The organism is Aquipuribacter sp. SD81 (assembly GCF_037153975.1).
Taxonomy (GTDB): domain Bacteria; phylum Actinomycetota; class Actinomycetes; order Actinomycetales; family JBBAYJ01; genus Aquipuribacter.
Window position 1 is genome coordinate 57,672 of record NZ_JBBAYJ010000014.1, and the last position, 48,336, is coordinate 106,007.

The 48,336-nt window shown below is 75.0% G+C and carries 49 protein-coding genes (1 of these 49 cut by a window edge); 26 read left to right on the top strand and 23 right to left on the bottom strand.

The annotated features are described in order from the left end of the window. Nucleotides 1-233, top strand: partial view of a GAF domain-containing protein gene (locus tag WAA21_RS10160; protein ID WP_336922678.1) — the final stretch only. Its footprint begins 964 nt before the window's first position; the window shows 233 of its 1,197 coding nt (coding positions 965-1,197); its start codon lies beyond the left edge, outside the window; it ends in the stop codon at nt 231-233. A gap of 9 nt (nt 234-242) precedes the next feature. Here the strand turns inward: WAA21_RS10160 and WAA21_RS10165 are convergent, their stop codons facing one another. Next, nucleotides 243-1,151 carry a DnaB-like helicase C-terminal domain-containing protein gene (locus WAA21_RS10165; RefSeq protein ID WP_336922679.1) on the bottom strand — a complete coding sequence of 303 codons (909 nt, stop codon included), beginning with the start codon at nt 1,149-1,151 and terminating at the stop codon, nt 243-245. A 213-nt stretch (nt 1,152-1,364) separates the two neighbouring features. On the opposite strand from WAA21_RS10165, the gene WAA21_RS10170 reads away from it, so the two are divergent. From WAA21_RS10170 to WAA21_RS10190, 5 genes are all read left to right on the top strand, one after another. Beyond that, a complete protein-coding gene (locus tag WAA21_RS10170; protein WP_336922680.1) occupies nt 1,365-2,915 on the top strand; it encodes a sensor histidine kinase in 1,551 nt (516 codons plus the stop codon). After that, nucleotides 2,915-3,646 carry a response regulator transcription factor gene (locus WAA21_RS10175; protein WP_336922681.1) on the top strand — a complete coding sequence of 244 codons (732 nt, stop codon included), beginning with the start codon at nt 2,915-2,917 and terminating at the stop codon, nt 3,644-3,646. Before WAA21_RS10170 ends, WAA21_RS10175 begins: the two co-directional genes overlap by 1 nt. Before the next feature lie 148 nt (nt 3,647-3,794). Then, nucleotides 3,795-3,986 (top strand): Flp family type IVb pilin, encoded by a 192-nt coding sequence (locus WAA21_RS10180; protein ID WP_336922682.1) that lies wholly within the window; start codon nt 3,795-3,797, stop codon nt 3,984-3,986. Between the two features lie 29 nt (nt 3,987-4,015). Continuing rightward, nucleotides 4,016-4,204, top strand: a complete 189-nt coding sequence (locus tag WAA21_RS10185) for a Flp family type IVb pilin (RefSeq protein WP_336922683.1) — start codon at nt 4,016-4,018, stop codon at nt 4,202-4,204. 18 nt (nt 4,205-4,222) lie between these two features. After that, entirely contained in the window at nt 4,223-5,488 is a 1,266-nt protein-coding gene (locus WAA21_RS10190) for a glycosyltransferase family 87 protein (RefSeq protein ID WP_336922728.1), read from the top strand. Here WAA21_RS10190 and WAA21_RS10195 read toward each other — a convergent pair. From WAA21_RS10195 to WAA21_RS10210, 4 genes are all read right to left on the bottom strand, one after another. After that, a complete protein-coding gene (locus WAA21_RS10195; RefSeq protein ID WP_336922684.1) occupies nt 5,437-6,591 on the bottom strand; it encodes a glycosyltransferase family 4 protein in 1,155 nt (384 codons plus the stop codon). The genes WAA21_RS10190 and WAA21_RS10195 overlap by 52 nt on opposite strands. A 20-nt stretch (nt 6,592-6,611) precedes the next feature. Beyond that, nucleotides 6,612-8,096 carry a hypothetical protein gene (locus WAA21_RS10200; RefSeq protein WP_336922685.1) on the bottom strand — a complete coding sequence of 495 codons (1,485 nt, stop codon included), beginning with the start codon at nt 8,094-8,096 and terminating at the stop codon, nt 6,612-6,614. Nucleotides 8,097-8,133: 37 nt separating this feature from the next. Further along, a complete protein-coding gene (locus tag WAA21_RS10205) occupies nt 8,134-9,597 on the bottom strand; it encodes a hypothetical protein (RefSeq protein WP_336922686.1) in 1,464 nt (487 codons plus the stop codon). Nucleotides 9,598-9,675: 78 nt separating this feature from the next. Then, nucleotides 9,676-9,930, bottom strand: a complete 255-nt coding sequence (locus tag WAA21_RS10210; protein ID WP_336922687.1) for a hypothetical protein — start codon at nt 9,928-9,930, stop codon at nt 9,676-9,678. A 112-nt stretch (nt 9,931-10,042) separates the two neighbouring features. On the opposite strand from WAA21_RS10210, the gene WAA21_RS10215 reads away from it, so the two are divergent. The 4 genes from WAA21_RS10215 to WAA21_RS10230 all read left to right on the top strand — a co-directional run bounded on the left by WAA21_RS10215 (nt 10,043) and on the right by WAA21_RS10230 (nt 13,795). After that, nucleotides 10,043-11,797 (top strand): DEDD exonuclease domain-containing protein, encoded by a 1,755-nt coding sequence (locus WAA21_RS10215; RefSeq protein ID WP_336922688.1) that lies wholly within the window; start codon nt 10,043-10,045, stop codon nt 11,795-11,797. 141 nt (nt 11,798-11,938) lie between these two features. Further along, nucleotides 11,939-13,081, top strand: coding sequence for a hypothetical protein (locus tag WAA21_RS10220; RefSeq protein WP_336922689.1), 1,143 nt, complete (start codon nt 11,939-11,941; stop codon nt 13,079-13,081). Nucleotides 13,082-13,145: 64 nt separating this feature from the next. Further along, the gene (locus WAA21_RS10225; RefSeq protein ID WP_336922690.1) at nt 13,146-13,409 is read left to right on the top strand and encodes a hypothetical protein; all 264 of its coding nucleotides are present in this window, start codon (nt 13,146-13,148) and stop codon (nt 13,407-13,409) included. Then, nucleotides 13,406-13,795 carry a type II toxin-antitoxin system VapC family toxin gene (locus WAA21_RS10230; RefSeq protein WP_336922692.1) on the top strand — a complete coding sequence of 130 codons (390 nt, stop codon included), beginning with the start codon at nt 13,406-13,408 and terminating at the stop codon, nt 13,793-13,795. Before WAA21_RS10225 ends, WAA21_RS10230 begins: the two co-directional genes overlap by 4 nt. A gap of 63 nt (nt 13,796-13,858) precedes the next feature. On the opposite strand, the gene trpD is transcribed toward WAA21_RS10230, so the two are convergent. Together trpD and WAA21_RS10240 are read right to left on the bottom strand one after the other, a co-directional pair. Then, nucleotides 13,859-14,905, bottom strand: a complete 1,047-nt coding sequence (trpD, locus tag WAA21_RS10235; RefSeq protein WP_336922693.1) for an anthranilate phosphoribosyltransferase — start codon at nt 14,903-14,905, stop codon at nt 13,859-13,861. Then, a complete protein-coding gene (locus WAA21_RS10240) occupies nt 14,902-15,384 on the bottom strand; it encodes a hypothetical protein (RefSeq protein WP_336922694.1) in 483 nt (160 codons plus the stop codon). The genes trpD and WAA21_RS10240 overlap by 4 nt, the downstream gene beginning before the upstream one ends. Before the next feature lie 117 nt (nt 15,385-15,501). On the opposite strand from WAA21_RS10240, the gene ctaE reads away from it, so the two are divergent. From ctaE to WAA21_RS10270, 6 genes are all read left to right on the top strand, one after another. Beyond that, nucleotides 15,502-16,134 (top strand): aa3-type cytochrome oxidase subunit III, encoded by a 633-nt coding sequence (gene ctaE, locus WAA21_RS10245; RefSeq protein WP_336922695.1) that lies wholly within the window; start codon nt 15,502-15,504, stop codon nt 16,132-16,134. A 13-nt stretch (nt 16,135-16,147) separates the two neighbouring features. Further along, on the top strand, nt 16,148-16,957 hold the full coding sequence (gene qcrC / locus WAA21_RS10250) for a cytochrome bc1 complex diheme cytochrome c subunit (protein WP_336922696.1): 810 nt from the start codon (nt 16,148-16,150) through the stop codon (nt 16,955-16,957). 8 nt (nt 16,958-16,965) lie between these two features. Beyond that, nucleotides 16,966-18,054, top strand: coding sequence for a cytochrome bc1 complex Rieske iron-sulfur subunit (gene qcrA / locus WAA21_RS10255; protein ID WP_336922697.1), 1,089 nt, complete (start codon nt 16,966-16,968; stop codon nt 18,052-18,054). Further along, nucleotides 18,054-19,763: a cytochrome bc1 complex cytochrome b subunit gene (gene qcrB / locus WAA21_RS10260; protein WP_336922698.1), complete on the top strand. Its 1,710-nt coding sequence runs from the start codon at nt 18,054-18,056 to the stop codon at nt 19,761-19,763. Before qcrA ends, qcrB begins: the two co-directional genes overlap by 1 nt. Before the next feature lie 132 nt (nt 19,764-19,895). Further along, nucleotides 19,896-20,570, top strand: coding sequence for a GNAT family N-acetyltransferase (locus WAA21_RS10265; protein WP_336922699.1), 675 nt, complete (start codon nt 19,896-19,898; stop codon nt 20,568-20,570). Beyond that, nucleotides 20,567-21,763, top strand: coding sequence for a heparan-alpha-glucosaminide N-acetyltransferase domain-containing protein (locus WAA21_RS10270; RefSeq protein WP_336922700.1), 1,197 nt, complete (start codon nt 20,567-20,569; stop codon nt 21,761-21,763). The genes WAA21_RS10265 and WAA21_RS10270 overlap by 4 nt, the downstream gene beginning before the upstream one ends. 94 nt (nt 21,764-21,857) lie before the next feature. Here WAA21_RS10270 and WAA21_RS10275 read toward each other — a convergent pair whose 3' ends face one another. The 10 genes from WAA21_RS10275 to WAA21_RS10320 all read right to left on the bottom strand — a co-directional run bounded on the left by WAA21_RS10275 (nt 21,858) and on the right by WAA21_RS10320 (nt 31,967). Next, on the bottom strand, nt 21,858-22,307 hold the full coding sequence (locus tag WAA21_RS10275; protein ID WP_336922701.1) for a hypothetical protein: 450 nt from the start codon (nt 22,305-22,307) through the stop codon (nt 21,858-21,860). 16 nt (nt 22,308-22,323) lie between these two features. Next, on the bottom strand, nt 22,324-23,088 hold the full coding sequence (dapB, locus tag WAA21_RS10280; protein ID WP_336922702.1) for a 4-hydroxy-tetrahydrodipicolinate reductase: 765 nt from the start codon (nt 23,086-23,088) through the stop codon (nt 22,324-22,326). Continuing rightward, a complete protein-coding gene (locus WAA21_RS10285; RefSeq protein WP_336922703.1) occupies nt 23,085-24,419 on the bottom strand; it encodes a M16 family metallopeptidase in 1,335 nt (444 codons plus the stop codon). The genes dapB and WAA21_RS10285 overlap by 4 nt, the downstream gene beginning before the upstream one ends. Before the next feature lies 1 nt (nt 24,420). Next, the gene (locus WAA21_RS10290) at nt 24,421-26,667 is read right to left on the bottom strand and encodes a polyribonucleotide nucleotidyltransferase (protein WP_336922704.1); all 2,247 of its coding nucleotides are present in this window, start codon (nt 26,665-26,667) and stop codon (nt 24,421-24,423) included. A 318-nt stretch (nt 26,668-26,985) separates the two neighbouring features. After that, nucleotides 26,986-27,255: a 30S ribosomal protein S15 gene (gene rpsO, locus WAA21_RS10295; RefSeq protein ID WP_336922705.1), complete on the bottom strand. Its 270-nt coding sequence runs from the start codon at nt 27,253-27,255 to the stop codon at nt 26,986-26,988. Nucleotides 27,256-27,662: 407 nt separating this feature from the next. Then, nucleotides 27,663-28,403, bottom strand: coding sequence for a glycosyltransferase (locus WAA21_RS10300; RefSeq protein WP_336922706.1), 741 nt, complete (start codon nt 28,401-28,403; stop codon nt 27,663-27,665). Continuing rightward, nucleotides 28,400-29,002 carry a class I SAM-dependent DNA methyltransferase gene (locus WAA21_RS10305; RefSeq protein ID WP_336922707.1) on the bottom strand — a complete coding sequence of 201 codons (603 nt, stop codon included), beginning with the start codon at nt 29,000-29,002 and terminating at the stop codon, nt 28,400-28,402. The genes WAA21_RS10300 and WAA21_RS10305 overlap by 4 nt, the downstream gene beginning before the upstream one ends. Further along, nucleotides 28,999-29,775, bottom strand: a complete 777-nt coding sequence (locus tag WAA21_RS10310; protein ID WP_336922708.1) for a PIG-L deacetylase family protein — start codon at nt 29,773-29,775, stop codon at nt 28,999-29,001. The genes WAA21_RS10305 and WAA21_RS10310 overlap by 4 nt, the downstream gene beginning before the upstream one ends. Next, the gene (locus WAA21_RS10315; RefSeq protein ID WP_336922709.1) at nt 29,772-30,836 is read right to left on the bottom strand and encodes an acyl-CoA dehydrogenase; all 1,065 of its coding nucleotides are present in this window, start codon (nt 30,834-30,836) and stop codon (nt 29,772-29,774) included. Before WAA21_RS10315 ends, WAA21_RS10310 begins: the two co-directional genes overlap by 4 nt. A 126-nt stretch (nt 30,837-30,962) precedes the next feature. Then, nucleotides 30,963-31,967 carry a bifunctional riboflavin kinase/FAD synthetase gene (locus WAA21_RS10320; protein ID WP_336922710.1) on the bottom strand — a complete coding sequence of 335 codons (1,005 nt, stop codon included), beginning with the start codon at nt 31,965-31,967 and terminating at the stop codon, nt 30,963-30,965. Nucleotides 31,968-32,024: 57 nt separating this feature from the next. On the opposite strand from WAA21_RS10320, the gene WAA21_RS10325 reads away from it, so the two are divergent. Then, nucleotides 32,025-32,471 (top strand): SRPBCC family protein, encoded by a 447-nt coding sequence (locus WAA21_RS10325; RefSeq protein ID WP_336922711.1) that lies wholly within the window; start codon nt 32,025-32,027, stop codon nt 32,469-32,471. A gap of 55 nt (nt 32,472-32,526) precedes the next feature. Here WAA21_RS10325 and WAA21_RS10330 read toward each other — a convergent pair whose 3' ends face one another. Next, a complete protein-coding gene (locus WAA21_RS10330; RefSeq protein ID WP_336922712.1) occupies nt 32,527-33,105 on the bottom strand; it encodes a CGNR zinc finger domain-containing protein in 579 nt (192 codons plus the stop codon). A gap of 70 nt (nt 33,106-33,175) precedes the next feature. Between WAA21_RS10330 and WAA21_RS10335 the strand changes: the two genes are divergently transcribed. From WAA21_RS10335 to WAA21_RS10375, 9 genes are all read left to right on the top strand, one after another. Continuing rightward, nucleotides 33,176-34,177, top strand: coding sequence for a DMT family transporter (locus WAA21_RS10335; protein ID WP_336922713.1), 1,002 nt, complete (start codon nt 33,176-33,178; stop codon nt 34,175-34,177). Between the two features lie 4 nt (nt 34,178-34,181). After that, nucleotides 34,182-35,618 (top strand): ArnT family glycosyltransferase, encoded by a 1,437-nt coding sequence (locus tag WAA21_RS10340; protein WP_336922714.1) that lies wholly within the window; start codon nt 34,182-34,184, stop codon nt 35,616-35,618. Between the two features lie 21 nt (nt 35,619-35,639). Then, nucleotides 35,640-36,512: a DUF3097 family protein gene (locus WAA21_RS10345; RefSeq protein ID WP_336922715.1), complete on the top strand. Its 873-nt coding sequence runs from the start codon at nt 35,640-35,642 to the stop codon at nt 36,510-36,512. Nucleotides 36,513-36,572: 60 nt separating this feature from the next. Continuing rightward, a complete protein-coding gene (locus WAA21_RS10350) occupies nt 36,573-37,091 on the top strand; it encodes an EXLDI protein (RefSeq protein ID WP_336922716.1) in 519 nt (172 codons plus the stop codon). A 146-nt stretch (nt 37,092-37,237) separates the two neighbouring features. Beyond that, a complete protein-coding gene (locus WAA21_RS10355; RefSeq protein WP_336922717.1) occupies nt 37,238-37,987 on the top strand; it encodes an ABC transporter ATP-binding protein in 750 nt (249 codons plus the stop codon). A gap of 11 nt (nt 37,988-37,998) precedes the next feature. Further along, a complete protein-coding gene (locus tag WAA21_RS10360) occupies nt 37,999-38,757 on the top strand; it encodes an ABC transporter permease (RefSeq protein ID WP_336922718.1) in 759 nt (252 codons plus the stop codon). 20 nt (nt 38,758-38,777) lie between these two features. After that, complete coding sequence (locus WAA21_RS10365) at nt 38,778-39,461, top strand: DUF2461 domain-containing protein (RefSeq protein ID WP_336922719.1); 684 nt, start codon at nt 38,778-38,780, stop codon at nt 39,459-39,461. Nucleotides 39,462-39,545: 84 nt separating this feature from the next. Beyond that, a complete protein-coding gene (locus WAA21_RS10370; RefSeq protein ID WP_336922720.1) occupies nt 39,546-40,316 on the top strand; it encodes an AzlC family ABC transporter permease in 771 nt (256 codons plus the stop codon). Further along, the gene (locus WAA21_RS10375) at nt 40,313-40,615 is read left to right on the top strand and encodes an AzlD domain-containing protein (RefSeq protein ID WP_336922721.1); all 303 of its coding nucleotides are present in this window, start codon (nt 40,313-40,315) and stop codon (nt 40,613-40,615) included. The genes WAA21_RS10370 and WAA21_RS10375 overlap by 4 nt, the downstream gene beginning before the upstream one ends. A gap of 355 nt (nt 40,616-40,970) precedes the next feature. Here WAA21_RS10375 and WAA21_RS10380 read toward each other — a convergent pair whose 3' ends face one another. The 5 genes from WAA21_RS10380 to infB all read right to left on the bottom strand — a co-directional run. After that, complete coding sequence (locus WAA21_RS10380) at nt 40,971-42,245, bottom strand: M48 family metalloprotease (protein ID WP_336922722.1); 1,275 nt, start codon at nt 42,243-42,245, stop codon at nt 40,971-40,973. Nucleotides 42,246-42,348: 103 nt separating this feature from the next. Continuing rightward, the gene (gene truB, locus WAA21_RS10385; RefSeq protein WP_336922723.1) at nt 42,349-43,329 is read right to left on the bottom strand and encodes a tRNA pseudouridine(55) synthase TruB; all 981 of its coding nucleotides are present in this window, start codon (nt 43,327-43,329) and stop codon (nt 42,349-42,351) included. Further along, complete coding sequence (locus WAA21_RS10390) at nt 43,326-45,161, bottom strand: arylsulfotransferase family protein (protein WP_336922724.1); 1,836 nt, start codon at nt 45,159-45,161, stop codon at nt 43,326-43,328. Before WAA21_RS10390 ends, truB begins: the two co-directional genes overlap by 4 nt. Before the next feature lie 69 nt (nt 45,162-45,230). Then, a complete protein-coding gene (rbfA, locus tag WAA21_RS10395; protein ID WP_336922725.1) occupies nt 45,231-45,767 on the bottom strand; it encodes a 30S ribosome-binding factor RbfA in 537 nt (178 codons plus the stop codon). Between the two features lie 85 nt (nt 45,768-45,852). Then, nucleotides 45,853-48,336: translation initiation factor IF-2 (infB, locus tag WAA21_RS10400; protein ID WP_336922726.1), on the bottom strand; the 2,484-nt coding region annotated here is incomplete at its 5' end.

The window sequence follows — 48,336 nt, forward strand, 5'->3', positions numbered from 1 at the left end:
CGCACCTGCTCGCCGTACCCCTGGTCTCTGTGGGCGGCATCGCGCTGCTCGCCCGGGGACCGCGAGGCCCCGCCTTCACCTCGCGCGACGTGGGAGCCGCGTCCGCCGCTGCCCGGGAAGCCAACTCGCTGTTCGCGTCGGCCGTGACGCTGCGCGAGCTGGCCCGACGGCTCAGCCAGTTCGCCGACGAGGACGCTCTCGAGCTCGTCGAGTCGAGCGACCCGCGGCCCTGAGCGCCGCCGTCACTCGATGAAGAGGCGCTCGTCCACCAGCTGTTCGGCGACCGGCTGCAGCTCGTCGTCGAAACGCGACTGCTCGAAGCGCTTACGCATCTCGAGGTCGACCCGGTCGACGCCGCCCCGGTTCTTCTCGATCGACAGCACGACGTAGGCGTGGAACCGCTGCGAGGCGGTCGTGTCGTAGACGAGGTGGTGCCGGGCGACCACGTCGTACTTGTTGTTGAGGACGAGCACGACGTCGGCCTCGTAGGCGAGCGCCGACGAGCCCCGCAGCTGGTGCGCCCGCAGCCGCTTGCCCGGGCTCAGTCCCTCCTTGTCGGCGGCCACGATGGCCAGCACCGGCACCCCGAGGTCGAGCGCGAGGTCCTTGAGGCCCTCCACCACGCGGGTGACACGCTCGTCCTCCGGCGCCTCACCCGGCACGTGCACCTTCTGCAGGTAGTCCACGACGAGCAGGGGCGTCCCGCCCTGCGCGAGCGCCGAGCGCGCGACGGTCCAGATCTCGTCCAGGTCCGTCCGCGTCCCGAGCGCCCGGTGCAGGAACAGCCGGTCGCCGTACGACGCGACCGCCTCGACGGCCTGTGGGCCCGCGGGCGTCCCGGCGAGCCGCTCGGCGAGCGACCCGAGTGCCCCGCCGCCCTCCATGGCCTGCCGTACCCGCCGCAGGGTGACGCCGTCCTCCCCGAGGATGCAGCCGGCCTCGATGGCGACGAGCCGCTCGAGCATCGTGGCGGCGTCGTGCTCGAACGAGAAGTACACGGCCGACCCGCCCGCCGAGGCCACGTTCCTCGCGAGCTGCAGCGCGAGGGCCGTCTTGCCGAGCCCTTGCGGGCCTCCGAGCAGCGTGAGCTCGCCGGCGCGCATGCCTCCGCTCAGGTAGGTGTCGAGCCCGCCGAACCCCGTGGGCACCACGCGCGCCGCGGCCCCGCCGCCGGAGCGTAACGCGTCGTCTGTGTCGCGAAGGACGTCGGCGATGGTCGTCGCCGCCGGTGGCGAGCCGGCTCGCGATGCGGGGATGCTAGGCACAAGTTGATTGTGACCGACCCGGCGCGAACGGTCAGGTGATCCGTCCGCTCGCCGAAGTGTCTCTGGTGACCGGTCCGTCCGCTGTGCAACGGTGTGCCCGTGGGCGGGCGGCGACTGGCGCTGGACGGCGAGCTCGTGCCGCTGCTCCTGCGCGGCCTCCTGCTGACGGTCGCCACGGTCCTGGTGGCCGGGACGGGCCAGGCGCAGGCTGCCCTGCTGCCGGGCATCGCCCTCGTCATCGTGATCGCCTTCGCGGCCATCCCCTTGCCGAACCCCTCCGCCCGGCTGCTCCAGGCCTTCGCCGAGGCCGTCGTTCTCGGGCTCGTCATCGGCAGCATCGTGGACATCGGCCCGCTGTACGTCCCCCTCCTGCTGCTACCCGTGTTCACGATCGGGCAGCGGGGAGGCCTCGCAGTCGGTGCGGCGGGCGGCGGCGCCGCCGGCCTCGCGTGGCTGCTCGGCATCCTGTCGAGCCAGGCGGACACCTCCACCGTCTCGCGCCTGTCGCAGACGCTGCTGTGGACCATCCTGCTCGTCGTCGTGGGGCTGCTGGGCGGGTGGGTGCGGCGGCTGACCGACGAGAACCGCACCTACAGCGACACCGCGTACGAGCAGGCCTTCCGCCTCCTCGCGGAGCTGCAGAAGATCTCCCGCGAGCTCAGCCTCGGCCTCGACCCGCCGACCCTGGCCCGGGCGCTGCTCGACGAGGTCGCGGCCGTGCAGCCCGACGGCCACCGGGCCGTGTCGCTCGTGACGGACGAGGGACGGCTCGCCCCGTTGGCCGGCCACGTGTCCGACGACCCGGCGGAGGACGCCGCCAGCGTCGCCGCGTGGCGGTCGCGCACGGAGCACCACGACGAGCGAGCCGCCGCGCACGCCTTCCCGGTCACCATGGGCGAGCGCGTGGTAGCGGTCCTGTCTCTGCGACGTTCGGCGCTCTCGACGACGCAGGTACGCGACGTCCGGAGGATGGTGGCCGAGAACGGACCCCGTCTCGCCGCCGCGCTCCTGTTCGACGACGTCCGGCGCCTCGCGACCGTCGACGAGCGCTTGCGGCTGGCCCGGGAGATCCACGACGGCATCGCCCAGGAGCTCGCGAGCGTCGGCTACCTGCTCGACGACGTCGCCAACCGCGTGCCGGACGACAACGCCGAGGATCTGCGGGCGCTGCGGGCGCACGTCCGCCGGGTGGTCAGCGACCTCCGGCTCAGCATCTTCGACCTGCGCTCCGGGGTCGACGACTCGATCGGCCTCGGCACCGCGCTCAGCGAGCACGTGCAGCGCGTCGGCCAGCAGAGCGACCTCGTCGTGCACACGGTCCTCGACGAGTTCGGCGAGCGGCTCCCGCCCGGCGTGGAGGTCGAGCTGCTCCGCATCGCGCAGGAGGCGGTCACCAACGTGCGCAAGCACGCCCAGGCGAGCAACCTCTGGGTCGACTGCACGGTCGAGGCGCCCCGGGCGTGGGTCAGGATCGCCGACGACGGCATCGGCCTGCAGCCCCCAGGACCGCAGTCGATGGGACTCAAGGGGATGCGCGAGCGGGCACGTCGGATCGGGGGGGAGCTGACGGTGCGTGAGCGGGAGCAGGGCGGCGGCACCGTGGTCGAGGTGACGGTCGGCGACTGGGACGACGAGACGAGGGCGGTCTGATGACGACGGACAGACGGAACGACGCGGGGCACGGCCAGTGGTCGGGAGACGTGGAACCGCGTCGTCGCGCGACGGACGCCCCCGTCGAGGGAGCGACCCGCGTGGTCCTCGTCGACGACCACGACCTGATCCGGCAGGGGCTGCGCCGTGCCTTCGAGCGGGCGAGGGACTTCGTCGTCGTCGGCGAGGCGGCCTCCGTCGCCGAGGGAGCGGCGGTGGTCAACCGCGAGCGGCCCGACGTGCTCGTCACCGACGTCAAGCTGCCGGACGGCAGCGGGATCGACCTCGCCGCCCGGGTCCGCGGCGTCCACGACGAGATGGGCATCGTCGTGCTCACCATGTACGCGGGCGACGAGCACCTGCTCGGCGCGCTGGAGGCCGGCGCGAGCGCGTTCGTCAACAAGGACGCCCCGAGCGACGACGTGGTCGCCGCCGCCCGCCACGCGGTCGCGTCGCCGCGGAGCTTCTCGGCCGAGGACCTGGCCGGGGCGATGCAGCGCCGGCTCAGCACGCCGGTAGGGCCGGCGCTCTCGCCGCGGGAGACGGAGGTCCTCCACCTGCTGGCCGAGGGCCTGTCCGCGGGACAGATCGGCCGGCGGCTGTTCATCAGCGAGTCGACCACCAAGACCCACATCGGCAAGATCTACGACAAGCTCGGTGCCACCAACCGGGCCCAGGCCGTCATGAAGGCCGTCCGGCTCGGCCTGGTGGGACCCGAGGGCCGGTCGTAAACCTTGACCACCGGCGCGACATATCCCCCGAACGGACGAGGTGGGACTGTCCCACCGGACGATGTCGCACCGCCCTGGCCGGCCGCATGCTTCTACTCGTAGGCGCGCGGGGCGCCCACCACGACCCCCCAAGGGAAGGACCACCACAATGCTCGCTCGCATCAAGACCGTCACGGGTTCCGGCGACCAGGGCGCGACCGCCGTGGAGTACGGCCTGCTCGTCGCCGCCATCGCCGCGGTCATCGTCACCATCGTCATCACCCTCGGCGGCCAGATCAACACCGCCTTCACGAACGTCAGCACCAACCTCGCCCCCGTCGCGCCGCCGGCCGGCAACTGACGACGCACTCTGCGGGCTAGGCGGGGATGATGAGACGTGTGTGGAAGTCCGACGAGGGCGCCACGGCCGTCGAGTACGGCCTCATCATCGCCGCCATCGCCGCGGCAATAGTCGTGGCGGTCATCGGGCTCGGTACCTTCGTGTCGAACAACCTCTTCTCCGTGGGTTGCGAGACGATGAACGCAGCTCAGGCCACGAACACTGACTGCACTCCCTAGGACGAGACTGACCTGGTGATGATCCGCACCACGACGCCCACCGGCACCGCCGGTGGGCGTCGTGCTGTCTCGGCGACGCCCGCTCTCGTCGTCGTCGCCTGGTTCGCCGCGCGCGTCCTCATGGCCGTGGTCTACGCGGCCCGCGACTTCTCCGGCCGGTCGCTCGCGTGGAACGACCTCGTCCTCTACGACTTCTGGGCCCAGCAGATCCGCGACACCGGCGCGATGCCCGAGGGCGTGACGTGGATGTACCCGCCGCTCGCAGCCCCGGTGCTCCTGCTGCCGGACCTCTCCCCCTTCGGTTACAACGCCGGGTACGTCGTCCTGCTCCTCGCCGCGGACCTCGCCGTGCTGTGGCTGCTGCTCGCCGCGGTGCGGCTCGAGCGCGGCCACATCGCCGGGGTGTGGGCGTGGGTGGTGCTCGTCCCGCTGCTCGGGCTCATCTCCTGGGCGCGGCTCGACATGCTGCCCGTCGCCGCGGCCGCGGGCGCGCTCCTGCTCGCCACGCGTCGGCCCGTCCTCGCGGGCGTCCTCGCCGGGCTCGGGACCGCCGTCAAGGCGTGGCCGGTCGTGCTCGGCGTGCTCTTCCTGCGCAACCGGCGCTGGCTCGCCGGGGCCGTCGGCGCGGGGCTCGTCGTCGCTCTCGTCATGACGGTCGCGCTGGACGACACGTGGGCGTTCGTCGCCAACCTGGCCGGACGCGGCATCCAGGTGGAGTCCGTCATGGCGATGCCGTGGACGCTGCAGCAGGCCTTCGGGTCCCCGATCGAGGGCGACTTCGTCAACGGCACGTACGAGGTCCTGGAACCGGGCACCGCGGCCCTCGCCCGGGTCGCAACCGTGCTCATGCTGCTGACGGTCGGTGCCGCCCTGTGGCTGTCGCGGCACCGGACGCCGGCGCTGCGCTGGTACGCCGCGGTCACCGCGCTGCTCGCGACCAGCCCGCTCCTCAGCACGCAGTTCGTGCTGTGGCTCGTCGGCGGGGCCGCGGTCGCGGCCGTCGTGCCCGGCACGGACGGCCGCATCGCCCGGCGCACCCTGCCGCTCGTCGCGGGCATCGTGCTGCTCACCCACCTCGCCTTCCCGGGCCAGTGGAACGGGCAGGTGAACGACGGCCGGCTCGCAGCCGCCACGCTGCTGCTGCGCAACCTCGCCCTCGTCGGGCTGACGGTGTGGTTGCTCGTGTCGGTCCCGGGACGGGCGGGCCACGTCGAGCCGGACGCGAGTGAGGCTCAGGACCAGCGCGAGACGACGGAACCCGACAGCAGCCCCGCGAGCCGCTGAGCGGTCCCCTCCCAGCCCCAGCACCGCTGCACCCAGTCCCGACCGCGCCGGCCGAGCTCCCGCGCCCTGGCCGGGTCGGCGAGCACGTCGAGCACTGCGCCCGTGAGCGCGTCCGCGTCACCGGCGTCGACCAGCGCACCGGTGCGGCCGTCGAGCACCGCCTCCACCGTGCCGCCCGCCCGCCCGGACACGACCGGCATCCCGGCGGCGGCCGCCTCCAGCAGCACGATGCCGAGCGACTCGGTGACGAGGCCGCCGAGCCGCGCCACCACGGGCAGCACGAAGACGTCGGCCGAGGCGTACAGCGCCGCCAGCGCGTCGTCGTCCACCCGGCCGATCACCTCGGCCCCTGGCAGGGCCCGTGCCTTCTCGCGCAGCCCCGGTACGAGCGGCCCGCTGCCGGCGAGCACGAGCCGGGCCCGCGGGTGGGTGGCCAGCACAGTCGGCCAGATGTCGAGCAGCCGGCCGTGACCCTTGCGCGGCACGGCCCGCGAGACGCACAGCACGACCGGCCCGCCGGGACCCCAGCCGTCCGCGCCGGTGTCCTGGCCGGGCGGCGCGAAGCGGTCGGCGTCGACACCGGGTCTCAGCTGCACCATCCGCGCTGCGGCCGCCGGCGACAGCGCCGACGCAATCGGCCGCCGGACCGACGCGCTGTCGAAGGTGAGCACGTCGACCGCGTCGCCGATCCGCCGGAGGGCCGTGCGGCTGCCGGGGAGCCGTGCCCACCACACCTCGTGGCCGTGCGCGCTCGCCACCGCCCGCCGGGCGCCGGCCCTGCGCACGGCGGGCGCGAGCAGGCCGAGCGGCGCGGACGACGGGAACCACACCGCCTCGGCCCGGTGCTCCCGCACCGTCCGGGCGACGCGCGCGGCGAGCGCGGGCGTCGGCAGCAGGGTCCGGTCGGGGTCGCGCACCACCCGGTAGGGCAGCCGCGCGTCGTGGGCGGTGGCGTCCCTCGCGCCCGGTTGGCCGCCGTCAGGTGCGCACGCGTGGACGACCACCGAGGCCGGGTCGAGGTGCGCGAGCAGCCGCTCGACGTACGTCTCGATCCCGCCGGCGCGCGGCGGGAAGTCGTTCGTCACCACGGCGGTGCGCGGCACGGCGAACGGCGACCCCAGTCTCACCGGGCGTCGGCGGACAGAGCGGTCACGTACGCGGACCAGCGCTGCTCGAACGCCTCACGGCCCTGGCCGGTCGCGGTGAGCAGCGCGGCCTCGGTGCGCTCCTCCGCGGTCTCCGCCACGCTCTCGTCCGACGCCTGCGCGTACAGGTCGAGCAGTGCGTCGGTACCGATCTCGTCCTCGAGCAGCAGCACCGCGAGCCACGAGCCCTCGTAGGCGTCCCCCACGACGTCGGCGTCCCCCTCGCTGAACGCCTCCCGCGGCGGCAGCACCGTCGCCGCAGCGTCACCGGACCGCACCCTGGACAGCAGCCGTGCCGCGACGAGCTCCCGGTCGACCCGGCCGGGCACGACCGTGGACCACCCGACGAGGTCGGCGAAGCCCTCGGCCAGCCACAGCTCCTGGGTGTCGCCGTACAGCGCCCCGGAGGCGACGTGGACGAGCTCGTGGGTGAGGGTCACCTGCCAGGTGTCGTCGGTGAGCTCCGCCCGGGCGCCCGGGTTGACGACGACGACGTCACCCGTGCCGTCCACGGTCGTGACGTCGATGGTGAGGGCGGCGAAGACGCCGTCGCCGTCCGGCCGCTCACCCGGCACGAGGGCGGCGAACTGCTCCGGCGTTGCCGGCGCGAGGAGCACGCTGTCCCGGGGCCAGCCGGTGCCGAGGTAGGAGTCGACGACCACGGCCCCGGTCTCGACGTAGCCCGCGAGCTCCTGCGCCCACGTCGTCGCGGCGGCGACCTCCGCCTCGCCGGCCGGCGCCTCGGGCCACGCGAGCACGAGCCCACGCTCACCCCGCGCGACCGCCACGGGACCGAGCTGCCACGGGGCGGGTGTCCCGAGGGCGTCCTCGGCCGGCCACGGCTCCCAGGTGACGACCCGCCACCTGTCGGCACCCGCGAGGGCGCCTTCGGCATCCGCGGGCTCGGCTCCGCGCCGCAGCGTCACGGTGTCCTGCCGCTGCACCGCGAGGGTGCCGTCGAGGGAGTACGTCGTGCGGACACGCGCGGTCCACTCACCCGCCGCGGCCGGATCGGCGTCCCCGACAGGTTCGAGCGCGTCGTCGACGACCTCGCTCTCGAAGCGCGTGAAGGGCAGCGACAGGACGATGCGGAAGTCCGCGTCGCTCCCACCGGCGGCCGTCCAGCCTCCCGGGGTACGGCGGGCGACGGCCCCGTCGCGCGCGTCGAGTGCGGCCTCCAGCGCCGCCTCGACCGAGTCGACCGGCGAGGGGACCTCGGGCGCGGGCGCCCGGACCTCGGGCTCGGTCGGCTCGGGCACCGGACGCCCGGCCGCGGCGTCCACGGCCTCGGACGGCACCACGGCGCGAGGAGCGGCGACCGGCGGTGCCGGCTCTGCCCGCACGAGCAGCAGCGAGGTGGGCGAGGACACGAGCGCCACCAGGAGCAGCACGCCGACGGTGACAGCCGAGACGACGAGCGCCGCGCGCACGTCGTGGGGGTCCTTCACCCGCCGGCCCGTCACCACGTCACGGTACTCAGGGCCGCCGACCGGCGAGGCGTCACCGGGCCGGACCGAAGTACGCGAGGCACCGTTCCTGACCGGACGTGTCCACCGAGCGGAAGGCGAGCAGGCGCCGCTCGACGACGCCGGTCGTCCCGGCGGACGCGGGGTCGTCGGCGAGCGTGGGCGCCTCGAACGTCTCGCCGCCCCGGACGTAGCGCACCGTCTCCTGCGGGTGGGTCCGGGCGTACTCCTGGAACTCGCTCCACACGTACTCGGCGGTGCCGTCGGACACGAGGCCGGTGTCGCTGCTGGCGAGGACCTCGACCCGGTCACCCTGCCGGCCGAGCACGTCCCACGTCCCCGGCACGAGCAGGTGGTTGGTCTCCCCGGCCACGGTCCGCAGGTTGCTGTACATGTTCCACGCGTACCCGGTCTTGACCTCGAGGTACGTCGTGAGGCCGTTCGCCACCACGAGGAGGGGGACGACGAGCAGCAGCGGGCTCGCGACCCGGATGCGACGGGTGTCGACCGTCCGGTCCCGCAGGACCACGACGAGCACGAGGACGAGCAGGGCGGTGCCGAGCGTCCACCACAGCGCCGTCGCCAGCAGCAGCGCGAGGGGCGCGGCCGCGGCTGCGGCGCCCGGGCCCACGTCGAACGGCACGAGTGCGGCCGCGGCCGTCGCCGTGAGCGCCCACACCCCGACGACCGGCACGACGAGGACCCGCAGCAGGCGGTTGGACGTCCAGGCCCCGCCGACGAGGCGGGCGAGGGCCGCGTGCTGGTCGGCGGTGAGGAAGAGCAGGAAGCACGCGAAGAGCACCGAGGTGAAGTCCCAGAAGTGCTGGTGCAGGTCGAGCGCGAGGAACCAGTGGAAGGTCGCGGCGAGCGCGACGCCGTAGGCCCGCGTCCGGCGTACGACGAGGAGGAGCGGCACCGACAGCTCGACGGCGACGGCCCCGACCGCCACCGCCCTGCCGAGGACGTCGTGACCGCTGACGGAGAGCCCGCCCAGACCCCACGACGTCACCATCTGGTCCTGGTAGAAGACCGCGCAGCTGACGGCCGGGTCGAAGAACCCGCTGTTGAGCTTGGCGAAGGCGGCGAAGCCGTACGCGGCGAGCAGGACGAGCTGCCCGACGGGCACGAAGGTGGCCCACCGGCCCCGGCCCCGGCGGGCCGCCCACAGCGCGCTCGTGAGGTAGGCGCCGGCCACCGCACCCGCGAGCACCCAGTGGTTGCCGACGTACGGCGCCTCGAGCCAGACGCTGCACAGCACCGCGAGGCAGAGGGCCACGAGGCCGGCCCGCCAGCGCCTCGACACGATCACCCCGACAGCCGTGGCACCGACCGCGAGCTGGGCGACGGCCAGCCACACGCTCCGGTCGACGACGGCAGCCAGCCCGGCGCTCGAGGCGAGGTGGAACAGGCAGGCGGCGGCGAACACGGTGGCGAAGACGCGGTGCCCTGCACCCTCCGAGACCGTCGGCTCGACCCGCGGGCTCGCGACCACCTCCACGCACCGGAGTATCGGCGAGGGGGCGCCACGGCGTGAGCCGTTCGGGGCAACACACCCCCGGGCGCGCCGGACGGCGAGCTACTGCCCCGAGGCGGCGGCCCGGTCGTCGTGGTCGCGAGGCGCTGCTCGCGGGGTCGCCGTGACGAGCCGCAGCGGCGGCACGAGCCCTTGCGCCGACAGCACCGCGACCGCGGCGACCTCCGGCGCGGTGAGCTCGGTCGCCGACGGCCGCTCGCCGGACGGGCGAGCGGGGCGGGTGGACAGCAGGTGGGTGACGACGCAGTCCCCGCAGGCCAGGGGCCGGGCCGTGCACGTGTCGCAGTCGATGAGCATGCGCGGGACGCTAGGGAGCGCCCTGGACACAACCCACGACCGACGGTCACCAGGCGACCGTCCGGGCGCGCCTCGCCGGTTGTGTCGACCCCCCGACCTAGCGTCCGGAGGCATGAGCCCTCCCCCGCCCGCGCAGCAGCCGCTGGCTGTGCAGGGCAGCTTCGAGGACCTCGGTCGGCCGCTGCACGAGGTGGAGTTCGTCGTCGTCGACCTCGAGACCACGGGCGGCAGCCCCGCCAGCGACGCCATCACCGAGATCGGCGCCGTGCGGGTGCGGGGCGGTGAGGTGCTCGGGGAGTTCCAGACCCTCGTCGACCCGGGCGTGCCGGTGCCGCCGCAGATCGCGCTGCTCACCGGCATCACCAACGGCATGCTCGCGGGCCAGCCGCGGCTCGCGGCGGCGCTGCCCGCCTTCCTCGACTTCGCCGCCGGCGCGGTCCTCGTCGCCCACAACGCCCGCTTCGACACGTCGTTCCTCCGCGAGGCCTGTACCCGGCAGCAGCGCGCGTGGCCGCGTTTCGAGGTCGTCGACACGGTGCTCCTCGCACGCCGCCTCGTCACCTCCGACGAGGTGCCGAACCGCCGGCTGGCGAGCCTGGCCCGGCTGTTCCGCGCGAGCACCACGCCGGAGCACCGGGCGCTCGCCGACGCGCGCGCGACCGTCGACGTGCTCCACGGCCTGCTCGCCCGCGCCCGCGGTGTTCGCACGGTCGAGGACCTGCTCGACTTCTGCCGCACCGACGACGGCCGCCGCGCGCGCCGCCACCTCGTCGACGGCGTGCCGGAGGCGCCGGGGGTGTACCGCTTCGTCGACCCGGGCGGGCGGGTGCTCTACGTCGGGTCGAGCCTCGACATGCGCACCCGCGTGCGCTCGTACTTCACCGCGAGCGAGAAGCGGCGCCGCATGACGGAGATGGTGTCGGTGGCGGCGACGGTCGAGCACGTCGTGTGCGCGACCGCGCTGGAGGCGCAGGTCCGCGAGCTGCGGCTCATCGCCGAGCACCGCCCGCCGTACAACCGCCGCTCGACCCGTCCCGAGAAGGCCGCGTGGCTGAGCCTGACCGACGAGCCCGCGCCGCGGCTGTCCGTCGTGACGAAGCCGCGGGACGGGCGCGCCGGTGTCGCCTACGTCGGGCTGTTCCCCAGTCGGTCCCGCGCCCTCGCCGCGATGGACGCCGTCCACACCGCCTTCGCGCTGCGGACGTGCACCGACCGGATCGCCCGCCGAGGCGGGCGGTCCGCGTGCGTGCGGGCGGAGATGGGCCGCTGCTCCGCCCCGTGCGTGTCCGGACCGGACGACGCGTACGCCGCGGTGGTCGCCGACGCCCGCTCGGCGCTGGAGCAGGACCTCGCGGCCCTCGTCGAGCGGGTCATGGGGCGGGTCTCGCAGCTGTCGGAGCAGCAGCGCTACGAGGAGGCCGCCGTCGAGCGCGACCGGCTCGCCTCGCTCGTCCGCGGCCTGGACCGCGCCCAGCAGGCGGCCGCGCTCGTCCGGTGCGGCGAGCTCGTCGCTGCGGCCCCGCGGGCGGTCGGCGGCTGGGAGCTCGTGTGCGTGCGCCACGGCCGGCTCGCCGGGGCCGCGGTCGCCGGCCGCGGCGAGCCGGTCATGCCCGTCGTCGACGCGCTCCGGGCGACCGCCGAGCACGTCGAGGCCCCGTCAGGACCCGGTTCGGCCGCGCTGCCGGAGGAGACCGGGCTGCTCGTCCGCTGGCTCGAGCAGCCGGGGGTCCGGCTCGTGCACACCGACGCGGGCTGGGCGCTGCCCGTGGGGGGCGCCGCCCGCTGGTCCCGGCTGCACCTGGTGGAGTCCGGGCGGCGCGGGCAAGGCGGGCCGTCGCTGTGGCGGGTGCCGGGCGACGAGGGCTGATGCGGGAGAGCGATGAGCGCCCCCGCTCGGGTGCGGGATGTGCGAAGCGTCAGCGGCCACGGCACGCACAGGAGAGGATGCCGCGTGCCCGTGTCGACCCACGTCCCGCGGTCGCGAACCACGTGGCTTGGGGCTATCGCCATGCTCGCACTCGGCACCGTGGTCGGGGCCGTCGTCTTCACCTCGCTGAGCCGCTCCGCCTCCGGCTCCGACATCTACCTGCACCTCGGACTCGTCGCGCAGCAGCGCGACGGGGAGATCCGGCTCGGGTACACGCTCTACTACGACCTGCTCGACCTGCTGTCCGGACGGGGCGACGAGGACGCCGTCCGCCGAGCGGCCGTCACGGTGCTGGCGGTCTCCTACGGGGCGCGGCTGGCCGTCACCTGGACGCTCCTCTCCCTCCTCGCCGTCGGCACGCGGGCCCGCGTCGCCGCGACGCTCGTCGCGGGGGTCGCCGCGCCGCTGACGCTCACCCCTCTGGCGTACTTCCACCTCGGCAAGCTGTCGCCGGTCCTCTGGCACAACTCGACCGCCGTGCTCGCCGTCCCCTTCGCGCTGCTGCTGTTCGCCTCCACCTGCCGGCTCATGACGTCCCGGGCGCCGTCGTGGGCCCTGCAGGCAGGTCAGGTCGGCCTCGTGGTCGCGAGTGCGTGGACGAAGCCCAACTACGTTCTCGCCCTGGTCCCGGCACTTGGCCTCGTAGGCCTCGGTGCCGCCCTCTCGGCCCCCCGGGGAGAGCGGGCGAAGAGGACGTACGACCTGCTCCGCCGCGTCGCACCGACGGGGCTCGCCGCCGCGGCGGTGCTCCTGCTGCAGTACGTCGGGACCTACTCGGGCCCGGGCCTCGTCATCCAGGGCGAGACCGTCCGCAACACCGTCGCCCCCTTCGCGGTGTGGGAGGTGTGGCAGACCCGGTTCGGTGTCCGGATCCTGCCGTCGCTCTTCCTCTCCGTGGTGCCGGTCGCGTTGCTCACCTACCTGGTGTGGCGCACGAGGCGCTACCGCTACCCGCTCGTGCTCGCGTGGACGAGCGTCCTCGTCGGTCTCGTGCAGTTCACCGTCCTCGCGGAGGTGCTCGACGACGGGTCCGTGCTGTTCCACGGCAACTGGGTCTGGGGGGCGCAGCTCTCGATGGCCGTGCTGTTCACGCTCTGCGTCGGCATGTTCGCCCGCGACTTCGTCACGCTGGGCCGTCGCCGGTGGGTCGCCGTCTCGCTGCTCGCGTTCCAGACGGCCATGGGGCTGGTGTTCCTCGCGCTGATCCCCTTCGTACGCCTCTGACGGCCCGACGTCGGAGCCGGGTCGACGGTGCAACACCCTTACTTCTCAGTGCTACACTTCTCGGATGCCCACCACTCGACCGCGTCACTTCGTCACGGAGACTGACGAGCTGCGCGAGGCTCTGGACCTCGCTGCGCGGACGTGGCCGGACCTGAGTCGTCCCCAGCTGCTGGTCCGACTGGCCCTCGAGGGCTATGCCGCGGTGACGCTCACGGCGGACGCACGCCGTCAGCAGCGCCAGGCAGCCCTGGCGGAGCAGGCCGGCCGGCTGACGGGCGTCTTCGGCGCGGACCATCTCGCAGACCTGCGGGAGGACTGGCCCGCGTGATCGTGCTCGATGCGAAGGTCCTCATCGCGGTGCTCGACACCACCGACGCGCACCACGAGCGCTCGGTGTCGCTGCTGCTCGAACGGTCCGACGAGTCGCTGTCCGCCAGCACGGTGACCCTTGCGGAGGTCCTGGTCGGTGCGGCACGGGCCGGACGGCTCGAGGATGGGGACAGCGCGCTCCGCGCCCTGGGCGTACGGGAGCTACCGCTGCCCGAGGGTTCGGCGTCCAGGCTGGCTCGGCTGCGTGCCGACACCCGCCTCAAGCTGCCGGACTGCTGCGTCCTCCTGACGGCCGAGACGCACCGCGCCATCCTCGCCACGTTCGACGAGCGGCTCCTCGCCGTCGCGCGGCAGAAGGGCGTCCCCGTCGTGGAGCCCCTCTGACGAGGCCCCACCGCACGGCGCCTACGCCCACCTGCCTGGCTCCGTGCCACCGTGACGGAGGCGTCAGCCCAGCCAGCTCCTCAGCACCTGCTGCGCCCGCCCGTCCACCAGCGAGGCCCGCGCCCGCTCCAGCGCCGGCTCCAGGTGGTAGGGCAGCTGCTCGGCGACGTCGGCGGCCGAGCGCTCGTCCTCGACCAGGTCGAGCGCGAGCAGGCCCGCGGCGGCGTTGAGCACGACGACGTCGGCGACCGGGCCGGTCTCGCCGCCGAGCACCGAGCGCACGACACCGGCGTTGAGGCCACGGTCCCCGCCGCGCAGGTCCGCGACCGTCGCGGGCGCCAGCCCCAGGGACTCCGCCTCGAAGCGGGTCTCCGCGACCTCGCCGCGCACCACGACCCGCACGACCGAGGGCGCGGTCGTCGTCAGCTCGTCGAGGCCGTCCTCGCCGCGCACCACGAGCGCGGTCGTGCCCCGCGAGGCCAGCACGCCCGCGATGATCCCCGCGTGCCGCTCGTCGGCGACGCCGAGCATCATCGCCGCCGGGCGCGCCGGGTTGGTGAGCGGGCCGAGGGAGTTGAATACCGTCCGGATGCCCAGCGAGCGGCGCACCGGGCCGACGTGGCGCATGGCGGGGTGGAAGCGCGGCGCGAACGCGAACGTCATGCCGTGCGCGCGGGCGTTGGACGCGACCTGCGCGGGGTCGAGCTCGAGGTCGAGGCCGAGCTCCTCGAGCACGTCGGCGGTGCCGCAGCTGGACGACGCGGCCCGGTTGCCGTGCTTGACGACCGTCGCCCCCGCCCCGGCGGCGACGACGGAGGCCATCGTCGAGATGTTGACCGTCCTGGCCCCGTCACCGCCCGTGCCGACGATGTCCAACGTCGGGCCCGGCACCGTCAGCGGCACCGCGTGCGCCAGCATCGCCTCCGCGAGCCCGCTCACCTCCGAGACCGTCTCGCCCTTGGACCGCAGCCCCACGAGCAGCCCGGCGAGGCGCGCGTCGTCGGCCTCGCCGTTCATCACCTCGTTGAGCGCCCAGCGCGTCTGGTCGCGGTCGAGGTCGTCCCGCCGGGCGAGGGTGTCGAGCACCCCCGCCCACGTCGGGACGCTCACGCGCCGGTCGGCGCCCCCGCCGCAGGCCCGGAGGCACGGCGACGGGCGAGCTCCGCGACGGCGTCGGCGACCGCGCGCGGGTCCAGCGGGTGCGGCACGGCGGCCTCGGCCTTGGACCACGCGGCGAGCCACGCGTCCTGCGGGCGCCCGGTCAGCACGAGCACGGGCGGGCACTCGTAGACCTCGTCCTTGAGCTGCCGGGCGACACCGAGGCCCCCGGCGGGAGACGCCTCGCCGTCGAGCACGAGCACGTCGAAGCGCATCCGGTCGACCGCGCGCAGCAGCGCCGGCAGCGTCGCGAACTCGTGCATCTCCACGGTGCCGACGTCGGGCGCGGGACGGCGCCCGACGGCCCGGCGCACCTTGTCGCGCGTGGACCGGTCGTCGCTGTACACCCCGAGCACGAGCCGCTCCGACTGCTGCTTCGCGGCCGGGGAGGGCGCGGCCTCCGCGGTGCCGGACGAGGAGACGCTGCTCATGGGCGGGAATCTACCGGGCCGCTCGCCCGTTACCGGTCCGGGACCGCTGCGCGACCGCCCGCGCCCCGACGGCGGGGTGCCCTCTCCTTCTGCGCGCCCCTCGACTAACCTGCCCCTGTGGCAGCAGCAACGGCAGTGGGCACGGGTGCCCCGGCGGCGGTCAACCGCCCGAATCTCACCTCGGTCGGCACCATCGTGTGGCTGTCCAGCGAGCTCATGTTCTTCGCGGCCCTGTTCGCGATGTTCTTCACGCTGGGCTCGATCCGCCCCGCCGAGTACGACGCGGGCCAGGCGATGCTCAACATCCCCTTCGCCACCGTGAACTGCCTGATCCTCGTGTCGAGCTCGGTCACGTGCCAGTTCGGCGTGTTCGCCGCCGAGCGCTTCCAGCCCGCCCGGACCGGCCGGTTCTTCCAGATCGCCCAGTGGGGCATGCGCGAGTGGTACGTGCTGACGTTCCTCCTCGGCGCGGTCTTCGTCTCGGGCCAGGTCTACGAGTACGCCGAGCTCGTGCACGAGGGGCTGACGATGGCCTCCTCGCCGTTCGGCTCCACCTTCTACCTGACGACGGGCTTCCACGGCCTGCACGTGACGGGCGGCCTGCTCGCCTTCCTCATCGTCATCGCCCGCACCTTCGCGGCCAAGCGCTTCGGTCACCACGAGGAGACCGCGGCCGTCGTGACGTCGTACTACTGGCACTTCGTCGACGTCGTCTGGATCGCGCTCTTCATCTCCGTCTACTTCACCTGAGGGGTCTGACCACGTGAACGCAGTCATGCGGCACCGCCGGCACCCGCTGGCGCTCGTCGTCGTCCTGCTGGGGGCGCTCCTCGTGGCCGGCATGGCGTACGCGGCCGTGTCCCCCACCCGGGCCGAGGCCTCCCCCGCGTGGGGCGAGGACGAGGTGGCGCTGGGCCAGGAGCTCTTTCTCGCCAACTGCGCGAGCTGTCACGGCATCGACGGCGCGGGCTCCTTCCAGGGTGCCGACGAGACGCAGGCCGGCCCCTCCCTCATCGGCGTCGGCGCCGCAGCCGTCGACTTCCAGGTCGGCACCGGCCGCATGCCCGCGCAGGCCTCGGGCCCGCAGGTCCCCAAGCGCGAGCCGCAGTTCAGCGGCGAGGAGGTCCGCGCCCTCGCCGCGTACGTCGCGACGGCCTTCGGGCCCGGCCCGAGCATCCCCGAGGCGCGCTTTCTCGACCCCGAGAACGGTGACGTCGCGGAGGGCGCCGAGCTGTTCCGCGTCAACTGCGCGATGTGCCACAACTTCGCCGGGGCCGGCGGCGCCCTCACCCGCGGCAAGTACGCGCCGGCGCTGGAGGGCGTCGAGCCGGTCCACGTCTACGAGGCGATGGTCACGGGGCCGCAGTCGATGCCCGTCTTCAGCGACGCGACCCTCACCCCGCAGCAGAAGAACGACATCATCGCGTGGCTCGCCTACCTCGAGGACACCCCGGCGCCCGGCGGGCTGTCGCTGGGCTCGCTCGGTCCCGTGGGCGACGGCCTGTTCCTGTGGGTCGCCGGCCTCGGCGCCCTGATCGGGTGTGCGATCTGGCTGGGGGCCAAGGCACGATGAGCGGAGACATGAGCAGCAACCACGACCTCACCCCGGCCACGTCGAGCGCGCCCGCGCACGGCGACGCCAGCACGGACGTCGCACGCCGCGAGAGCGGGCCGCTGCCGGAGCGCTTCGAGAACCCCGGCCTGCCGCCGCACGTCGACCGGCTCGCCGACACCGACCCGAAGGCCGCGAAGCGCGCGGAGCGGCAGGTCGCGTTCCTCTTCCTGCTGTCGATCGTCGGCACGGTCCTCACGATCACCGCGTACTTCGCCATCCCGCTGCGGGACCAGAGCGAGGAGCAGATCCTCTTCTGGTCCAACCTGCTGCTCGGCCTCGGCATCGCCTTCGCCCTCGGCGGCATCGGCTTCGGCGCCGTGCACTGGGCGAAGACCCTCATGCCGGACCACGAGGTCGTCGAGGAGCGCCACTCCATCGACGGCACGCCGGAGGAGCAGGCCGACGCCGCGCAGATCCTCCGCGACGGCGTCGGCGAGTCCGGCATCGGGCGTCGCCCGCTCATCCGCAACACGCTCATCGGCGCCGCGGCCCTCGCGCCGCTGCCGGCCGTGCTCCTGCTCAAGGACACCGGCCCGAACCCCGAGGGCGTGCTCGCCGAGACGATCTGGACGGGCGGCACCCGCCTCGTCACCGACCCGACGGGTGACCCGATCCGGGCCACGGACCTCGTCGTCGGCCAGGTCGTGCACGTGCAGCCGGCCGGCATCGAGGAGGCGGACCACTTCCTCGACGAGAAGGCGAAGGCCGCCGTGCTCCTCATCCGCCTGGAGCCCGAGGAGGTCGCCCCCGAGGCGGTCGAGGGCTCCTACGGCGGCATCGTCGCCTACTCGAAGATCTGCACCCACATGGGCTGCCCGGTCGCGCTGTACGAGCAGCAGACCCACCACCTGCTGTGCCCGTGCCACCAGACCACGTTCGACGTGCTCCAGAACTGCAAGGTCATCTTCGGGCCAGGCAAGCGGCCCCTCCCCCAGCTGCCCATCTCCGTCGACGACGAGGGATACTTGGTGGCGACCGACGGTTTCGACGGCACCGTCGGGCCGAGCTACTGGGAGCTCGAGCGCGACCGCACACGGATCGAGGAGGAGGCCTGATGGCGACGACGAGCGTCCAGCGGGTCCAGTACCAGTCCCGGGCAGGTCAGGCCGCGGCCTGGGGCGACCAGCGCCTCGGCCTCGCGAAGGTCGTGCGCGGCGGCGCCCGGAAGATCTTCCCCGACCACTGGTCGTTCATGCTCGGCGAGATCACCCTGTACGGCTTCATCATCTGCCTGCTGACGGGTGTGTTCCTCACGTTCTTCTACGTCCCGTCGCAGGCGCTCATCGCCTACGAGGGCCCCTACGAGCCGCTGCAGGGCAAGCTCGTGTCCGAGGCGCTCGCCTCCACGATCAACCTCAGCTTCGAGGTCCGCGGCGGCCTGCTCATCCGCCAGATCCACCACTGGGCGGCGCACGTCTTCGTGGCGGGCACGGTCATCCACATGATCCGGGTCTTCTTCACCGGTGCGTTCCGCAAGCCGCGAGAGCTCAACTGGGTGATCGGCGCGATCCTCGCCCTGCTCGCCATCTTCATGGGCTTCACCGGCTACTCGCTGCCGGACGACCTGCTGTCCGGCACGGGCCTGCGCATCGCGGCCGCGATCGTGCTCGCGATCCCGCTCATCGGCACGTACGTGCACTTCTGGCTGTTCGCCGGCGAGTTCCCGGGCGAGGCGATCATCCCGCGCTTCTACACGATCCACGTGCTGCTGCTGCCGGCCATCGCTCTCGCGCTCATCGCCGCGCACCTGTTCCTCGTGGTGCTGCACAAGCACACGCAGTACCCCGGCCCGGGCAAGACCAACACGAACGTCGTCGGCTACCCGCTGCTGCCGGTGTACATCGCGAAGGCGGGCGGGTTCTTCTTCATCGTCTTCGGTGTCATCGCCCTCATCGCCGCCACCGTGCAGATCAACCCGGTGTGGACGATCGGCCCGTACGACCCGTCACCGGTGAGCGCGGGCTCACAGCCGGACTGGTACATGGGCTGGCTCGACGGTGCCGTCCGAGTCATGCCCGGCTGGCTCGAGGTGACGATCCTCGGCTACACGCTGTCCGGCAACATCCTGCTGCCGGCCGTCATCCTGCCGGGCATCCTCACGACGCTGCTCGTCGCGTACCCGTGGATCGAGCAGGTCGCGACGGGCGACAAGAGCGAGCACCACCTCGCCGACCGTCCCCGCAACGCCCCGACCCGCACCGGCCTCGGCATGATGGCGCTGACCTTCTACGCGCTGCTGTGGGCCAACGGCGGCAACGACATCATCGCCACGCAGCTCGGCCTCGCGATCAACGACATCACCCGCTTCGTCGGGGTCATGATGTTCGTCGCCCCGCCGATCGTCTTCGTCATCACGAAGCGGATCTGCCTCGGCCTGCAGCGCCGCGACCGCGAGCGGGTGCTGCACGGCGTGGAGACCGGCGAGGTGTACCGCCTCGACACCGGCGAGGTGCTCGAGCGGCACCGCCCGATGGACGAGTACGAGCGCTGGACCCTCGTGCAGCACCCGAACTACACGCCCATCGAGCCCGGCCCGGTCAAGGACGCCAACGGCGTGCGCCGCAAGGGCGCGTGGGCGGACGGCCTGCGCAAGCGGCTGTCGGGCTTCTACTTCGAGGACCGCGTCGAGCCCGTCACCCCGGCGGAGCTCTCGGCGGCGCACAGCCACGGCGAGCACGACGCCCTCGACACCGCCCCGCACGGGGCCGAGGGAGAGCAGCTCGAGGCGCGCTCGGAGAAGCAGATCGGCTCAGGCCAGGCCTGAGGTCCGACCCGGTCCCCGCCCGGGTCATCCGGAGGCCCGCACCCACCGGGTGCGGGCCTCCGTCATGTCCGCCCACCACGGTCCGGGTGCCCGCGTGGTCGGCGCCCCGGCCGCGCGTGACACGATCAGCTCATGGCGAGCCTGCTGACCGGGTCCCCGGGCGCCGAGAACTCCGTCCGCCGGGCCCGTGAGGCCGACCTCGCCGCCATCGGCGCGGTCCACGCCCGCTCGTGGGGTGGGCCCTACGCCCAGGTCCTCCCGCGCGAGGTGGTCGCCGCGCTCGACGCCGACCAGCTCGCCGACGCATGGCGCACCGCGGTCACCGAGCCCCCCTCCCCCGCCCACACGGTGCACGTCGCGCTGGGTGACGGGATCGTGGCGGGCTTCGCCGCAGCGGCCCCGGCGACGGACGGGACGGACCCGGCCGGCGGGGACGAGACCGACGGGAGCGGGGACGCCGACGGGACCGAGGAGGGCGACGGGACCGATGGCAGCGGCGGGGGCGTCGAGGTGGTCGCGCTCGAGGTCGACCCGCTGCACACCCGCCGCGGTCACGGCTCCCGCCTGCTCGCCGCGGTGGCGGACACCGCCCGCGCCGCAGGGGCGACGCACCTGCTGGCGTGGGTCCACGTCGACGACGCCGGCCGCGCGGAGTTCCTGCGCGGCGCGGGCTTCGCCGAGGACGGCGCGCGTCGCCGGCGCGCCCTCGACGACGCCGACCTCGACGAGCCCGCGGACGGCCTCGGCGACGGCGCCCGGTCGGTGTGGCCGGAGGTGCGCTTCGTCGCCTGGCTGGTCGAGGAGTGACGACCGGCACGGCCGCGCCGCAGCGCGGCAGGCTACGCGGGGCGACCCGTTTCACCGGCGTCGACGCCGCCCGCGGCCTCGCCCTGCTCGGGATGATGGGCACGCACCTGCTCGCCCGCACGAGCGCGGACGGGTCGACGACGCTCGCGTACGTGCTCGCCGACGGGCGCGCGTCGGCGACCTTCGCGCTGCTCGCCGGGGCCGGCCTCGCCCTGGCCGACGGCGGCGCCGGGCGACCGCGCGTCCCCTACGGCCACATGGTCGCGCGCAACGCCGTCCGCGCCGCGGCGGTGCTCGTGCTCGGGCTGACGCTCGCGACGCTGTCCCCGCCGGTGGCCGTCATCCTCCAGTACTACGCCGTCCTGTTCGTGCTCGTGGCGCCGCTCGTGCGGCTTCCCCCGCTCGTTCTCGGCGGCGCCGGTCTCGCGTGGTTCGCGCTCTCACCCTTCGCCTCGCACTGGCTCCGCGACACGTTCGCGCTGTTCGGACCCAACGCGCAGGTCGGGCTCGAGGTGCTGCTCCTCCGGCCGCAGCAGGCGGTCACCGACCTGCTCCTCACCGGCTACTACCCGGTCCTCACGTGGTTCGGGTACCTGCTGCTCGGAGCGGGAGTCGGGCGGCTCGCGCTCACGAAGGCGCCGGTCGCCGGTGCGCTGCTCACCGGGGGTGCGGCGCTCGGCGTCGCCTCGTGGCTGCTGTCCGCGTGGCTGCTGCGGCTGCCCTCGGCTCAGGACGCGCTCGCCGCCGGCGACGCCCTGACGGGTCGCGGCGTGCCGGGGCCGTGGTTCGGGACCACGCCCACCGGGTCGTGGTGGTGGCTGGCGATCCGCACCCCGCACAGCGGGGCGCCGCTGGACCTGCTCGGCACCGCGGGCGTCGCGCTCGCCGTGGTCGGCGGGTGCCTGCTGCTCGCCCGGACCCGTGGCGGGGCGGCGCTGCTGCTGCCACTCGCGGCCGCGGGGTCCATGACCCTCACCCTGTACAGCGGCCACGTCGTCGCGGTGTGGCTGGGGCTGCCCGCCGAGCAGGGGCTCGCGGTGTGGCTCAGCCACGCGGTCGTGGCGGTCGTGCTCGCGACGCTGTGGCGGCTCCGGTTCCGCCGCGGGCCGCTGGAGGAGGGGGTCGCGCAGGTCGTGGACGCCGTGGCCGGCCCCGTGCCGCCGCGGGAGGTCGCGGCGCCGGGCAGCCGCTGACCCCGCGGGCCAGGAGCGCGGCGGACTCGCGCGGGCAGGGCACCGGTCCCGACGACCCCGCGGTCGCGCGGACGCCCCGGGCGCGCCGGCGCGGTCAGCCGCGCCGGTCCTCCCGGTGCAGGCGCACGGCGTGCCGGGCGGCGGCTCGCGCCCGCTTCCGGTCCCCCGCCATGTCGTAGGCCAGCGCGAGGCGGAACCACGCCCGCCAGCTACCGGGCTCGGCCTCGGTCTCCGCGCGGTAGCGGGCGAACGCGGCGTCGGCGCCCGCCCGGTCCCGCCCGCCGGACGGCAGGCGCGGGACGTCCTCCGGCAGGGCGCCCTCGTCGTCGAGGGTTCTGCCGAGCCGTTGCGTCGCGAGGCCGAAGCGGACCTCGGCGACGGCGACGCCGACCCCGGCCACGACGAGCACGACCATGCCGAAGGCGAGCGCCCAGCCGGCCGGCCCGCCGTCGGACAGCACCGCCGCGGAGCGGTCGAGCAGCCCCCACAGGTAGAACCCGAGGACGACGAGCAGGACGGCGACGACGAGCTTCGTGCGGGTCACGGAGCGGTCCGGCGCCTCACAGGTCGAGCCAGTGCTCGAGCCCGACCGTCAGCCCGGGGTGGGAGGCGACCTCGCGGACCCCTAGCAGGACCCCCGGCATGAACGAGGACCGGTCGAGGCTGTCGTGGCGCAGGGTGAGCTGCTCCCCCGGTCCGCCCAGCAGCACCTCCTGGTGCGCGACGAGACCGCGCAGCCGGACCGCGTGCACGCGGACGCCGTCGACGTCGGCCCCGCGAGCACCCGGCAGGGACTGCGTGGTGGCGTCCGGCGAGGCACCGAGACCCGCCTCGGCGCGCGCGGCGGCGATGCCGCGCGCCGTGCGCACGGCGGTGCCGGAGGGGGCGTCGACCTTGTCGGGGTGGTGCAGCTCGACGACCTCGACGGACTCGAAGAACCGGGCGGCGCGGGCGGCGAAGTCGGCGACCAGCAGCGCGCCGACCGAGAAGTTGGGGGCGACGAGCACCCCGACCCCGTCGGCGTCGGCGAGCAGCCGCGTCACCTCCTGCAGGCGGTCGTCGTCCCACCCGGTCGTGCCGACGACGCAGTGCACGCCGGCGCGGACCGCGGTCGCGACGTTGCCGGGCGAGGCGTCCGGCACCGACAGGTCGACGAGTACGTCGGCCCCGTCCAGCGCGGCGGCGAGGTCGTCACCGCGCCCGACGGCCCCGTGCAGGGCGAGGTCGTCGGCGGCCTCCACGGCCTCGACCGCCGCGCGGCCCATCCGGCCGCGGGCGCCGGCGACGACGACCCGCACGGGCGCCCCCTCCGGAGAGGGGCTCACGCGGCCGCCCCGGCGGTCCCGAAGCCGCGCGACTCGTCGAACGGTCCGACGACGGCGAGGCTCCGGGGCCGGGCGGCGAGCTCGGCAGCGAGCTCCTGCACCTGCTCGGCGGTGACCGCGCGCAGCCGCGCGACCGCCTCGTCGAGGTCGGTGAAGGCGCCGTGGACGAGCTCGGCCTTGCCGAGGCGGGACATGCGCGAGCCGGAGTCCTCCAGCCCCAGCGTCATGCCCCCGGCGATCTGGCCGACCCCGCGCTCGAGCTCCCCCGGCGCGAGACCGTCCGCGGCGAGGCGCTCCCACTCCGCGGCCAGCAGGTCCACGACCGTGTCGACCTTGGCGGGGTTGCAGCCCGCGTACAGGCCGAGGTAGCCGCCGTCGGTGTAGCTGGAGGCGAAGGAGTACACGCTGTAGGCGAGGCCGCGCTTCTCGCGGACCTCCTGGAACAGCCGGCTGCTCATGCCGCCGCCGAGGACGGTCGTGAGCACGCTGAGCACATACCGGCGCTCGTCGGTCGCGGCGAGGCCGGTCGTGCCGAGCACGACCTGGGCCTGCTCGGTGTCGCGGCGGACGACGACGTCGGCTCCGGTCGCGGCCGCGCCCGCCCCGGTGGTGGCGTCGCCGAGGAGCGCGCGCCCGCGCCGCGGGGACCGACGCGCGTCACCGCCGTGCCAGCCGGCCCGGTCGAGCTCGGCGACGACCCGGCGCACGACCTCGTCGTGCTCCACGCCGCCCGCGGCGGTGACCACGAGCGTCGGCGGCTCGTAGTGCGCCCGGTAGTGGGCGAGCACGTCGTCACGGCCGACCGCGCGGATGGTGTCGGGCGTGCCGCCGATCGGCCGGCCGAGCGGGTGCGCGCCGAGGACGGCCTCGGCGAAGCGCTCGTGGACCACGTCGGTGGGGTCGTCCTCGGCCATCGCGAGCTCCTCGAGGATGACCTCACGCTCGGAGTCGAAGTCGTCGGCGTCGATGGTCGAGCTCGTCACCATGTCGGCGATGACGTCGACGGCCATGGCGCTGTCCTCGGCCATGACACGGGCGTAGTAGCACGTGTGCTCCTTGCCCGTGACGGCGTTCGCCTCGCCGCCGACCGCGTCGAAGGCCTCAGCGATGTCGAGCGGGCTGCGCCGGTCGGTGCCCTTGAAGAGCAGGTGCTCGAGGAAGTGGGTGCTGCCGAAGTGGCCGGAGGCCTCGTCGCGCGAGCCCACGCCGACCCACATGCCGACGGTGGCCGAGCGCAGGCCCGGCATCGACTCGGTGAGGACGCGGACCCCGGAGGGCAGCACGGTGCGGGAGACGGCGGTGTCGTCGATCGGGAGACCGACGGGGCTCATCTCAGGCGCTCGGCGCCTCGACGCCGGCGACGGACTCGATGGACTCCGACACGTCGACCGTGGCGGGCTCCTCGTCCTTGCTGACGACCGACAGCGAGAGCTTGCCGCGCTGGTCGATCTCGGTGATCTCGACCTGGATCTTCTGGCCGACGGACACGACGTCGTCGACGTTCTCGATCCGCTTGCCGCCGGCGAGGTCACGCATCTTCGAGATGTGGAGCAGGCCGTCCTTGCCGGGCATGAGGGCGATGAACGCACCGAACGTCGTCGTCTTCACGACGGTGCCCAGGTAGCGCTCACCGACCTCCGGCATGGTCGGGTTGGCGATCTGGTTGATCGCCTGGCGGGCGGCCTCGGCCGAGGGGCCGTCGACCGCGCCGATGAACACGGTGCCGTCGTCCTCGATGGAGATGTCGGCGCCCGTGTCGTCCTGGATCTGGTTGATGATCTTGCCCTTGGGCCCGATCACCTCGCCGATCTTGTCGACCGGCACCTTGACCGTGATGATCCGCGGCGCGAACGGGCTCATCTCGTCGGGCGTGTCGATGGCCTCGGCCATGACGTCGAGGATGTGCAGGCGGGCCTGCTTGGCCTGGGTGAGCGCACCGGCGAGGACGCTCGCGGGGATGCCGTCGAGCTTGGTGTCGAGCTGGATCGCGGTGACGAACTCCCGCGTGCCGGCGACCTTGAAGTCCATGTCGCCGAAGGCGTCCTCGGCGCCGAGGATGTCGGTGAGCGCCGCGTAGCGGGTCTCACCGTCGACCGTGTCGGACACCAGGCCCATCGCGATGCCCGCGACGGGCGCCTTGAGCGGCACGCCGGCGTTGAGCATCGACAGCGTGCTCGCGCACACCGAGCCCATCGACGTCGAGCCGTTGGAGCCGAGCGCCTCCGAGACCTGCCGGATCGCGTAGGGGAAGTCCTCGCGGCTCGGCAGGACGGGCACGAGCGCCCGCTCGGCGAGGGCGCCGTGGCCGATCTCGCGGCGCTTGGGGCTGCCGACGCGGCCGGTCTCGCCGGTGGAGAACGGCGGGAAGTTGTAGTGGTGCATGTAGCGCTTCTTGGTCTCCGGCCCGAGCGAGTCGATCTGCTGCTCGAGCTTGAGCATGTTGAGCGTGGTGACGCCGAGGATCTGCGTCTCACCGCGCTCGAAGAGCGCGGAGCCGTGCACGCGCGGCAGGACCTCGACCTCGGCCGACAGCTGGCGGATGTCCGCCAGGCCGCGGCCGTCGATGCGGGCGCCGTCGGTGAGGATGCGCTGGCGCACCTGCTGCTTGGTGAGCGAGCGGACGGCGGCGGACAGCTCGCCCTCGCGCTCGGGGAACTGCTCGCCGAGCTCGGCGAGGACGCGGTCCTTGACCTCGCTCAGGCGCGACTCGCGCTCGAGCTTGTCGACGATCGTGAGCGCCTGGGCGACGTCGTCCTTCGCGGTCCGCTCGACCGCCTCGTAGGCGTCGGGCTGGTAGGCCGGGAACAACGGGTACTCGCGGGTCTCCTTCGCGGCGGCGTCGGCGACCTTCTGCTGGGCCTCGACGAGCGCCTTGATGAAGGGCTTCGCGGCCTCGAGGCCCTCGGCGACGACCTCCTCGGTCGGCGCCTGGGCGCCCAGGGCGACCTTGTCGAACGCGGTGTCGGTGGCCTCGGCCTCGACCATCATGATCGCGACGTCACCGCCGTCGACCACGCGGCCGGCGACGACCATCGAGAAGACGGCCTCGGCGACCTGGCTGTGACGCGGGAACGCGACCCACTGCCCGTCGACCAGCGCGATGCGCACGCCGCCGATGGGGCCGGAGAACGGCAGGCCCGCGAGCTGCGTGCTCATGGACGCGGCGTTGATGGCGACGACGTCGTAGGCGTCGTCGGGGTTGAGGCTGAGGACGTCGACGACGACCTGGATCTCGTTGCGCAGGCCGTCGACGAACGACGGGCGCAGCGGGCGGTCGATGAGGCGGCACGTGAGGATCGCCTCGGTGCTCGGGCGGCCCTCGCGGCGGAAGAACGAGCCGGGGATGCGGCCCGCGGCGTACATGCGCTCCTCGACGTCCACCGTCAGCGGGAAGAAGTCGAAGTGGCTCTTGGGGTTCTTGCTGGCGGTCGTCGCGCTCAGCAGCATCGTCTCGTCGTCGAGGTAGGCGACGGCGGAGCCGGCGGCCTGGCGGGCGAGGCGCCCGGTCTCGAAGCGGACGGTGCGGGTGCCGAAGCGGCCGTTGTCGATGACGGCGTCGGCGGTGGTGATGTCGGCCATGCGGTGGCTCTCCGTTCTGCCCCCACGTCAGGGGCTCCCCGTTCCTCGGGGGTTGCGTCGGCGCAGGACGCGGTTCGGCGGGCACCGGTGGTGCCCGCGTGCGCGGGACGGGGCCGGCCTTCGATCGAGGCCCTCGGGCGCCGCGGCTCGGCCGCTGTCCCGGGGGCCACCACCGAGGACCGGTCACGCCCGTCGTGGCCGCGCCTGCGTGGTGCTGGTTCTGGTGCTGTGGTGCTGGTGCTGTGGAGCTGTCTGTGGAGTTGTGGTGGTGCTGCGCGAAGGGCGGCTCCCCCTGCGGGGAACCGCCCTACGAGCGTGTCAGCGGCGCAGACCGAGGCGCTCGATGAGCGAGCGGTAGCGGCTGATGTCCGTGCGCTGCAGGTACTGCAGCATGCGACGGCGCTGGCCGACCAGGAGCAGCAGCCCCCGGCGGGTGTGGTGGTCGTGGGCGTGCACCTTGAGGTGCTCGGTGAGGTCGCTGATGCGGCGGGTCAGCATCGCGACCTGGACCTCCGGCGAACCGGTGTCGGTCGGCGACGAGCCGTACTCGGCGATGATCTGCTGCTTGGTGGCAGAGTCGAGGGGCACTGGATCTCCTGAGGTCGTTGCGCGGCGCGCCGGGGGCTTGTCCACCCGGGCATACGTCATCCGCGGCCGGTTCACGGCGGTGCTCACAGTAGCAACGCGGGCACACCCGGCCCTAATCCGTCCTGGTGGGAGGGGTGCCGGGACCCGTGGCCCGGCGCCGGCTACGGGCACCCCGCGCTCCGGCGACTCCCGTCATGATCCATGTCGCGCGTCGCTCCCGACGCCGCACAGCGGCGACCCCCGTCATGATCCATGCCGCGTCTCGCGCCCACGCCGCGCTCCGGCGACTCCCGTCATGATCCTTGCCGCGTCTCGTGCCCGACGCCGCGCTCCGGCGACTGAAGTCATGATCCATGCCGGTCCTGCCGCGCGCGCCGCCTCGTCGCCTGCCGAGCCTCCTGCGGCGGTCAGGCCGCCCCGTCGGTCTCGAGCGAGAGCTCGCGGAGGTCTGCGGCGACCCCGTCCGGCGCGCGGCCGACCAGGCGGTCGGAGGTGAGGACGGGCCACCGGGCGGTGCGCACCAGCCGGGCACCCGTGCCGGCGAGGCCGTCGACGAGGGCGACGTCCTCGCCGGAGGACAGCGGCGGGTACCCGCCCGCGGCGAGGTAGGCGCTGGCGCGGACACCGAGGTTGGCCCCGTGCACGTGGGCGTGCCCCTCCCGGTGCTCCTGCTGCGCACCCCAGAGACCCGAGAGCCCGCCGCCGGGCAGCACGACCGTGCCGACCCACGCGTCGGCGCCCCGCTCGGCGGCCGCGACCTGCGCGAGGAGCCACTGCGGCGGTACCGCGGAGTCGGCGTCGGTGCCCGCGAGCCACGTCTCGTGGTCCTCGACGCCCGCCGTCCTGGCCGCCTCGAGCGCGTCGGCGGCCCCGGCCGCGCGCGCGGCACCCACCCCGCGGGGCCGGGTGGTGAGGACCACGGGCCGGTCCGCGCCCTCGGGCCACGGGGCGCGGGCCACCACCCCGGCGCTGTCGTCGAGGCACCCGTCGAGCACGACGACGACCCGGGCACGGACGTCGGGCCGCTCGACGGTGAGGAGCCGGACCGCGTCGCCGAGCGCGCGGAGGCAGCGGCCGAGCAGCCGCTCCTCGTCGCGCGCCGGCACGACGACGCCGACGACGCGCACCCGAGCGTCCCGCCCGCTCACGAGAGCCAGCCCTCGGCCCGGGCCACCGACGGTTCCCCCGCGGTCCACACGTCGAGCAGGAGGTCGGGCTCCTCGTGGTGCGCGACCTGCCGGAGCCCGGTCGCGCCGAGCCCGGCGTGCACCGCCTCGGCGTCGAGCGGGTAGTCCGGCGCGGGGTGCCGCCAGTGGCAGGCGAGCAGGACCCCGTCGGACGCGAGCGCATCGGTGCTGCGCCCGGCCAGCTCCGCGAGGTCGTCGGCGCCGAGGTAGTAGCCGACCTCGGACACGACGACGAGGTCGAAGCGGCCACCGGGCCACTGCCCGGGCAGCCGGCGCTGCTCGACCGCGACGTGCGGCGCGACGCCGGCCACGCGGGCGCGGGTGAGCCCGACGGCGGTGGCGTCGACGTCGCACGCGAGCACCCGGTCGCAGCGGGCCGCCAGCCGCTCGGTGAGGTGACCGGCCGCGCAGCCGACCTCCAGCGCGTGCCCGAACCGCTCGCGGGGCAGGGCGGCGAGCACGAGGTCGCGCTTGCGCCGCTCGTACCAGCGGTCGGCGATCCGCCACGGGTCGTCGTCGTCGCGCCACAGCCGGGCGAAGTACTCCGGCGGCAGCGTCACGACGGCACCGCCGGCGTGACGAGGACGAGCTCGACGTCGCGCGCGAAGCGGGCCAGCACCTCCGGCGGGAGCACGGCGCGGTCCGCGGCGGCGGGCCCGAGGGGGCGGACCTGTGTGACGAACTGCGCGACCGCCGCGGCCTTGACGGTCCGGGTCGCCTCGTCGAGGGCGACGAGGTGGGCGTGCGACCACCGGGGGGCGAGCACGTCGGCCGTCCCCCAGTGCCACGCCCAGATCGGCACCTCCCACAGCGGCACGCCGTGACGGGCGGCGGCTCGCGCCGCCGCCCGTCCGCAGACCTCGTGGTCGGGGTGGCCGTCCTCGCGCCAGGGGGCGAGGACGAGGTCGACGCCGCCGTCCTGCAGCGCGCGGTCGGCGGCCGCCGCGACGTCCGCCTCGCGCCCGAGCAGGCCGGAGTCGGGCAGGGCGAGCCACGTGGTGGTGCCGTCGAGCCCGAGCACGTCGCGGGCCTGCACGGACTCCTCGCGGCGCCGCCGCGCCAGCTCGGCGCCGGACACGACCGTGCTGCCGGGGTGGGAGGCCTCCCCGTCGGTGGCCCACACCACGTCGACCCGCCAGCCGCGTCGGGCCAGGCCGTGCAGCAGGCCTCCCGCCCCCAGCACCTCGTCGTCCGGGTGGGCGACGAGGACGAGGACGCGCGGCGCCCGTCCGGGCGGGGTCGCGGGCGGCACGGCCGTGGGTGCGGCGAGCCCGGCCAGCCACGGCCGCCAGTGGGTCTCCGGCGTGCCGGCGCCGGCGATGACCTGGCTCACGCCTCGTCCCGGGCGTCGAGCACCAGCCCGCCGAGCACCGCGAGGTCGCGGTCGCCGTGGGACTGGCGCACGTACACGGTGAGGTCGGCGACGGCCCGCGCGTGCTCGGCGTCCGTCGCGAGCGGGCCGGGACCGCACGTGCGGGCGGTCTCCAGCAGCGTGACCTCGACCGCGGTCTCCACCGCCGCGCGGGCGCGGGCGGCCGCGAGGCGCGCCGCACCGGTGCCGACCTCTACGCCGTCACCGTCCTCGCGCCCGTCCTCGCGCCCGGCTGCGTGCCCGGGCCCGGGTCCGCTCGCGCGGTCGGCGAGGTCGGCGACGACGAGCAGCGTCGCCCACGCGGCGTGCTGGGCGGCGTCGACCCGGGCGAGCGAGGCGAGGGCGAGGTCGCTGCGGTGCCGCGCGGCGACGCGGTGCAGCGTGCGGGCCACCCGCCGCGCACCGCCGAGCCACACGGCGGCCACGCCGGCCGCCCCCCACCAGAAGCCGGTCCGGTCGAGGTACGCGCCGGGGGCGCCGACGGGCTCGGCGGCGACGGTGTCGAGGTGGAGGTCGCGCGTGTCGGAGCCGGCCATGCCGGGTCCCGCCCACGCCGACGGCCTGACGGTGACGCCCGGGTGACGGGGGTCGAGCGCGAGGAGGCGGTAGCCGTCGTGGGCGTGGGCGGTCACGAGCGCGCGGTCGCAGGTGGTCGCGCCGCTGCACCACGGCTTCGGGCCGCTCACCGACCAGCGCCCGCTCGCCGGGTCATGCTCGGCGCGCAGCGACGCCCCCGGCGGGTCCGCGGCCCACACGCCCCACAGGTGACGGTCCGCGCCGTCGAGCAGCCCCCCACCCGGCACCCGGCCGTCGACGGGGGGGTCGGCGAGGTCGGTGAGGATGTGGAGCGCGTCGGTGTGGGCCTCGGCGAGACGCGCGACGACGAGGTCGTCCTCGCCCAGCTCCCGCAGCCGGGCGAGGCGCAGGGCGGTGCGGCCCCGGCCGGGCAGAGGCAGGTCGAGCCGCCCCGTGTCGAGCAGGTCCCGGACCCGCGCCCCGGTCGTCACCGTCACGTCGTCCACCCGACCCCCTCACTGCACCGGGACGGCCCCCGACCGGCGGCCGACGGGGGCTCCGCGGCGGCGGAGCAGTCCCCCGTCACTGTGCCCCGGGGGACGCGCCCCCGCGAGCCGGCGGCAGCGCCGTTGTCAGCGGCCGGCGGGGTTCGCGCCGGTGGCCGGACGCGCCGCGAGCAGCTCGCGGGTGCGGTCGACGTCGAGCGCCATCTGGTCGGTGAGCGCGGTCACGGACTCGAAGCGGACCGTCGGTCGCAGCCGCTCGACGAGCTCGACGCGGACGGCCCGGCCGTACAGGTCGAAGCCGTCGGGGCCGCGGTCGAGCACGTACGCCTCCACGCGCCGCTGCGTACCGTCGAACTGCGGGTTCGTGCCGATGGAGACGGCGGTCGGCAGCCGCTCGCCGGGAGCGTCGTCGCTGTCGGGCTCGACGGTCAGCCAGCCGGCGTACACGCCGTCGGCGGGGACGAGCCCCTCGGTGGCGCCCGGCTCGGGCGACAGGTTCGCCGTCGGGTAGCCGAGCTCGCGGCCGCGGTGGTCGCCGTGGACGACGACGCCGTCGAGGCGGTGGAGGCGACCGAGCACGTCGGCGGCCTCGCGCACCCCGCCCTCGGCGAGGCACGTGCGCACCCAGCTCGACGACCAGCGCCGCCCGGCGGGGCCGGCGACGTCCTCCAGGGCGACGACGTCGAAGCCGTGGCGCTGCCCGAGCTCCCGCAGCGTGGCGAGGTCGCCCGCGTTGCGGTGCCCGAAGCGGACGTCGACGCCGATGACGACGCACACCGCGCCGAGGCCCTCGACGAGCGTCTCGCGGACCCACTGCTCGGGCGACTGCGCGGCCAGCTGCAGGTCGAAGCGCTGCACGAGCAGGCCGTCCAGGCCGGTCGTGCCGAGCAGCTCGACGCGCTGGGTCGGTCCGGTGACCAGCGGCGGGGCGACGTCGGGGCGCAGCACGTGCAGCGGGTGCGGCTCGAACGTGACGGCACGGGCCTCGGCGCCCCTCGTCTCCGCCTCGGCGCGCACCCGGTCGAGGACGGCGCGGTGACCGCGGTGGACGCCGTCGAAGTTGCCGACCGTCACGACGGCCCGGGCGGGACCGTCGCCACGCAGCTCCTCCAGCGACCGCCACACGCGCACCGCCACAGCGTGCCAGGTCGGCGGGTGCCCCTCGCGCGCGGCACGTACCGTCTGGGCGTGCCCATCGTCACCGCCCGCGACGTCGCCGCACCCGCCGCCCGCGTCCACGACCTGCTCACCGACGTCGACGCCTGGCGGCTGTGGAGCCCGCACGTGGTGTCGGTGGAGCCGCTCGGCGGCTCCTCGCCGCAGCGTGTGGGCGACGGCTGGCGCGGACGGGTGCGGCCGTTCTTCGGGCCCGCGACGACGATGGCCGTCACCGAGGTGCGCCCGGACGGCGGGTACTCGTGGGCGACCCGGGCACTGTGGCACCGACTCGTCTACGACCTGGTGGTCGAGCCGGTCGGCGAGTCCGACTGCCGGCTGTCGTTCGGGGCGCGGGTGCACGGGCCGCTGGGTCCGGTGCTCGAGCGTGTCGTCGGTCGGCTGTCGGCCTTCGGGCAGCGCCGCCGGGCCGAGCGCCTGGCGCTGCTCGCCGAGGGCTGGCAGCGCGTCGGCGCCTGACAGCGCCTGAGCGCCTGAGAGCGCCTGACGAGCAGCACTCACGACGCGCGCCGCCTCACTCCCCCGCGGCCTGCCGCGCCCGGTAGGCCGCGACGTTGGCGCGGTTGCCGCAGCCGGCGTCGCAGTAGCGCCGCGACCGGTTCTTCGACAGGTCGACGTGGAGATTGTCGCAGTCCTCGGCCGAGCAGACCTTGAGCCGGGCGGTCTCGCCGCTGCGGACGACGTCGACGAGCGCCATCGCCGCCTCCACAGCGATGCGCGTGCCGAGCGGCTGCTCGGCCTCGGTCGCGTGCAGGTGCCAGTCCCAGCCGTCGTGCCGCACCAGGCGGGGACGGGCGCCCCCGTCGGCCAGGAGCCGGTTGACTCCCGCCACCAGCTCCTCGTCGTCCTCGGTCGTCCACAGCCGCCGCAGCTCCTCGCGGAGCGCCCGCACCTCCGCGAGCTCCGCCTCGACCGCACCCGTGCCGGACGCCCGGCCGCCGGTGAAGCGCCACTCGGCCACGAAGGCGTCGAGGTCGGCCGGGTCCTCGAGCCGGTCGGTGTCCTCCGACGCCGCCTCCGCCCCCAGGCCGAGCGTGTTGACGAGCGCCGCCGCCGACAGCAGGGCCTCCTCGGCGTCATGGGCGAAGACCATTTTGCTCCTGACGTCTGCGGCTGTACCGTAACTAGCGTCGCTTAGTTTACCTCTTACAGCGGGAGACGCCGTGTCCGTCACCACCACCCTCCGGCCGCCGGCCACCAACGCGACGGCGTTCGTGCCGAGCCTCGGCATCGCGCTGGCGTCGGCGGCGGCGTTCGGCAGCTCCGGGCCGTTCGCCAAGTCGCTGCTGGAGGCCGGGTGGAGCCCGGGCGCGGCGGTCACCGCCCGCATCGGCATCGCGGCCCTCGTCCTGCTGCCCGTCGCCCTCGTCATGCTCCGCGGCCGCTGGCACCTGCTGCGCCGCAACGCCGGCCTGCTCATCGCGTACGGCGTCGTCGCCGTGGCCGCCGTGCAGCTCGCCTTCTTCAGCGCGGTGCAGACGCTGTCGGTCGGGGTCGCGCTCCTGCTGGAGTACCTCGGCGTCGTGCTCGTCGTCCTGTGGCTGTGGCTGCGGCACGGGCAGCGGCCGCGCCGGTGGACCGTCGCAGGCATCGCCCTCGCGGTCGCCGGGCTCGTGCTCGTCCTCGACGTGCTCGGCGGCATGCGCGTCGACGGCGTCGGCGTGCTGTGGGCGCTCGGTGCCGCCGTCGGCCTCGCGGCGTACTTCGTGCTCTCGGCCCGGGACGACACGGGGCTGCCGCCGCTCGTCATGGCCACCGGCGGGCTGGTCGTGGGCGCCCTGGCGCTCGGCGTCGCGGGCCTCGTCGGCGTCGTCCCCATGACCGTCACCGCCGCCGACGTCGACCTCGCGGGTCTCACCCTGCCGTGGTGGGTGCCGGTGGCGACCCTCAGCCTCGTCGCGGCCGCCTTCGCCTACGCCTCGGGGGTGAGCGCCACCCGACCGCTGGGCTCGAAGGTCGCGGGCTTCGTCGGCCTGACGGAGGTGCTCTTCAGCCTGCTGTTCGCGTGGCTGCTGCTCGGGGAGCTGCCGCTGCCGGTACAGCTGCTCGGCGGCGTGCTCGTCGTGGCCGGGGTCGTCGCCGTCCGCTACGACGAGCTGACGGCGCCCCGCGAGCCCGACCCGGCGCCGTCGCTCACACCGGAGGCCCCCGCTCCGCCACGCTGAGGCCGTGCCCGCCGCCCGCTCGCCGCTCCCCTGGGTCGCTCTCGGCGTCGTCGCGGTCCTGCTGGTCGCCGGCGACCGCTACGGCTTCCACCGCGACGAGCTCTACCTCGTCGAGGCGGGACGGCACCCGGACCTGGCGTACCCCGACCAGCCCGCGCCCGTGCCGCTGCTGGCGGCCTGGTGGTACGACCTGAGCGGCGGCGACCTGCGCTGGTTCCGCCTCCTGCCCGCCCTCGCCGCGGGCGTCGTGGTGCTCGCGGCCGGGCTCACGGCGCGCGAGCTCGGCGGCGACCGGCGGGACCAGACGTGGACGGCGCTCGTGGTGGGGACCGCGACGACGCTCCTCGTGGCCGGGCACCTGTTCGGCACGACCGTGTTCGACATGGCGCTCACCGCCGTGACGGTCTGGCTGCTCCTGCGGGCGGTGCGTCGCGGCCGCGACCCCGGGGCGTGGGCGCTGGCCGGCGCCTCGGCCGGGGCGGCGCTCGCCGTCAAGACCCTGCCCCTGCTCGTGCTCGGCTGCTGCCTGCTCGCCCTCCTGCTCGTCGGCCCGCGGACGGCGCTGCGCAGCCCGTGGCCGTGGCTCGCCACCGGGCTGGCCTGCCTCGGGCTCGTGCCGAGCCTGCTGTGGCAGGCGACGAACGGCTGGCCGCAGCTCGACATGGCCGCGTCCATCGGCGGTGGCGGCTCCGGCACGTCCACCGACCGGTGGCTGCTGCCCCTGCTGCTGCCGACGCTGACCGGGGCGACCTTCGTCCTCGTCGTGGTGGGGGCGGTCGCCCTGTGGCGCGACCGGTCGCTGCGCTGGCTCGCGGTCGCGGCGGTGCTGCTCGTCGGCGCGCTCGTCGCGACCGGTGGCAAGCCCTACTACGCCTTCGGCCTCGTCCCGGTGCTCGTGGCGGCGGGGGTCGCGACCGCGCGCCGCTGGGCCGGAACGCGTCGCGCCCGGCGCGGGCTGCTGGTCGGTCTCGTCGGGCTCAACGCCGGGGTCAGCGCCGTCCTCGCGCTGCCGCTGCTGCCCGCCTCCCGGGCCCCGGTCGACGTCGTCTACGACCACGGCGAGCAGGTCGGCTGGCCCGAGTACGTCGACACGGTCGCCGCCGCGGCGGCCGAGGGCGAGGCCCAGCTCGTCCTCACCGGCAACTACGGCCAGGCCGGTGCGCTCGACCTCGCGCGGCGGCAGGGTGTGACCCTCCCACCCGTCGCGAGCGGCCACGTGGGGTACTGGCACTGGAGCCGTCCGGAGGGCGAGCCGTCGCGCGTGCTCGTCGTCGGCCTCGACGACGCGGCGGGACGGCTCTTCGGGCGCTGCGACGTGGTCGCGACCGTCGACAACGCCGCCGGCCTCGACAACGACGAGCGCGGCACGACCCTGCGCATGTGCTCGGGTCCGACGACGGACTGGGACGCGCTGTGGCCGCGCCTGCGCCGAACCGGCTGAGCGGCTGCCTACCGTTCCCGGGTGACCCGCTACGACCGCTACGGCACCGACGTGCTCGCCACCGCCCGCCGCCCCGGCCGCCCCGCCGCCGTGGAGACCGTCGCCGCCGAGGCCGGGCTCGTCGTGGAGACCGACGACGGCGCGTGGGTGGGCGCGGTGGTGCGCGTGGAGAAGTCCGGTGGCATGCACGTCGTCGTGCTCGAGGACCGGCGCGGCCGGACCCGCACGTTCCCGCTGGGCCCCGGCTTCCTGCTCGACGGCCGGCCGGTGACGCTGGCCCGTCCGGCCCCCTCCCGCGGTCCTGCCCCGACCGGCCGGACGGCGTCCGGGTCGGTCTCGGTGTCGGGCGCCCGCGCCCGGGTCGCCCGCGCGAGCCGCATCCTCGTCGAGGGCGTCCACGACGCCGAGCTCGTCGAGAAGGTCTGGGGCGAGGACCTGCGGGTGGAGGGCGTGGTCGTGGAGCCGCTGCACGGCGTCGACGACCTCGCGGCGGCGCTGCGGGGCTTCTCCCCCGGCGAGGGCCGACGCATCGGTGTGCTCGTCGACCACCTCGTCGCCGGGTCGAAGGAATGGCGCGAGGCGGAGGCGGTCGCCCGTAGCGCGGCGCTGCGCCGGCACGTGCTCGTCGTGGGGCACCCGTACGTGGACGTGTGGCAGGCGGTGAGGCCGGAGCGTCTCGGCCTGGACCGCTGGCCCGACGTGCCGCGCGGCCGGCCGTGGAAGGAGGGCGTGCTCGCCCACCTCGGCTGGCCGCACGAGACGGCTGCGGACGTCGGGCTCGGGTGGAAGCGGATCCTCGGCCGGGTCCGGTCCTGGACCGACCTCGAACCAGCGCTGCTCGGGCGGGTCGAGGAGCTCATCGACTTCGTGACCGGTGACGCCGCGGACCGCTGAGTCGCTCTTGTGTTCTACGTATAGGTGTACGTATAGTCAGACCATGGCTAGCATGGTCCCGTGCCGAACAAGACGATCTACGTCTCGGACGCCGACCTGCCCGTCTACGCCCGCGCGCAGGAGGTCGCCGGCGGCAACCTCTCCCGGGCGATCAGCGAGGCCCTGCGCCGCTACGTCGAGCACCACGACGCGCTCGACGGTGGCTACGAGGAGGTCACCGTCCGCGTCGGCACGGGCAAGGGCCGCACGCAGCGCTTCCTCGGCGTGCTGCTCGCCGAGACCCAGCACTCGGGCGGGGAGGGCACGGAGCACATCAGCGTCTACCGGACGCGCGCCGGCCGCTACGCCGTCCACCACGAGCGCTCCGCCGTGCACACGTGGACCGCCGGCAAGGACGGCACCGCCACCGGCTGGCGCAAGCACCTGAGCGCCGACCAGCAGCACACGACCACCCCGGCGAGCGCCACGCTCACCGTCGTCGACGACCGTGACGCCCTCGCCCCTCTCGTCCCCGCCCAGATGTACGAGCTCGTCACGGCGACCGACGAGGTCCCCGTCGTGGAGGACCTCGACATCTGAGGCGCACCGCAGCGCCCCTCGCACTCCCCCGGCCGTCGTGCCGTCGTGCCGTCGTGCCGTCGCGCCGTCGCGCCGTCGTGCCGTCGCGCCGTCGCACCGTCGCGCCGTCGCGCCGGCGCGCCACGCCCCCTCACCCAGGAGCAGCCATGCCCGACCCAGCCGTCCACGTCCGTGGCCTCGAGAAGTCCTACGGCGACCTGCACGTCCTGCGCGGCGTCGACCTCGACGTCGAGCGCGGCAGCATCCTCGCCCTGCTCGGCGCGAACGGCGCCGGCAAGACGACCCTCGTGCGCATCCTCGCCACGCTGCTGCGCGCCGACGCCGGACGGGCCGTGGTCGCCGGCCACGACGTCGCCGCCGACCCGCGTGCCGTCCGGCGTGCGATCGCCCTCACCGGCCAGTTCGCCGCGGTCGACGGGGTCCTCACCGGCCGCGAGAACCTCGCTCTGGTCGCGAGGCTGCGACGGGTGCCGGACGCTGCGGCCACCGCCGACGCCCTGCTCGAGCGGTTCTCCCTCACCGACGCCGCCGACCGACGCGTCGCCACGTGGTCCGGCGGCATGCGCCGCCGCCTCGACCTCGCGATGAGCCTCGTCGGCAGCCCGTCCGTCGTCGTGCTCGACGAGCCCACGACGGGCCTGGACCCGCAGGCGCGCCTGGAGGTGTGGGACGCGGTCCGCGAGCTCGCCCGCGCGGGCACGACCGTCCTGCTCACCACCCAGTACCTCGAGGAGGCCGAGCAGCTCGCCCACCGCGTCGCGATCCTCCACACCGGTCGCGTCGTCGCCGAGGGCACCGTCGCCGAGCTCAAGCGGCTGCTGCCGGCGCCGCGGGTCGAGTACGTCGAGCAGCAGCCGAGCCTCGAGGAGATCTTCCTCGCCGTCACCCACAGCTGAGAGGAACCACCATGACCGAGTCCCTCCTCGACACGTCCCTGCTGCTGGGACGGTCGCTGCGCCACGTCGCCCGCAGCCTCGACACCGTCATCACGACGGCGCTCATGCCCGTCGCGTTCCTGCTGCTCTTCGTCTACGTGTTCGGCGGGGCCATCGACACCGGCGGCGTCCGCTACGTCGACTACCTGCTGCCGGGCATCCTCGTCATCACCATCGCGACCGGGATCTCCTACACCGCATACCGGCTCTTCCTCGACCTGAGCGGCGGCCTCGTCGAGCGGTTCCGCTCCCTGCCGATCTCGCGCGCCGCCGTCCTGTGGGCCCACGTGCTGACGTCCGTCGTGGCGACGAGCGCCTCGCTCGTGCTGGTCGTGGCCGTGGCGCTTGTCATGGGGTTCCGGCCCGAGGCGGGCGTGGGCGGCTGGCTGGCCGTCGTCGGCCTGCTCGGCCTCCTGACGCTCGCGCTCAGCTGGCTCGCGGTCGTGCCCGGCCTGCTCGCGAGCACCGCCGAGGGCGCGGGCGCGTTCTCCTACCCGCTCATCCTCCTGCCGTTCGTCTCCTCGGCCTTCGTGCCGACGGACACCATGCCGACGCCCGTCCGTGTGTTCGCCGAGAACCAGCCCGTGACCGCGATCGTCGACGCGGTGCGCGCCCTGCTGGCCGGTCAGCCCGTCGAGGCCGACGTGTGGGTCGCGGTCGCGTGGTGCGCCGTGCTCCTCGTCGTCGCGTACGCGGCGGCGCTGCTCGTGCAGCGACGACGGCTCGGGTGAGCCCGGGCTAGCGTCGACCTGTGACGTTCACCGGCTTCGGCGAGGACCTGCCGCTGTTCTTCGAGGGCCTGGAGGCGGACAACTCCAAGAGCTACTGGGCCGACCACCGGGGCCTGTACGAGGAGCAGGTGCGAGGCCCGATGCTCGCCCTGCTGGCGGGCCTCGAACCGGAGTTCGGCGAGGCGAAGGTCTTCCGGCCCTACCGCGACGTGCGCTTCAGCGCCGACAAGTCCCCGTACAAGACCCACACCGGCGCCCACACGCACGGCCGGCGCGGCGGGACCGGCTCGCTGTACGTGCAGGTCTCCGCCGACGGCCTCATGGTGGCGGGCGGCTGCTGGACGATGGAGCGCGACCAGCTCGCCCGGTACCGGGCCGCCGCCCTCGACGACGGCACCGGCCGGGCGCTCAGCCGGGTCGTCTCGCCGCTGCGCGAGGACGGCTGGGCGCCCGGGGCGCACGAGTCGCTCAAGCGGGCCCCGCGTGGCGTCGACCCCGAGCACCCGCGGGTCGAGCTGCTGCGACTCAAGGGCATGGGGCTGTTCCGCGAGCACGACGTCGAGCCGTGGCTGTTCACCGCCGAGGCGCGCGACGTCGTAGCCGACGCGTGGCGCTCGCTCGCACCGCTCAACCGGTGGCTCGACCGTCACGTCGGCCCGCACGTGCCCGAGGCGACCGACCGCGACGAGGCGCGGCGGCGCTGACGGGCGGGCCACCGACCCACGGGTGGCCCTCAGGGTCAGGGCCGGGCCGGACGGTGGGTCACCGTCTCGCCTACCGTCGCGGGGGTGAGCACCCCCGGACGACCGGACGAGGGCGGGACGGCGGTCCGGGACCGGGACGCCGTACGCGCCGCCCGGCGTGACGGCGTCGGTCTCGGCCTGCTCGGCGTGTACGGCGTCAGCTTCGGCGCCGTGGCCGTCGCGTCCGGGCTCGCACCGTGGCAGGCGGTCGTTCTGAGCGCGGTCGGCTTCACGGGCGGGTCGCAGTTCGCGCTCGCGGCGGTCGCGGCCGCGGGCGGCGCCCCGGTCACGGGGCTCGCGTCGGCGTGGCTGCTCGGGGTGCGCAACGCGCTGTACGCGGTCCGCCTCACCGACGTGCTGCCCCGCCGGCTCCTGCCCCGCGCCCTCGCCGCCCACCTCGTCATCGACGAGACGACCGCGATGGCCGTGCGGCACGAGCCGCACGGGCTGCCTGCGGCCCGCGCCGCGTTCTGGACCACCGGGCTCATGCTCTTCGCCACGTGGAACACCACGACGGTGCTCGGCGCCTTCGGCGTCCAGGCGCTCGGCGACCCCGACACCTTCGGCCTCGACGCCGCCGCGCCCGCCGCCTTCCTCGCCCTGCTGTGGCCGTACCTGCGTGAGCGCCGGACCGCGCTCGTCGCGGGCCTGGCGGTGGTCGTGGCGCTGCTGCTGTCGTTCGTCGCCCCGGCCGGGGTACCCGTGCTCGCCGGAGGTGCGGTGGCGCTGCTCGGCCTGTCACCGCGGCTGCGCCCCGAGACGGCGGTCGCGCCGGAGGCGGCCGACGCGTCGACGGGCGAGGAGGTGCGCCCGTGAGCTGGCTGACCGTGTGGGTGTGCGCGGTCGGGCTCCTGGTGCAGAAGGTCGCCGGCGCCTTCGTGCCGCGCACGTGGGTGCAGGACCCCCGGGTCCGCGGGGTGCTCGCGCTGCTGCCCGTCGCGATGTTCGCCGCGCTCACCCTCACGCAGGTCGCGGGCGGCGGCGACGGCCTCGTGCTCGACCTGCGTCTGGTCGGGCTGGGCGCCGCCGCGGTGTGTCTGCTGCTGCGCGCGCCCTTCCTCGTCGTGGTCGTCGTGGGCGCGGCCGCGACCGCCGTCGTGCGGCTGGTGCTCTGACCGGTCCCCTTCGGCGGGCGCGTCCTGCAGATGTCGGTCGTGCACGACCATCGGGGCGGTACCCCTGCGCGGCGTCGGCTCGGACACGACTGTGTCGTGGGCGACTGTGTCGCGCGCGACTCAGTCGTGCACGAGCGGCTTGCCGCACCACTTGCCCACAGCACGGTCGCGCACGACACAGTCGCGTCCCAGCGACCAGCCGCACCACCCGCACCAGTCGCACCACCCGCCCCCAGGACGGTCGCGCACGACACAGTCGCGTCCCAACGACCAGCCGCACCACCCGCCCCCAGCACGGTCGCGCACGACACAGTCGTGCCGAGCGTGAGACGGCCCTCGCGGCGCGGCGGCCGGGTCAGCCGGCCAGGGCCTCCGCGGTCGCGACCCGCTCGGCGGGCGTGGGGTGGCTGCCGAACCACCACTGGAGCACCCCCGGCGGCGAGGGGTCGGACCGGTTCGCGAGCGTGAGGGTGCGGATCATGTCGGCGTACGCGCCCGGGTCGCCGGTGAGTGCGACCGCGCCCGCGTCGGCGGCGCGCTCCACCTGCCGGCTGACCAGCGCCTCGGCCGGGCCGGCGACGACCGGCGCGAGGAGCACGACCAGCACGACCGCGCCCGCGGCCGCCGGGGAGCCGACCGACGTGCCCCGCCGCGACGACCACGCGACGGCGCCGGTGCCGAGCACGAGCACGCCGGCGGCGACCCCGAGCGCACCGAGCGTCGTGCCGCGCACGAGGTCCTCGCTCGCGGCGTGCGACACCTCGTGCGCCACGACCGCCCGGACGTCGTCCTGACCGAACCCGTCGACGAGGGTGTCCTGCAGCACCAGCCGGCGCGTCGGACCCAGCCCCGACACGTAGGCGTTGAGCGTCGTGGTGCGCGTGGACGCGTCGGAGACGAGCACATCGCTGACGGGCGCGCCCGCCTCGCTCGCCAGCCGCTCGACGTCGACCCGCAGCGGGCCGTCCGGCAGCTCGGTGAAGCTGGCGAAGCGGCCCTCGACGACGACGGGCCAGACCAGCGACGCCACGACGACGAAGACCGCACCCGCGGCCGCCGCCACCGCGGGCCACCAGCGGGGAAGCCGGCGGGCGAGCAGGACGACCACGACGACCGCCAGCACCGTCGGCACCGTCTCCAGCAGCCAGCCCTGCGCGAGGTCGCGGGCGAAGACGGCCGCCGGGCGCACCGACAGCCCCTCCGCGAGCCGCACCTGCTCCGACCAGACGGCGAAGGGCAGCCGCACGAGCTCGACCCCCACGCACACGAGCAGCGCGGTGACGGCGACCTGCAGCGCCGTGCCGGGGACGCGGGACCGGGCGCGGGCCAGGGCCCGCCGTCCCGGTCCGCTCGCGACGAGCCCGACGGCCGCGAGCGTCGTGGCGGCGAGGGCGAGCAGGGACGGCACCCGCAGCCGCGTCACGAGCCGCTCGGCGTCCGCGACCGCGGCCGGGTCGAGGCCCGCCGAGGCGTCCACCGGCCCGGCGGGCGCGGCCGTCCACGGCACGAGCAGCACCGCCGCCACGACGAGCGCGACGACCACGACCGCGGTGAGGGCGAGGAGGCCGCCGGGCACGGCCCGCCCGGGCCGGGCGCTCACCGTGCGGGCCGTCGCGGCCGAGCCGTCCACCGGGCCAGGGTGGCACGGCGGCTCGCCCCGTCCGCCGCCGCGGTCGCTCGGCTCGCCGACCCAGCCGCCCGGCGGTCCGGGCGGGCCGGTCGCCGCCGGCCGGTCAGGAGCCGTCGACCGGTACGACGAGCAGCGGTCGGGCCGCCCCGTCCCGGTCGACGACGAGGCCGACGAGCGCCCCGTCGGGGTCCAGCGCCGCGACGGGCTGCGAGCCGGTGCCCCACGCGGGCAGCCGCTGCCCGTGGCGCAGCCGCCGGGCCGTCGCCTCGTCCACCTCCCGGACGGCGAAGCAGCGCCGCGCGGCGGCGGGCAGGTCGAGGACGGCGGCCGAGAGGCTCTGCCGCGCGCGGTCGACCGCGGCGTCGTCCGCGCCTCGCCCCGGGACCTCGACCGCGTCCCCGAGACCGAACGGGCCGGAGCGGGTCCGGCGCAGCGCCGTCAGGTGACCGCCGACTCCGAGCGCGTCCCCGAGGTCGCGGGCGAGGGCACGCACGTACGTTCCCGCGGACACCTCGGCCACCACGTCGAGGTCGAGGCAGCCCGCCGGCGGCCCGGCCGGGTCGCCCGGCCGGCGCGCGGCGACGACCTCGAGGCGGGACACGGTGACGGGTCGCTCGGGCAGCACCACGTCCTCGCCGCCGCGCACCCGGGCGTAGGAGCGGCGGCCGTCGACCTTGACGGCACTCACCGCCGACGGGCGCTGCAGGATGTCCCCGCGCAGCGCCCCGAGCGCCGACCCGACCGCCTCGTCGGGCAGGCCGGAGGCGTCCGCACCCCCCGTCGCCTCGCCCTCGGCGTCGTCGGTGACGGTCGAGACGCCGAGCCGGACCGTCGCCTCGTACTCCTTGTCGTGCCCGACGAGGTACGTGAGCAGGCGCGTGGCCCAGCCGACGCCGACGACGAGCACCCCCGTCGCCATCGGGTCGAGGGTCCCCGCGTGCCCGACGCGGCGCGTGCCGAGCAGGTACCGGCACCGCCCGACGACGTCGTGGGAGGACCAGCCGGCGGGCTTGTCGACGACGACGACGCCGACCGGCCCGCCCTGGCCGTCCCGCCCGCCCGAGCGCGAGCGCGAGCGGCTCACCCGACCGCCGGCACCGCGACGGCCCGGAGCGCGGCGCCGCCGGCGTCGAGCGCGACCACACGCAGCGGCTCGGTGCCCGGCGGCAGCGGGATCTCGGTCTCGAGGTCCTCCCACGGCACCTCGACGGGCTCGTCCGTCCCGGTCTCGACCCGCCACGTGACCACCTCGGTGGCCCCGTTCCACGACACCGCGAGGCCGCCGGGCGTGCGGACGACGACGGGGTCGGCGACCGGCGTGGCCTCCCAGTCGACGACCTGCGCGCGGTAGCTGGTGGAGCCCATGGTGGCCCGCCACGACTCGGCGTCGTCGGGGTCGTCCGGGCCGTGCCACGTGACGGTGCCGCTGTCGGCGTACGCCAGCAGCCAGCCGCCGTCGGGGTCGGGACGCGCGGAGCTGCCGTACAGCGCGAACAGGTCGTCCGACGACGTGATCTCGCGGACGGTCTTGGCGGTGCCGGCGACCGGGTCCACGTCGAGCACGACCCCGCGCGAGGGGCCGCGCCGGGCGTTGGCGTTGTCGAAGAACGAGATGGTGTCGGCGTCGAGCCAGCGCGCGTCGTGCTGCAGGCTGGGCGGGTCGCCCTCGAGCTCGAGGTACGGGAAGCGCGGTCGCCGCACGCCCTCCTCGTCCCAGGCGGCGCCGCCGCCGCCGATGCCCCACTGGACCGTCGCGGAGCCGCGGTCGACCTGCAGCAGCGAGCTCACGTGGCGCAGCGACACGAGCAGGTCGCCGCGGCGGTCCTCCTCGATGGAGTTGATGTGGGTCGCGTCCAGGCTGCGCCCGCCGACGTCGGCGAGCGACGTGGTGACGTCGAGGTCGTCGAGGGCGTGCCACTCGAAGAGCACGTCGCCGGAGTCGAGGTCGACCTCCTGCACGACCGAGTCGATGACGACACCGTCAGCCGGGCCGTCGACCGAGGTGAGGTCGACCTGCTGCGGCACGTAGCACGTGTAGACCGCGGTGCCGCGGTCGGTGAGCACGAGCTCGTGCAGGTCCGGCTCGTAGCCGTTCTCGCCCTCGAGGGAGTACAGCTCCTCGTAGCCGTCGTCGACCACGACGAAGCGGCCGCGGAAGGCGCCCTGCACCTCCAGCGACTCCCCCTCGAACCACGTGAGGACGGGCTCGCCGTCGAGCAGCTGGACGGCCGCGTTCTCGGTGCCGTCCGCGGAGCCCTCGCGTGCGGCGCTGCTGAACACGAGCCCGCCGTCGGGCCGCAGCAGCACGACCTGGTCGGCCACCCCCTCGCCATTCTCCCCCGCCGTGGCGAGCACGAGCCCGTCCGGGCCCGCGCCGGCACCGTCGGCGACCTGCACGTCGGCGACGCCGAGGTCGGGCAGGGTCTCGAGGTCGCGCGGGGGGCGGTGGGTGCCGTCGGGCGCGGGCGCGCCGCCCTCCCCGCCGCCGAGCTCGACCGGCGTCATGACGCCGAGGTCGAAGGTCCCGTCGTCCGACGCGCCGACCACGGTGGCGTCGGTGCGGACCGTCACGGTCTCGCCGGCCTCGAACTCCTCGTCGGGCACGAACGTCGCACCGCCGCCGTCGGGGTGCGCCCGCAGGCTCCCGGGGTGCGCCCCGCTGTCGGAGCCGGTGACGGACACCTCCCCGAGGGACTGCACCGTCGCCCCGCGGAAGGAGATGGTCGTCTCGGGGTGCACGTGGCCGGCACCGGCGCGCGGGTACACCCACGCGCTCGTGGCGGCGTCGGCGGCGAGACGCTCGGGGCGCGGCCCCTGGCCGACGCTCAGCGTGCAGCCGGCGAGGGCGACGGCGCCGGCCAGCGGCAGCAGCAGGGCCGCCGCCCGCGGCCGGTGGCGGGAGGGACTGGGTCGCACGCCGCTCACCGTAGTGGGGACGGCCGGGCCGTCACGGCGGGCGCGGTGGCGCGCCCGCTGCCGGGACCGTCAGAGACGCTCGTCGGCCCGGTCGTCCGCCTCGTCGTCCGGCTCGTCGTCCGGCCCGTCGTCCGGCCCCTCGAGCTCGTCGTCCGGCCCCTCGAGCCTGTCGGCCGTCTCCTCGGCCTCGCGCGGCTGCCGGTAGGGGTCGGCCTCGCCGGCCGGCTGGGCACCCACCGCCGCCGCGGCGATCTCGGCGTCACGGGCGCGCGCGGCCGCGAGGGCGTCGTCGATACGGCTGGCCGCCTCGGGCACGGCGTCGAGCACGAACTCCAGCGTCGGGGTGAGCCGCACCTGCGTCTGCCGGCCCACCTCGTTGCGCAGGACGCCCTTCGCCGACTCCAGCGCAGCCGCGGTCGCGGCCTTCTGCTCGTCGTCGCCGTAGACCGTCCAGAACACGGTGGCGTGCTGCAGGTCGTTGGTGACGCGGGCGTCGGTCACCGTGACGAAGCCCAGCCGGGGGTCCTTGATCCTCTTGTCGAGCGTCTCCGCGACGACCACCTTGATGCGGTCCGCGAGCCGCCTCGCGCGTGCCGGGTCGGCCATGTCCCTCTCCTCGTCTCGTACGGGTGTGTGCCCCGACGACGACGGCGCCGCCGGGTTCCCCCGAACGGCGCCGTCGTGCGGTGCGTCAGTCGCGCGGCTTCTCGCGCATCTCGAACGTCTCGATGACGTCGTCGACGCGGATGTCGTTGAACGACCCCAGGCCGACACCGCACTCGTAGCCCTCGCGGACCTCGGTGGCGTCGTCCTTGAACCGGCGCAGCGACTCGATCTTGAGGTCCTGGTTGACCACGACCCCGTCGCGGATGAGACGCGCCTTGGCGTTGCGGCGGATGAGGCCGTCCCGCACGATGCAGCCCGCGATGTTGCCGAACTTGGAGGAGCGGAACACCTCGCGCACCTCGGCGTTGCCGAGCTGCACCTCCTCGAACTCCGGCTTGAGCATGCCCTTCATCGCGTTCTCGACGTCCTCGATCGCCCCGTAGATCACGGAGTAGTACCGGATGTCGACGCCCTCGCGGTCGGCCAGCTGGGTCGCCGGGCCGTCCGGTCGGACGTTGAAGCCGATGACGATCGCGTTCGACGCGCTCGCGAGCATGATGTTGGTGCGGGTGATGGCGCCCACGCCGCGGTCGATGACGCGCAGCTGCACGTCGTCGCCCACGTCGAGCTGCATGAGGGACTCCTCGAGCGCCTCGACCGAGCCGGAGACGTCGCCCTTGAGGATGAGGTTGAGCGTCTCGACCTTGCCGGCCTGCAGCTGCTGGGTGAAGTCCTCGAGCGTGATCCGCTTGCGGGCCTTGGCCAGGGCCGCGTTGCGCTCGACGGCCTCGCGCTTCTCGGCGATCTGACGGGCGGTCCGGTCGTCGGGCGCCACCAGGAAGGTGTCGCCCGCGCCCGGGACGCTCGTCAGGCCCAGCACCTGCACCGGACGGGCGGGAAGCGCCTCGTCCAGGGAGTTGCCGTGCTCGTCGAACATCGCCCGCACGCGCCCGTAGGCGGTCCCGGCGACGATCGCGTCGCCGACGTGGAGCGTGCCCTGCTGCACGAGGACGGTCGCGACCGGGCCGCGGCCCTTGTCGAGGTTCGCCTCGATCGAGATGCCGCGCGCGTCGGTGTCGGGCGCCGCCCGCAGCTCCAGCGCGGCGTCCGCGGTGAGGATGACGGCCTCGAGCAGGTCGTCGATGCCGAGGCGCTGCAGCGCCGACACCTCGACGAACATCGTGTCGCCGCCGTAGTCCTCGGACACGAGGCCGTACTCGGCGAGCTGGCCCTTGACCTTGTCCGGGTTGGCGCCCGCCTTGTCGACCTTGTTGACCGCGACCACGATCGGCACGTCCGCCGCCTGGGCGTGGTTGAGCGCCTCGACGGTCTGCGGCATGACGCCGTCGTCGGCGGCCACGACGAGGATCGCGATGTCCGTCACCTTCGCACCACGGGCACGCATGGCCGTGAAGGCCTCGTGACCCGGGGTGTCGATGAAGGTGAGCGGGCGGTCGACGCCCTCGTGGTCGTGGTGCACCTGGTAGGCGCCGATGTGCTGCGTGATGCCACCGGACTCCCCCGCCACCACGTCGGTGGAGCGGACGGCGTCCAGCAACTTCGTCTTGCCGTGGTCGACGTGGCCCATGACCGTGACGACCGGCGGGCGCGGCATGAGCGCCTCGTCGTCGTACGTCTCGTCGAGGTCGATGGCGAAGCCCTCGAGGAGCTCGCGGTCCTCGTCCTCCGGCGAGACGATCTGCACGTCGAAGCCGAGCTCGGTGCCGAGCAGACGGAACGTGTCCTCGTCGAGCGACTGCGTCGCCGTCGCCATCTCACCGAGGCCGAAGAGCACCTTGACGAGCGAGCCGGGGTTCGCGTCGATCTTGTCGGCGAAGTCCGTCAGGGACGAGCCGCGACGCAGCCGGACGATCGTGGTGCCGTCGCCACGGGGGACGTCCACGCCGCCCATCGTGGGCGCGGACATGTTGTCGAACTCCTGGCGCTTCGCCCGCTTCGACTTGCGCGCGCGCACCGGGCGGCCGCCGCCGCGGCCGAAGGCGCCCTGCGTGCCGCCGCGACCGCGGGAGCCCTTGCCGAACCCGCCGCTGCTGGGCAGACGACCGGGACCGCCGGGACCACCGGGACCGCCGCCGGGACCACCGGGGCCGCGACCGCGACCACCGGGACCACCCGGACCACCGGGACGACCACGACCACCGGGACCACCCGGGCCCGGCCGGCTCGCGGCCGGACGGGGCGGCATCATGCCGGGGTTCGGGCGCGGGGGCATGCCCGCCGGGCTGGGGCGGGGACCACCGGGGCCCGCCGCACCACGGCCCTGCGGCCGCGGCATGCCCTGGCTGGGGGCGAAGGGGTTGTTCCCCGGGCGCGCGCCGCCGCCGGGGCGGGGCATGCCCTGGCTCGGGGCGAACGGGTTGTTGCCCGGACGGGCCGGACCGGGTCGGGGACCCGGGCGCTGACCGCCCTGGCCCTGACCACCCTGACCCGGCTGCGCGTCCTGGCCGGTCTCGGCCGGGGCACCCGGCTGCGCGGGCGCAGCCGGACGGGGTGCGGCCGGGCGCGGGGCGCTCGGCGCGGGGGCCGAGGCCGCGGGGGCCGCCGCGGC

Coding starts and splice junctions, on each gene's coding strand:
- WAA21_RS10285 (WP_336922703.1), bottom strand. CDS start 24,419: ATGAGCCCCGTCGGTCTCCCGATCGACGACACCGCCGTCTCCCGCACC.
- WAA21_RS10290 (WP_336922704.1), bottom strand. CDS start 26,667: ATGGCCGACATCACCACCGCCGACGCCGTCATCGACAACGGCCGCTTC.
- WAA21_RS10355 (WP_336922717.1), top strand. CDS start 37,238: ATGCCCGACCCAGCCGTCCACGTCCGTGGCCTCGAGAAGTCCTACGGC.
- WAA21_RS10360 (WP_336922718.1), top strand. CDS start 37,999: ATGACCGAGTCCCTCCTCGACACGTCCCTGCTGCTGGGACGGTCGCTG.
- WAA21_RS10265 (WP_336922699.1), top strand. CDS start 19,896: ATGGCGAGCCTGCTGACCGGGTCCCCGGGCGCCGAGAACTCCGTCCGC.
- qcrA (WP_336922697.1), top strand. CDS start 16,966: ATGAGCAGCAACCACGACCTCACCCCGGCCACGTCGAGCGCGCCCGCG.
- WAA21_RS10185 (WP_336922683.1), top strand. CDS start 4,016: ATGAGACGTGTGTGGAAGTCCGACGAGGGCGCCACGGCCGTCGAGTAC.
- WAA21_RS10220 (WP_336922689.1), top strand. CDS start 11,939: ATGCTCGCACTCGGCACCGTGGTCGGGGCCGTCGTCTTCACCTCGCTG.
- WAA21_RS10225 (WP_336922690.1), top strand. CDS start 13,146: ATGCCCACCACTCGACCGCGTCACTTCGTCACGGAGACTGACGAGCTG.
- WAA21_RS10190 (WP_336922728.1), top strand. CDS start 4,223: ATGATCCGCACCACGACGCCCACCGGCACCGCCGGTGGGCGTCGTGCT.
- WAA21_RS10210 (WP_336922687.1), bottom strand. CDS start 9,930: ATGCTCATCGACTGCGACACGTGCACGGCCCGGCCCCTGGCCTGCGGG.
- WAA21_RS10240 (WP_336922694.1), bottom strand. CDS start 15,384: ATGAGCAGCGTCTCCTCGTCCGGCACCGCGGAGGCCGCGCCCTCCCCG.
- rbfA (WP_336922725.1), bottom strand. CDS start 45,767: ATGGCCGACCCGGCACGCGCGAGGCGGCTCGCGGACCGCATCAAGGTG.
- qcrB (WP_336922698.1), top strand. CDS start 18,054: ATGGCGACGACGAGCGTCCAGCGGGTCCAGTACCAGTCCCGGGCAGGT.
- WAA21_RS10175 (WP_336922681.1), top strand. CDS start 2,915: ATGACGACGGACAGACGGAACGACGCGGGGCACGGCCAGTGGTCGGGA.
- WAA21_RS10330 (WP_336922712.1), bottom strand. CDS start 33,105: ATGGTCTTCGCCCATGACGCCGAGGAGGCCCTGCTGTCGGCGGCGGCG.
- WAA21_RS10180 (WP_336922682.1), top strand. CDS start 3,795: ATGCTCGCTCGCATCAAGACCGTCACGGGTTCCGGCGACCAGGGCGCG.
- WAA21_RS10215 (WP_336922688.1), top strand. CDS start 10,043: ATGAGCCCTCCCCCGCCCGCGCAGCAGCCGCTGGCTGTGCAGGGCAGC.